The 50,463-nt window shown below is 67.4% G+C and carries 54 protein-coding genes and 2 tRNA genes; 36 read left to right on the top strand and 20 right to left on the bottom strand.

Going from position 1 to position 50,463, the window contains the following annotated elements; translation table 11 throughout:
• The 3 genes from Q0925_RS07700 to Q0925_RS07690 all read left to right on the top strand — a co-directional run.
• Positions 1 to 352 (top strand): glutamine amidotransferase-related protein (locus Q0925_RS07700; protein ID WP_299333667.1); only part of this gene is annotated, 352 nt, incomplete at its 5' end.
• 103 nt (positions 353 to 455) lie between these two features.
• Positions 456 to 2,363 carry a DUF2070 family protein gene (locus Q0925_RS07695; RefSeq protein WP_299333664.1) on the top strand — a complete coding sequence of 636 codons (1,908 nt, stop codon included), beginning with the start codon at positions 456 to 458 and terminating at the stop codon, positions 2,361 to 2,363.
• 279 nt (positions 2,364 to 2,642) lie between these two features.
• A complete protein-coding gene (locus Q0925_RS07690; RefSeq protein ID WP_299333661.1) occupies positions 2,643 to 3,758 on the top strand; it encodes a DUF373 family protein in 1,116 nt (371 codons plus the stop codon).
• Here Q0925_RS07690 and Q0925_RS07685 read toward each other — a convergent pair.
• Both Q0925_RS07685 and Q0925_RS07680 read right to left on the bottom strand, forming a co-directional pair.
• The gene (locus Q0925_RS07685; protein ID WP_299333658.1) at positions 3,755 to 4,597 is read right to left on the bottom strand and encodes a polyprenyl synthetase family protein; all 843 of its coding nucleotides are present in this window, start codon (positions 4,595 to 4,597) and stop codon (positions 3,755 to 3,757) included. The two genes, Q0925_RS07690 and Q0925_RS07685, sit on opposite strands and share 4 nt — an antisense overlap.
• A 623-nt stretch (positions 4,598 to 5,220) precedes the next feature.
• Positions 5,221 to 6,393, bottom strand: coding sequence for a helix-turn-helix transcriptional regulator (locus Q0925_RS07680; protein WP_299333655.1), 1,173 nt, complete (start codon positions 6,391 to 6,393; stop codon positions 5,221 to 5,223).
• Positions 6,394 to 6,519: 126 nt separating this feature from the next.
• Between Q0925_RS07680 and Q0925_RS07675 the strand changes: the two genes are divergently transcribed.
• Entirely contained in the window at positions 6,520 to 7,857 is a 1,338-nt protein-coding gene (locus tag Q0925_RS07675) for a DUF7096 domain-containing protein (RefSeq protein ID WP_299333652.1), read from the top strand.
• A 41-nt stretch (positions 7,858 to 7,898) separates the two neighbouring features.
• Positions 7,899 to 8,354 carry a type IV pilin gene (locus Q0925_RS07670; RefSeq protein WP_299333649.1) on the top strand — a complete coding sequence of 152 codons (456 nt, stop codon included), beginning with the start codon at positions 7,899 to 7,901 and terminating at the stop codon, positions 8,352 to 8,354.
• Here Q0925_RS07670 and Q0925_RS07665 read toward each other — a convergent pair.
• The 3 genes from Q0925_RS07665 to Q0925_RS07655 form a co-directional block, all read right to left on the bottom strand.
• Entirely contained in the window at positions 8,323 to 8,946 is a 624-nt protein-coding gene (locus Q0925_RS07665; RefSeq protein ID WP_299333646.1) for a methyltransferase domain-containing protein, read from the bottom strand. The two genes, Q0925_RS07670 and Q0925_RS07665, sit on opposite strands and share 32 nt — an antisense overlap.
• A gap of 56 nt (positions 8,947 to 9,002) precedes the next feature.
• The gene (locus Q0925_RS07660) at positions 9,003 to 9,182 is read right to left on the bottom strand and encodes a hypothetical protein (protein WP_299333643.1); all 180 of its coding nucleotides are present in this window, start codon (positions 9,180 to 9,182) and stop codon (positions 9,003 to 9,005) included.
• 297 nt (positions 9,183 to 9,479) lie between these two features.
• On the bottom strand, positions 9,480 to 9,746 hold the full coding sequence (locus Q0925_RS07655; protein WP_299333640.1) for a thioredoxin family protein: 267 nt from the start codon (positions 9,744 to 9,746) through the stop codon (positions 9,480 to 9,482).
• Positions 9,747 to 9,842: 96 nt separating this feature from the next.
• Here Q0925_RS07655 and Q0925_RS07650 point away from each other — a divergent pair, with 96 nt between their 5' ends.
• The 3 genes from Q0925_RS07650 to hisE are packed head-to-tail and all read left to right on the top strand — an operon-like array spanning position 9,843 to position 10,943.
• The gene (locus tag Q0925_RS07650; RefSeq protein WP_299333637.1) at positions 9,843 to 10,004 is read left to right on the top strand and encodes a preprotein translocase subunit Sec61beta; all 162 of its coding nucleotides are present in this window, start codon (positions 9,843 to 9,845) and stop codon (positions 10,002 to 10,004) included.
• Complete coding sequence (pdxT, locus tag Q0925_RS07645; RefSeq protein ID WP_299333635.1) at positions 10,001 to 10,603, top strand: pyridoxal 5'-phosphate synthase glutaminase subunit PdxT; 603 nt, start codon at positions 10,001 to 10,003, stop codon at positions 10,601 to 10,603. Before Q0925_RS07650 ends, pdxT begins: the two co-directional genes overlap by 4 nt.
• Before the next feature lie 37 nt (positions 10,604 to 10,640).
• Positions 10,641 to 10,943, top strand: coding sequence for a phosphoribosyl-ATP diphosphatase (gene hisE / locus Q0925_RS07640; protein ID WP_299333633.1), 303 nt, complete (start codon positions 10,641 to 10,643; stop codon positions 10,941 to 10,943).
• On the opposite strand, the gene npdG is transcribed toward hisE, so the two are convergent.
• From npdG to Q0925_RS07615, 5 genes are all read right to left on the bottom strand, one after another.
• A complete protein-coding gene (gene npdG / locus Q0925_RS07635) occupies positions 10,940 to 11,608 on the bottom strand; it encodes an NADPH-dependent F420 reductase (protein WP_299333631.1) in 669 nt (222 codons plus the stop codon). The two genes, hisE and npdG, sit on opposite strands and share 4 nt — an antisense overlap.
• 121 nt (positions 11,609 to 11,729) lie before the next feature.
• Positions 11,730 to 11,903 (bottom strand): hypothetical protein, encoded by a 174-nt coding sequence (locus Q0925_RS07630; RefSeq protein WP_299333629.1) that lies wholly within the window; start codon positions 11,901 to 11,903, stop codon positions 11,730 to 11,732.
• Positions 11,900 to 12,766 carry a TIGR01548 family HAD-type hydrolase gene (locus Q0925_RS07625; RefSeq protein WP_299333627.1) on the bottom strand — a complete coding sequence of 289 codons (867 nt, stop codon included), beginning with the start codon at positions 12,764 to 12,766 and terminating at the stop codon, positions 11,900 to 11,902. Before Q0925_RS07625 ends, Q0925_RS07630 begins: the two co-directional genes overlap by 4 nt.
• A gap of 348 nt (positions 12,767 to 13,114) precedes the next feature.
• Complete coding sequence (locus Q0925_RS07620; RefSeq protein WP_299333625.1) at positions 13,115 to 13,735, bottom strand: beta-class carbonic anhydrase; 621 nt, start codon at positions 13,733 to 13,735, stop codon at positions 13,115 to 13,117.
• Between the two features lie 56 nt (positions 13,736 to 13,791).
• Positions 13,792 to 14,205, bottom strand: coding sequence for a UPF0146 family protein (locus tag Q0925_RS07615; protein WP_299333622.1), 414 nt, complete (start codon positions 14,203 to 14,205; stop codon positions 13,792 to 13,794).
• Positions 14,206 to 14,244: 39 nt separating this feature from the next.
• Between Q0925_RS07615 and Q0925_RS07610 the strand changes: the two genes are divergently transcribed.
• The 3 genes from Q0925_RS07610 to hmgA all read left to right on the top strand — a co-directional run bounded on the left by Q0925_RS07610 (position 14,245) and on the right by hmgA (position 17,533).
• The gene (locus Q0925_RS07610) at positions 14,245 to 14,766 is read left to right on the top strand and encodes an archaemetzincin family Zn-dependent metalloprotease (protein WP_299333620.1); all 522 of its coding nucleotides are present in this window, start codon (positions 14,245 to 14,247) and stop codon (positions 14,764 to 14,766) included.
• Positions 14,767 to 14,920: 154 nt separating this feature from the next.
• Entirely contained in the window at positions 14,921 to 16,162 is a 1,242-nt protein-coding gene (locus Q0925_RS07605) for an MFS transporter (protein ID WP_299333618.1), read from the top strand.
• Positions 16,163 to 16,315: 153 nt separating this feature from the next.
• Positions 16,316 to 17,533, top strand: a complete 1,218-nt coding sequence (gene hmgA, locus Q0925_RS07600) for a hydroxymethylglutaryl-CoA reductase (NADPH) (protein WP_299333615.1) — start codon at positions 16,316 to 16,318, stop codon at positions 17,531 to 17,533.
• On the opposite strand, the gene Q0925_RS07595 is transcribed toward hmgA, so the two are convergent.
• Positions 17,534 to 18,073 (bottom strand): DUF5817 domain-containing protein, encoded by a 540-nt coding sequence (locus Q0925_RS07595; protein WP_299333612.1) that lies wholly within the window; start codon positions 18,071 to 18,073, stop codon positions 17,534 to 17,536.
• Positions 18,074 to 18,448: 375 nt separating this feature from the next.
• Between Q0925_RS07595 and Q0925_RS07590 the strand changes: the two genes are divergently transcribed.
• Together Q0925_RS07590 and Q0925_RS07585 are read left to right on the top strand one after the other, a co-directional pair.
• Positions 18,449 to 19,771 (top strand): MFS transporter, encoded by a 1,323-nt coding sequence (locus Q0925_RS07590; RefSeq protein ID WP_349254400.1) that lies wholly within the window; start codon positions 18,449 to 18,451, stop codon positions 19,769 to 19,771.
• A gap of 54 nt (positions 19,772 to 19,825) precedes the next feature.
• Positions 19,826 to 20,146 carry a thiamine-binding protein gene (locus tag Q0925_RS07585; RefSeq protein WP_299333609.1) on the top strand — a complete coding sequence of 107 codons (321 nt, stop codon included), beginning with the start codon at positions 19,826 to 19,828 and terminating at the stop codon, positions 20,144 to 20,146.
• Positions 20,147 to 20,159: 13 nt separating this feature from the next.
• On the opposite strand, the gene nasA is transcribed toward Q0925_RS07585, so the two are convergent.
• On the bottom strand, positions 20,160 to 22,271 hold the full coding sequence (nasA, locus tag Q0925_RS07580) for an assimilatory nitrate reductase NasA (protein ID WP_299333606.1): 2,112 nt from the start codon (positions 22,269 to 22,271) through the stop codon (positions 20,160 to 20,162).
• A gap of 334 nt (positions 22,272 to 22,605) precedes the next feature.
• Here nasA and mch point away from each other — a divergent pair, with 334 nt between their 5' ends.
• The 6 genes from mch (at position 22,606) to Q0925_RS07550 (ending at position 27,678) form a co-directional block, all read left to right on the top strand.
• Complete coding sequence (gene mch, locus Q0925_RS07575) at positions 22,606 to 23,538, top strand: methenyltetrahydromethanopterin cyclohydrolase (RefSeq protein ID WP_299333604.1); 933 nt, start codon at positions 22,606 to 22,608, stop codon at positions 23,536 to 23,538.
• Positions 23,535 to 24,029, top strand: a complete 495-nt coding sequence (locus Q0925_RS07570; protein ID WP_299333601.1) for a hypothetical protein — start codon at positions 23,535 to 23,537, stop codon at positions 24,027 to 24,029. The genes mch and Q0925_RS07570 overlap by 4 nt, the downstream gene beginning before the upstream one ends.
• A gap of 103 nt (positions 24,030 to 24,132) precedes the next feature.
• Positions 24,133 to 24,642: a hypothetical protein gene (locus Q0925_RS07565; RefSeq protein ID WP_299333598.1), complete on the top strand. Its 510-nt coding sequence runs from the start codon at positions 24,133 to 24,135 to the stop codon at positions 24,640 to 24,642.
• 45 nt (positions 24,643 to 24,687) lie between these two features.
• The gene (locus Q0925_RS07560; RefSeq protein WP_299333595.1) at positions 24,688 to 25,158 is read left to right on the top strand and encodes a DUF5812 family protein; all 471 of its coding nucleotides are present in this window, start codon (positions 24,688 to 24,690) and stop codon (positions 25,156 to 25,158) included.
• An 85-nt stretch (positions 25,159 to 25,243) separates the two neighbouring features.
• A complete protein-coding gene (gene secF / locus Q0925_RS07555) occupies positions 25,244 to 26,119 on the top strand; it encodes a protein translocase subunit SecF (RefSeq protein ID WP_299333592.1) in 876 nt (291 codons plus the stop codon).
• Entirely contained in the window at positions 26,119 to 27,678 is a 1,560-nt protein-coding gene (locus Q0925_RS07550) for a preprotein translocase subunit SecD (RefSeq protein ID WP_299333589.1), read from the top strand. Before secF ends, Q0925_RS07550 begins: the two co-directional genes overlap by 1 nt.
• A gap of 20 nt (positions 27,679 to 27,698) precedes the next feature.
• Here Q0925_RS07550 and rnhB read toward each other — a convergent pair whose 3' ends face one another.
• On the bottom strand, positions 27,699 to 28,343 hold the full coding sequence (rnhB, locus tag Q0925_RS07545; protein WP_299333586.1) for a ribonuclease HII: 645 nt from the start codon (positions 28,341 to 28,343) through the stop codon (positions 27,699 to 27,701).
• A 434-nt stretch (positions 28,344 to 28,777) separates the two neighbouring features.
• Here rnhB and engB point away from each other — a divergent pair, with 434 nt between their 5' ends.
• A complete protein-coding gene (gene engB, locus Q0925_RS07540; RefSeq protein WP_299333583.1) occupies positions 28,778 to 29,392 on the top strand; it encodes a GTP-binding protein EngB in 615 nt (204 codons plus the stop codon).
• 3 nt (positions 29,393 to 29,395) lie between these two features.
• Here the strand turns inward: engB and Q0925_RS07535 are convergent, their stop codons facing one another.
• A complete protein-coding gene (locus Q0925_RS07535; protein WP_299333580.1) occupies positions 29,396 to 30,544 on the bottom strand; it encodes an FAD binding domain-containing protein in 1,149 nt (382 codons plus the stop codon).
• Positions 30,545 to 31,086: 542 nt separating this feature from the next.
• On the opposite strand from Q0925_RS07535, the gene Q0925_RS07530 reads away from it, so the two are divergent.
• Positions 31,087 to 31,455, top strand: a complete 369-nt coding sequence (locus Q0925_RS07530) for a hypothetical protein (protein WP_299333577.1) — start codon at positions 31,087 to 31,089, stop codon at positions 31,453 to 31,455.
• A gap of 6 nt (positions 31,456 to 31,461) precedes the next feature.
• Positions 31,462 to 31,827 (top strand): hypothetical protein, encoded by a 366-nt coding sequence (locus Q0925_RS07525; RefSeq protein WP_299333574.1) that lies wholly within the window; start codon positions 31,462 to 31,464, stop codon positions 31,825 to 31,827.
• Between the two features lie 44 nt (positions 31,828 to 31,871).
• Here the strand turns inward: Q0925_RS07525 and Q0925_RS07520 are convergent, their stop codons facing one another.
• Positions 31,872 to 32,432, bottom strand: a complete 561-nt coding sequence (locus tag Q0925_RS07520) for a hypothetical protein (protein ID WP_299333571.1) — start codon at positions 32,430 to 32,432, stop codon at positions 31,872 to 31,874.
• Between Q0925_RS07520 and Q0925_RS07515 the strand changes: the two genes are divergently transcribed.
• The 4 genes from Q0925_RS07515 (at position 32,416) to Q0925_RS07500 (ending at position 35,948) form a co-directional block, all read left to right on the top strand.
• A complete protein-coding gene (locus Q0925_RS07515; protein WP_299333568.1) occupies positions 32,416 to 32,925 on the top strand; it encodes a metallophosphoesterase family protein in 510 nt (169 codons plus the stop codon). The two genes, Q0925_RS07520 and Q0925_RS07515, sit on opposite strands and share 17 nt — an antisense overlap.
• Positions 32,926 to 32,980: 55 nt before the next feature.
• Positions 32,981 to 33,742, top strand: a complete 762-nt coding sequence (locus tag Q0925_RS07510; RefSeq protein WP_299333566.1) for a coenzyme F420-0:L-glutamate ligase — start codon at positions 32,981 to 32,983, stop codon at positions 33,740 to 33,742.
• Positions 33,743 to 33,805: 63 nt separating this feature from the next.
• On the top strand, positions 33,806 to 34,798 hold the full coding sequence (locus Q0925_RS07505) for an aldo/keto reductase (RefSeq protein WP_299333563.1): 993 nt from the start codon (positions 33,806 to 33,808) through the stop codon (positions 34,796 to 34,798).
• A 166-nt stretch (positions 34,799 to 34,964) separates the two neighbouring features.
• Complete coding sequence (locus Q0925_RS07500; RefSeq protein WP_299333673.1) at positions 34,965 to 35,948, top strand: 5,10-methylenetetrahydromethanopterin reductase; 984 nt, start codon at positions 34,965 to 34,967, stop codon at positions 35,946 to 35,948.
• On the opposite strand, the gene Q0925_RS07495 is transcribed toward Q0925_RS07500, so the two are convergent.
• A complete protein-coding gene (locus Q0925_RS07495) occupies positions 35,945 to 36,154 on the bottom strand; it encodes a hypothetical protein (RefSeq protein ID WP_299333560.1) in 210 nt (69 codons plus the stop codon). The two genes, Q0925_RS07500 and Q0925_RS07495, sit on opposite strands and share 4 nt — an antisense overlap.
• A 78-nt stretch (positions 36,155 to 36,232) precedes the next feature.
• On the opposite strand from Q0925_RS07495, the gene Q0925_RS07490 reads away from it, so the two are divergent.
• Positions 36,233 to 36,436 (top strand): DUF7573 domain-containing protein, encoded by a 204-nt coding sequence (locus Q0925_RS07490; RefSeq protein ID WP_299333558.1) that lies wholly within the window; start codon positions 36,233 to 36,235, stop codon positions 36,434 to 36,436.
• Here Q0925_RS07490 and mutL read toward each other — a convergent pair whose 3' ends face one another.
• From mutL to Q0925_RS07475, 3 genes are all read right to left on the bottom strand, one after another.
• The gene (mutL, locus tag Q0925_RS07485; protein ID WP_299333555.1) at positions 36,437 to 38,083 is read right to left on the bottom strand and encodes a DNA mismatch repair endonuclease MutL; all 1,647 of its coding nucleotides are present in this window, start codon (positions 38,081 to 38,083) and stop codon (positions 36,437 to 36,439) included.
• On the bottom strand, positions 38,080 to 40,749 hold the full coding sequence (gene mutS / locus Q0925_RS07480) for a DNA mismatch repair protein MutS (RefSeq protein WP_299333670.1): 2,670 nt from the start codon (positions 40,747 to 40,749) through the stop codon (positions 38,080 to 38,082). The genes mutL and mutS overlap by 4 nt, the downstream gene beginning before the upstream one ends.
• Before the next feature lie 151 nt (positions 40,750 to 40,900).
• Positions 40,901 to 41,332, bottom strand: coding sequence for a hypothetical protein (locus tag Q0925_RS07475; RefSeq protein WP_299333552.1), 432 nt, complete (start codon positions 41,330 to 41,332; stop codon positions 40,901 to 40,903).
• Positions 41,333 to 41,466: 134 nt separating this feature from the next.
• On the opposite strand from Q0925_RS07475, the gene Q0925_RS07470 reads away from it, so the two are divergent.
• From Q0925_RS07470 to Q0925_RS07445, 6 genes are all read left to right on the top strand, one after another.
• A complete protein-coding gene (locus Q0925_RS07470) occupies positions 41,467 to 43,257 on the top strand; it encodes a site-2 protease family protein (RefSeq protein WP_299333549.1) in 1,791 nt (596 codons plus the stop codon).
• 136 nt (positions 43,258 to 43,393) lie between these two features.
• Entirely contained in the window at positions 43,394 to 44,842 is a 1,449-nt protein-coding gene (locus Q0925_RS07465) for a heme-binding protein (protein ID WP_299333546.1), read from the top strand.
• A 69-nt stretch (positions 44,843 to 44,911) separates the two neighbouring features.
• On the top strand, positions 44,912 to 46,120 hold the full coding sequence (locus tag Q0925_RS07460) for a PQQ-binding-like beta-propeller repeat protein (protein WP_299333543.1): 1,209 nt from the start codon (positions 44,912 to 44,914) through the stop codon (positions 46,118 to 46,120).
• A 90-nt stretch (positions 46,121 to 46,210) separates the two neighbouring features.
• Positions 46,211 to 47,110 carry an acyltransferase gene (locus tag Q0925_RS07455; RefSeq protein ID WP_299333540.1) on the top strand — a complete coding sequence of 300 codons (900 nt, stop codon included), beginning with the start codon at positions 46,211 to 46,213 and terminating at the stop codon, positions 47,108 to 47,110.
• Between the two features lie 36 nt (positions 47,111 to 47,146).
• Positions 47,147 to 47,584 carry a hypothetical protein gene (locus Q0925_RS07450; RefSeq protein WP_299333537.1) on the top strand — a complete coding sequence of 146 codons (438 nt, stop codon included), beginning with the start codon at positions 47,147 to 47,149 and terminating at the stop codon, positions 47,582 to 47,584.
• A gap of 1 nt (position 47,585) precedes the next feature.
• Complete coding sequence (locus tag Q0925_RS07445; RefSeq protein WP_299333534.1) at positions 47,586 to 48,290, top strand: hypothetical protein; 705 nt, start codon at positions 47,586 to 47,588, stop codon at positions 48,288 to 48,290.
• 61 nt (positions 48,291 to 48,351) lie between these two features.
• On the opposite strand, the gene Q0925_RS07440 is transcribed toward Q0925_RS07445, so the two are convergent.
• Positions 48,352 to 48,422: transfer RNA gene (locus Q0925_RS07440), tRNA-Gly, on the bottom strand.
• A gap of 183 nt (positions 48,423 to 48,605) precedes the next feature.
• On the opposite strand from Q0925_RS07440, the gene Q0925_RS07435 reads away from it, so the two are divergent.
• The 3 genes from Q0925_RS07435 to Q0925_RS07425 all read left to right on the top strand — a co-directional run bounded on the left by Q0925_RS07435 (position 48,606) and on the right by Q0925_RS07425 (position 50,306).
• Positions 48,606 to 49,463 carry an NAD+ synthase gene (locus Q0925_RS07435; RefSeq protein ID WP_299333531.1) on the top strand — a complete coding sequence of 286 codons (858 nt, stop codon included), beginning with the start codon at positions 48,606 to 48,608 and terminating at the stop codon, positions 49,461 to 49,463.
• A 75-nt stretch (positions 49,464 to 49,538) separates the two neighbouring features.
• A complete protein-coding gene (locus Q0925_RS07430) occupies positions 49,539 to 50,192 on the top strand; it encodes a DUF7114 family protein (protein ID WP_299333528.1) in 654 nt (217 codons plus the stop codon).
• A 42-nt stretch (positions 50,193 to 50,234) separates the two neighbouring features.
• A tRNA-Thr gene (locus Q0925_RS07425) sits at positions 50,235 to 50,306 on the top strand.
• Positions 50,307 to 50,463: the final 157 nt, after the last annotated feature.

Raw genomic sequence — 50,463 nt, 5'->3', positions numbered from 1 at the left:
CGTGCCGGTCCTTGGCATCTGTCTGGGGATGCAGATCATGGCGACCGAACTCGACGGGGCGGTCGGCTCGGGTGACTACGGCGGCTACGCCGACGTCGACGTCGACATCGTCGACGACGAGGATCCGGTCGTCGGCTCGCTCGCCCCGGAGACGCGGGTGTGGGCGAGTCACGCCGACGAGGTGACTGCGCTGCCGAGCGGCTTCACCCACACCGCGACGAGCGACGTGTGTGACATCGAGGCGATGAGCGATGCCGACCGGGGGTTGTACGGCGTGCAATGGCACCCCGAGGTCGCCCACACGGCCGAGGGTGAGGAACTGTTCGGGAACTTTATCGACCGTTGTCGGTGACGATGCCGGTCGGTCGGTCGGCGTCGGGCCGCGGTCGAGGGGTTACGGTTTGCGTCGACACGAGGGGAGAGATTTACCACGCCGGGTCGCGTCGGACCCACCGATGACAGCCACCCAGTCCGACCTCGCCGGGCTGTCGCGGTACATCTTCACCGCGCCGCGGTGGTACTCCAGTCTCGGCTTCGCGTTGATCATCGCCGCGATGACCGGTATCGCCGCCTTCGACTCGGGGACCGGTTCGCCGACCGTTCGCAACCTGCTCATTTTGGGGCGGGACGCGTGGCAGGGAATCTTTTTCATCGGCCTGCCGACGGTCATCGCGTCGTTCGGCACGACCGGCGTCGACCGGTTCGTCGGCGGGAAACTCACGCCGAACCGGTCATCGTTGCTCGCGCTGCTCTGTGAACTGATCCTCGTCGCCATCGTTACCGGAGCGGGAGTCATCGCACAGGTCACACCCCTCGGACAAACGTTCGTTTACGACGCGCTGGTGGTTGCGTTGGCCTCCGTGTTCGCCTTCCGTCTGCTCGTCGTCATGGCGGTGTCCCAGTCGTCATTGTTGATCGCCGCCGTGCCCGCCAGCCTTCAGACCGCCGTCTCCGCCGTGTTCCTTTTTATTTACAGCGGCACCGTCCGGTTTTTCGAACTCGGGGGACCGCTCCTCGACGCCTATCTGACGCCGTATCTCTCGCGGGCCTCGGAGGCCCCGCCGGAACTGTGGGTGATCGGCCCCAATCACTTCCAGTTGCTCGCCGTCACGTGTCTCATCTACGCCGCCGCAGTCTACGTGTTTATTCGAGTTATCGACCGCCCGTGGCAGCGGAGTCTCGGGGTCTCCGTGCTCGACTTTATCGGCGGGTTCATCGGACACGTCGCCGAGGGGTCACGCGAACTCGAGGATTTCTTCGAGAAACTCGGCGAGGAGGCGGTCGTCCCGGTGACGGTGCTCGCCTTCCGTCGTCCCGACGGCACGCAGAAGGCGCGATTCGTTCTGCCGATGATCCACCCGGGTCCGATGGGCGAAATCGGTGGTGGAAACTTTCCCGTACGCGTCGCCAAACACACCGATGGGCTGGTCTTTCCCCCACACGCCACCGCCGGTCACGACTTCAACCTCGTCACCGAACGCGAGGTGGACACTATCCTCGACGCCGTCGACGCGGCACAGGACCGCCTCACCTACGACGCGGCGGCGACCCGGAGCACTCGAACGGAGTCGGGCGAGGCGACGATGCTCGGCCAGGCGTTCGGCGACGACGCCTTGCTGGTTGCCACCTACGCGCCGGGGTTCGCCGACGACGTGGAGTACGGCGTTGGCCTCTCGGTCACGGCGGAGGCACGCACGACCGGGCTCGACGACGTGTTGTTGATCGACGCCCACAACTCGAACGACGGGCTGGAAGGCGACGACCTCGGCCACGTCACGCCGGGCAGCGAGCGGGCGTTCGATATGCTTACCACGGCCAGGCAGGCCGGCCGCCGGTTGGCGGAGCGGCCGGCCGGCCCGATCCGACTCGGGGTGGCATGGGACCGGACCGAGTGGGACGCCATCGACGGGATCGGACCGCTCGGCGTCCGGGTCGCTGTCGTCGAGGTCGACGGGCAACACACCGCGTACATTCTTGTCGACGGCAACAATATGGTGCCCGGGCTTAGGGGGCGAGTCGTCGAGTCGGTGACCGCCGACGAACCGATCGACGTGGCGGAGATCATGACGACCGACACCCACATCGTCAACACGGTCGAGGCTGACAACCAGGTCGGCGCGGCAATCGACCACGGGGCGTTCGTCGAACTGATCGAGCGGCTCGTGTCGGAGGCAGTTGACGACCTCGGACCCGTCGAGGCGGGGCTGGCGACCGAGCGCACGACCGTGACGGTGTTCGGAAACGACCGCACCGAGACGCTCGCGAGCCACGCGAACGCCGTCGTCTCGATGGGCGGAGCGTTCGCCGTCGCGATCATTCTGACAGCGATGGCGGCCAGCCTGCTGGTCTTTGTGCTCACCTAGCGGCGTGGTTCCCCGTCGACGGCGCCGCGACCCGACCCGGACACGGGGGCCGGAACTCGACGTGCTACCCGGCGGTTGTCACGCGCCACTCGCCGTCGTGGTCGTGTCACAGGCAAACCGAGCGGAACGGGACCGTTCGGAACGGTCGCAGCGGCCCAAGCAGGGATGAGCCGTGTCGATCCGCACCCCACACCCGGTGGCACGCTCACGAGGGAGCAGCGACACCTCGCGGGGACGGATGCCCGAAAACAAAAATAACCCGACGGCGTACTTGCGGGCGTGCTCCTGGTGCTCTGTGTCGACCTGGACGATGACCTCGGCCGCAAGACCGGGCTGGAGACGCCGGTCGTGGGGCGGGAGGCGGTCGAGGACGGCGCTGTGGCCCTCGCGACGGCCGATCCGGAGGACTCGGACGTGAACGTTATGTTTCAAGGGTTGCACGTCCTCGACAGCCTCCGGGCCGACGAGAACGAACAGGTCGAGGTGGCGGCGGTCACCGGGATGCAGGGAAGCGAGGTGCGGGCGACACGGGCCGTCGGCGACGAGGTGGATACGGTGCTTGCGAGGCTCTCGACCGGCGAGTCCGTCCGAGCCATCGTCATCACCGACGGCGCACAGGACGAGTCGGTGCTCCCGGTCATCCGGTCGCGGGTTCCCATCGACAGCGTCCGTCGGGTCGTCGTCCGGCAGGCACAGGATCTCGAATCAATGTACTACACCGTCAAGCAGGTACTTGCCGACCCGGAAACCCGCGGGACGCTTCTGGTCCCACTGGGCATTCTCCTGTTGATCTATCCGTTCGTTACGATTGCCACCTTCTTCAACGTCCCCGGGGCGGCCGTTATCGGGCTTCTCTCGGCCCTCCTCGGGCTCTACACGCTGTTCCGGGGGTTGGGGCTGGAGTCGACGGTCGACGAGGCCGCAGACCGTGCGAGAAACCTCCTGTACGCCGGTCGGGTGACGATCATCACCTACGTCGTCGCGGCGGCGCTGCTTGTCGTCGGTGGTGTGGAGGGACTCGGACTGTTGCGCACCGTCAGAGCCGGACTCGGCGGGTCGCCATCGGCGGTAACGGTGCTTGCGTCGCTGGTCAACGGGGCGATCCGGTGGTTCGCCGCCGCCGGGATCACCAGCAGCCTGGGGCAGGTGACCGACGAGTACCTCGCCGACCGATTCAAATGGCGCTATCTGAACGCCCCGTTCTACGTCGCCGCCATCGCGGTCGTTCTGTACGCAGTGACGGGGTTTCTGCTCCCGCCGGTCCCCGGCGTGACACCGCTTACACTCACCGACCTCGCGATTGCGCTCACCGTGGGAACGCTGCTCGGCGTGTTGAGCACGCTCACGTTCGCCATCGCGGAGTCGCGGTACCCGACGGGCGCCGATCCGGCTTAACGCTCCCTGACGACGACAAACTCGGCGAGATCCTGCAGGTACTCCACGGCGTCGACGTTCCGCGTCTCGGCGGCCTCAAGTGCCGAGAGCGCACGCTCCGACTCGTGGCGTGCCCGGTCGTTTGCCGCTTCCGGAGAAACGTCGGTTACCTGTACCAGCGAAGGGCGGTCCATCTCGGCGTCCTGTCCCGTGGGCTTACCCAGGTCGCCGGCGTCGGCCGTCGCGTCAAGCACGTCGTCTCGGATCTGGAACGCGACGCCGACCCGTTCGGCGTAGTCACCCAGCGACTCGACGGTGAACGCGTCGGCGCCGCCGGCGACCGCGCCGAGTTCCGCAGCCGACCGGAATAGCACGCCCGTCTTCCGGCGCGCGAGTGTCATGTACTCGGCTTCCGTCTCCGGGCGGTCGACCAGTTCCGTCGCCTCACCTTCGCCGAGTTCGACCATCGCCTCGGCGACGATGCGCATCGCGCGTTCGTCCTGTGAAAAAAGGGCGAACGCCTCGCCGAGGAGGCCGTCGCTGGCGACGATAGCCGGGCCGTAGCCAAACGCCTCCCACGCGCTCGGCGTGCCGCGGCGCACCGCCGACCGGTCGATGATGTCGTCGATCACCAGCGAGGCGTTGTGGACGAGTTCGACCCCGACGGCGAAGTCGACCGCGTCCTCCGGAGTTCCACCGACCGCCTCGCAGGTGAGCACCGTCACCGCCGGCCGGACCCGCTTGCCGCCCGCCAGCGCGACGTGTTCAAGCTCCGCCGCGAGTTCCGGCGGTTCGACCGCCTCGACGAGCGATTCGAGGCGATCGTTCACCAGCCCGATCCGGCGATCCAGATACTCCATCGCCCGGCAGAAAGGACGGGCGAGTCAAGTACGTGACGGCTCGCGGCGAGAGACGGGGCTGCCGTCCGGTCCTGCGGTCCCCGTGTCTCTCGCCGTCGGTTCACGCGCCGAACCCGTGGTCGGTTCGGACCTCCGCTCGTCCCCGGTGGTGAACACGAGCGTCTGCTGAGCGGCCGTGACGGGAGGGTCCTGTGCCCGCTTGATTGGCTCTCGGTTCGGTGGCGTCTCTGCCGGCCCGTCATCGGAGGTCACTGCGTCCGGATCGGTGTCTGTGTCGGCGTCGGCGTCGGCGTCGGGGGTCACCATGCCCGTGATGGTGCGGTCGGAGGTGACCGCGGAGTGGTCGACACCGAGGGTGTCGAGTCCGGACGGCGACCGCCGGTTGTTGGGCCTACCGGATTCCCCACAGACCGGCGTATCCTATGTCGTTGCTCCCGGTCTGAATCCTCGACATGGCGGGTGGAGAGGCGGCCGTGAACGTCTCGGCGCCGCCCTCGGGGTCGCACCGGAGGGACGCCTCACCGCAGTCGGCCTGTGATCGTCATCGGTCGCTCGCCCCGTTTCGGAACGGTCTGCGGGGGCAATCCCGACCGCGCCGTGGCCGTCATTGTCGGCCCGGCCGGTCAGGGCTTCTCGTCGGGCAGCGAGATAAGGTTCTCGCGACCGAGACGAAGCTTTTCCACCCGGCCGTCCTCGGCCATCGCCGAGAGCAACTGAGACACCTTGGCGTCCGACCATCCGGTCTCCCGGACGATCCGGGCCTGCTTCATCCGGCCGCCGTTCTGGTCAAGGAGGTACTCAACGCGTTCCTCGTCGGAAAGCAAGGATAGGTCGACGTTGTTCTCGGTGTCCTCGGCGGCGTCGTCGGTTGCGGCCGCCCCCGCTCCGTCGGGGCCCCCGTTCACGTCCGTCCCGGCGGCGTCGCCGTCCGGATCGGAAACGGAGGCGGAACCGGATCCCGGCGGGTCGACATCCGGGGAGCGCGCTGTCGGGCCGGTCGGGGGGGCGTTGTCACCACGGTACCGCCGGGCGTACGCGACGGCGGCAAGGAGAAAGACCCCTACGACCGCAACGCCGCCGATCAGCGGCCACGGCGGGTCGGAGGGGTCCTCAACCGTTGCCTGCTGATACGAGATAGTGAGTGGATCCCGGAAGGTATGTCGACCGTCGATAACGACGGAGCCGTTGTCGAGACCGAACCGAGTGTCGGTTACCTGGTACCCATCAGGTGTCTCTATAACCAGCCGTTGGCCCGGTTCGATCGAGGTGAGCCACGTCCGGTTGCCGGGCATCAACACGGCGTCTCGGATGACGAACCCATCGCCGGCGTCGGTGACGAAGTTCGTCCACGTGAAAGAAAGCGAGAGAACGCCGGTACCGTTCCGAACGGTGGCGTTGCGGGTCGGGCGGACGATTTCCATCTCTCGGTCGGCGGCCTGACCGGCCTCGCCGGCGAGGGTGCGAAAGAACTCTGTCCCGAGGCCGATGTCGGTATCGCCGGCCTCGAAGCGCCGCCCGTACCGGTTGAACGCCCCGCGGTCGGTCTCGTCGGAGAGGTTGTATCGGATCGAGATGGTCCACCGGGCGTCGCCGCCGGGATCGGGGGCAATGTGAATCTCGGTGAGGACTGGTGTGTCGATGCGAGTGGGGGACGGACCGACGAGGGCCGGGCGGTCGGCTGGCGTCGCTGTGACGCCGGCATCGGGGGGTGAGGACCCGGCTTCGGCGGCCGTCGCCGCGGGGAGTGTTCCCGCGAGGAGGATCAGGACGGCGAGGAGGGTCGCAGCAAGCCGCATTATGTGGTGGGTCTCGATGAGGCGGCAAAACGCTTTCTATCGACTCAGAGTACCTGCCGACGTGGGAACGGTCGCGAGATGACCGGGAAGGAGGGTTTTAGTATGGTGGGGCTGTATCGTCGGGCGATGAGAGCCCTCCCCGTTTTGATAACAGCCCTTCTCGTTCCCGTGGCTGCGGTTGGGGCGGTCGGCGGGTTCGGTGGGACCACACACACGGATCCGGCGGAGCCGCCACCCCAAGCGGTCGCCGACGAGCCTGTGGTTGCACAGACAGAGGGAAACGGTAGCCTCAGACAGATCAACGTACTCGGCGTGTCACAGCCGAGGGTCGAGCGCTCGTCGGTCGAGAGCCATTACGTCGACCTCGGCTCTGGTGTCGGGCTGTCGACGAACGCGACCACCGACCGACTCCAAACGCTTGCGATGGTCGAACGCGTCGAAGCCGCCGAGACGACCACGGAGCGACGGGAGCGCCTCCGAGCCGCATTCCGGTCGTTCGAGGCGGATGTCGAAGACCTCGACCGTAGGCAGACGACGGCGATCCGGGCGTACAGCCGGAACGAGATTGGCGCACAGAAGCTGCTCGTCACCCTCGTCCGTATCAGCGCCGTGGCGGAGGAGTTCAACACGCGCAGGGCTCGGTTGGAGGCACTGGCCGCCGAGACGCCGGGGATCGAACTCAACCGGGGACGGTTGGCGTCGATCGGGAATCGCCTCTCGGCGTTCACCGGACCGGTTCGGAGCCACGCCGCGACGGTGTTGCGCGGCGGGGCCGGGCCCACTCGCTTCTACCTCGCCACCGGGGCCGAGAGCATCACGATGACCGCCATCGTCGACGGGGAGTACCTCCGAGAGTCGTACCGTGGCGACCTCAGAAACGGTGGGGGCGACGCCATCGAACTCGAGGTGGCACTTGACATTGTCGCCGCGAGCTACCCGATCATCTGGAACACGACACGCGAGCAGACACAGGTGTTCGGCGGCGGCGGAACGCATCCTGTGCGCATCGCCCACAGCCGTGGTGATCTGACCGCCTTTGTCGACAGCGACGCCCGTGTCCTCTACGCGGAACACCAGCGCCGTCCGCTCGACTCCGTTGTCACCGACAACCGCTTCGAGCGGTCGGACAACGGGATCCGGCTCTCGGCGAACCACACGTACCCTGGCGGTCCCGTACTGATCCAAGCGGTCGACGAGTCGACCGGTGAGCCGGTCGACGCCGACGTATCGGTGGCGGTCGGGTCCGGGGAGGCAACATCGATCGGAGCCACGGGTGACGACGGCAGCCTCTGGACGCTCTCGCCGAACCGGCAGTACACCATCGTCGTCGAGACGCTGGGCGAGTCGGTCGAGTTGGTGATCGTGCCGGGCGCGACGCCGGGAGTCGAGCGAGTGACCGCTAGCGGCGGCACGGGGCAGACCGGTAACACGCCGGCAGCGATGCCGACGGCGTCGGCCGGCTGAACGCCGACGTTTATATGTGGTGACGCGGCCACCGGTGACCGATGGTCGACCGCACAGCACCGGTTTCGCTCCTGATCGCCGCCGCCCTCGGTACCGCCGCCGTCGCCGTCGCCCTCGGTACGCTCCCCGGCCCGCCATCGGTCGCCGCCGTCACGCTCTCGGTCGACGGGGAACGGATCGTTCTCTCCAACCGCGCCGGCGACTCACTCGACGTGCGTCGCCTCAACGTGGTGATTCGTGTCGATGGAACGCCGCTCCGCCACCAGCCCCCGATACCGTTCTTTTCGGCATCCGGATTTCGCCCAGGCCCGACAGGCCCGTTCAACGCCGCCGCCGACCCGGTGTGGGAACCGGGCGAGCGGGCGTCGCTCCGGGTCGCGTCGACGAACCGGCCGACGGTCCGGGCTGGCGACCGCGTGACAGTCGACCTCCGGTACGAGGGAAGACGCCTCGTCCGTCTATCGGCTACCGCGTCGGAGCGCGGGCGAGCGTTGTGATGGCGATTTCCGGGTTGTACGATGGACCCATTGTTACGTGTTGAACGTCCTCGAAGCCGGCATCGGCGAACATGCGGTCGGCCTCCACCTCGTCATAAAAAAGCATGATCGCGTCGGCAAGCCGTTGGAACACCGAACTGTTCGGGTAGTTGGGGCCGACGACGAGTACCGGACCGCCGGGTTCGACGACACGGCGGAACTCCTCGAGTGCGTCGACGGGATTGGGCCAGTATTCGATCGATCCGGACGACCAGATGGCGTCGAAGCTGTTGTCGGCAAAGGGAAGCCGCTCGGCGTCGCCACGATGGAAGTTCACCGTGTCTGTGCGGCCGAACTTCTCGAAAGCCTTCTCCATCTGGTGGATGCTCTGATCGAGACCGTAGACGTCGTCGGTGTATTCGAGGAGTCCCTCGGTTCCGAAGCCGGTGCCACAACCGACATCGAGTACCCGGTCGTCCGGGTCCAGATCAAGGAGTTCCAACGCCTCGGCGCGCATTTCCTCGTTCCAGATAAAAGGGTTAACCTGGTCATACACCTTCGAGAGGTACTTGTAGAACAGGCGTGCCCGGGACTTGCTTTCGAGGATACCCATTTAAACCCTGATTGGGGTTCGATCGGCATAACGGTGAGGATTCGGCAGGCGTCGAACTACCGGAGTCGGTCGAGGGACCGGGCGGTTTCCCAGTCGATCGTAAGCCATTCGGTTGCGAGAGAATCGGTACCAGGAGCGAACACCGTCAGTTCCGATGGATCCGCGGGGTCATCGAAGAGACACTCCAGTTCCGGGTTCTGTGCCTCGGCCGGCGAGGGCAGATCGGTCGTCTTCATTTAGTTGTGACAGCGCACGCAAAGCGGCCCGTCGGACCGGTCACCGTCGCGGGGAGCGATTTCGCCACAACCGGGACACCGGAACCGTGACCGAACGTACTCCGTGTGAGAAGCGATACGAGTTGTGGTGTCATTTCGGCTCATAGCACAACATACGTCTGGTAAGATAAATAATTTCGGTACGCGTGTATCTTTTCGGGCGATCGAACTGATTCTCTGGTGTATCCGGAAGAGAAGCGGACGGTTCGGGACCGTCGGTGAACACGCTCGTACGTCGATCCGGTGTGGAACGACGGCTCAGGCGCCGGCGCGTTCAAGCGCCTCTTCGATGTCGGGTCGTTGGGTGACGCCGACGAATCGGTCGACGACGCCCTCGTCGTTCTCGACGACAACCGTCGGGAGCGACTGGACCTGGTAGTCGTTGGCGGTGTCTTGGTCGGCGTCGACGTCGATTTTCTCGAGTTCGACATCACCGTAATCGGCCACCAGTTCCTTCAGAATGGGGTCCTGTGCGTCACAGGGACCACACCAGTCGGCGTAGAAATCGAGCAGTCGGACGGTCATTGATCCGTCGTCGGCTTCCGGACGGGCGCTGATAAGCGTTTGCCAACCGGCGACCGGAACGAAACGTTTAGACACTCGAAGCGCCAACGCTAAAACATGAGTGGAAGCCAAAGCGGCGGGCTGATGTCGAGTGCGGGATTGGTCCGCTACTTTGATGCCGAGGACCGCAACGCCATCAGAATCAACCCCAAAACGATCGTCGCGTTTGGCGTGCTGTTTGGGGTGCTCGTGCAGGTGCTGAACCTCGTCTCGCTGTGACCGCCAATCGCCGCATCGGCGTGATCGCCGTTCAAGGGAACGTGAGCGAACACGTCGCCGCCGCCCAGCGAGCGGCGGACGAACGCGTCGACACCGTCAGGATCCGCAACGCCGGGGTCGTTCCGGACTGTGACGCCCTCATTCTGCCCGGCGGCGAATCGACGACCATCTCTCACCTTCTCGAAACGGAGGGGATCGACGAGGAGATCCGCGCCCACGCTGCCGCCGGGAAGCCGATTCTCGCGACGTGTGCCGGCCTCATCGTCGCCGCCGCCGACGCTCGCGACGACCGTGTCGAGACGCTTGACCTGATCGACGCCGCGGTCGACCGCAACGCCTTCGGCCGGCAGGTCGACAGCTTCGAGGCTGGCCTCGACGTGACCGGTCTCGGTGATCCCTTCCACGCGGTGTTTATTCGGGCGCCCGTCGTCGACGAGGTGGGGCCGGATGTCGAGGTGCTCGCGACGTGGGACGATCGACCGGTCGCGGTGCAGGACGGTCCCGTTGTCGCCACGGCGTTTCACCCCGAACTCACAAACGACGACCGCCTCCACCGCCTTGCGCTGTTCGACCCGCTTCGGAGCGAGGCCGAGGCGTAACGACAAGCCCTTGACTCCGCCGGGCGTCCGGTCGGCCATGGCCGACGAGTCAGACCCCAAAACCGTTCTCGACACGCTTTTTGCCACCATCGAGAACCGCCGCGACGAACTCCCGGAGGGTTCCTACACCGCCTCGTTGTTCACACACGAGAAAGGCGACAACGCGACGTTAGAAAAGATCGGCGAGGAGGCGACCGAAGCCATTCTCGCGGCGAAAGACGGCGACGACGAGGAACTGCTCGCGGAGTCCGCGGATCTGGTGTATCATCTGCTCGTGTTGCTGGCGATGCGAGGGCTGAGCGTCGACGACCTGCGCGAGGAACTCGAAGGGCGGTTTTAATCGAACCGGACGCCGAGGTTGTGGAGGCCGTCGTTGTTCATCGCGACGTTGATCAGGAGCGGCGTCAACGACTCGATCTCCGGGGCGTTGGCCACGCCGCCGGCGTCCAGCGGACGGAGACCGTCGATATCCTCAGCAAGGAGACGGACCGTCTCCTTGGCGTCGTCGTCGTCGGCGACCAGAAGCGTATCGATACCGAGGTCGGCGTCCAAGTTCGCGAGCCGACCGGCCGCGAGGTTGTGGAACGCGCCGACGGCCGACACGCCGTCCGGGGCGGCGTCGGCAACGAGTCGGGTGACACTGCCCGCACCCGGTCGGTTGTAATGGAAGCCGTTCTCGTCCCGTTTCATGCCTGTTGCGGGCGTGACGAGAACGTCACCTTCCGACAGCGAGTCGGCGACCGCCGCGACCGTGTCGGTTGCGTGGTAGGCGGGCACCGCGAGAACGACCACCCGGGCTCGGTCGGCCGCCATCTCGTTTTCGAAGCCGTTGATCTTGCGGTCGACACCCCGACTCGACAGTTCGGTCTCGTACTCCTCGGCTTTCGTGCGTGCCTTCTCCGGGTCGCGGGAGCCGATCACGACCTCGTGGTCGGAGTGGTAGGCCCATCTGAGGGCCAGTCCTTCGCCGACATCGCCGGTCCCGCCGAGTAGCGCGATTCGCATGGTTTGCCTGTGGTCGGCGTTGAGGTAAGGGTTAGGATTGGTGGAGACGCCGATGGATACCCGGCGGGCATAACCGCGAGTCGCTATCGACGGCGACGGCCGGTCTTGAGCATCGGACCCCCTATTCTCCGCCAACTGCGACCAGATACGCCACGAGGAGGGCAACGGCGACACCCGGGGCGGCCGCGCGCATCCGAGTGTCTAGATCGGGTTGTGTCGTCGCGACAACGACGGCGACCACGACCGTAACTAGGGCGGCGGCGGTGAGGGCGAACCGCCGGCGGTCGGGGGTCACGGTCCCTCCAGAAGGTCGGGTAGGTCGTTCACCGTCTCGATGATGGCCGCGGCCCCGGCGTCGTCGAAGGCCCGGCGACCCGACTGACCGGTCAGCCCGCCGGTGAGAACGCCGACACCGCGGTAGGTCCGGTCGGGATCCGCCTCGGCGGCGTTGGTCGCCGTCCGCACGTCATCGAGGGTGTCGCCCGCGAACACCACGGCGTCGGCATCGAAGCGATCCGCGAGCGTCGTCAGCGCCTGCGGGTGTGGCTTGCCCTCGGCCCAGTCGTCCATCGTGAACCGTCGGTCGTCGGCCACCGACAGGCCGGCGCGGTCAAGCGCGATATCGGCCTCGGCGGCCGGTCGCCCGGTCAGAACGCCGATCGCGAACCGCTCGGTGAGGGCGTCGAGGGTCGACCGCTCGACGAGAACGGGTTCGTCGCGGATATACCCCCGTGACTCGACGGGGGGATCGCCACCCTCCAGCCTGCGGTAACGGTCGGAGCCGAGATAGAGCGCCTGAAACACCGCCCGGAGGTGGTCGGGCTCCCAGCGGCCGAAAACGGCCTCGTCGTCGATCGGTGCGTCGCGGACGACACCTTCCGCGGCGTCCAACCCGCCACCGGCGGCGGCGACGGCGTCGGTGAAGGCGGTCACGTCGGTATCGTACCCCGCGTCGTCCGCGAGAACGAACAGGGCCGCCGCGTCGGTGAGTTCCCAGTCGTTGTTGAAACCGCCGGCGTTCTTGAATCGCTGGATCGTGTCGTCGTCGACGGTCTCGCCGTACACCCGATCGAGGGTTTCGATGATGGCCCGCCGGTAGGAGTCGGCGACGTCGACGAGCACCCCGTCGATATCGAGCACGACCGCGTCGGCGTTCATATCACGCTGAGGGTGACGTCGGGACAAGGGCCTTTCTATACCCCTCGATCAGGTAGAGCGTGTGGCTGTCGGGACGGGTGCTCGCCGCGGGCCGTCGGACCACCCGACCATCCGCGGATCCCCCTCGGCGGCGCCGAACACCCATCCGGAGCCGGCGGCCTGAGAGTGGCGGTCGTCCGTGTTCGGGCGGGTCTCGATGCGGTGGTGGGTCGTCGCCGTCTCGCTGGTGTGTTTTTGCCGGGTAGGGCCCGGCAGGTTCTCGTTGCACGCCCGGGTCACGTCGAGGCCCGACACTCCGATGCCCGGACCGAGGACACCCGTGTTCTCAAAGTCCGGGCCGACGGGCGATCAGTCGACTCGGGTGCTGATGTCCTCGGCGATGCGCCCGCCGGGGTAGCGGAGGTGGCCGCTCTCGACCTCGTAGATGTAGCCGTGGACCGTCGCATCGACGAGTGGGTGTTCGTCGAGATAACGTACCTGTGCGGCACACGCCTCGTCTATGTCGTCGGTCATCCGGACCCAGTCGGCAACGGAGGCGTCGCCGATGGAGAGTTCGGGGAGGGAAGGGTCGAGGGCAACGTCGTCGAGGCTCCCTCCTGTGGCCGCCTCGAGTCCCTCGACGACAGCGTCGTCGGGGGCGCTCATCATCCCGCAGTCGGTGTGGTTGACCACGATGATCTCCGTGGTGTCGAAAAACTGGGTCGTCAGCGCCGCCGACCGGATCACGTCGTCGGTCACTTTCCCACCGGCGTTGCGGTAGATCTGTGCATCGCCCAAATCGAGGCCGAGGGCCTCCTCGACCGGGATTCGCTCGTCCATACAGGCAACGACGAGCAACTGTTTGTCGGTCGGAATCCCCTCTCGCCGCCGCCGCGCCCAGTCCTCGCGGGCGTCGACACCGGCATCAACGTAGGCGTGGTGGTGACCCGGTTCACGGTCGGCGTCGCCGTGGTGTCGATCATTCGACATGCGTCGATACAGGAGGTCGACCGACTTCGGGGCTGAGTCCTCGGCAACGATACCCGCTATCTCTGACGGGCGAGATACAACGTCTCGCGACCGACCGACTCGCGGGCAACGGGGACTGTGGGTTCCTCGAACCCGAGTGTGGTAAAAAGGCAGGCGGCGGCGGCGGCGGTGGCCACGTCCCGGACCGGCGCCTGGAGTTCGGCCGGGAGATTCAGCGCGTAGACGGCGTCGACACGGTAGGGGTCGCCGGGGTGAGCGTCGCCGTCGAGTTCCGCCGCCCTGTCGACCACGTCGTCGCGAACGAACCGAACGCCCGCCGGGACGGGTGCGTCAAACACGTCCGTCGCGGTCACGTCCGAACCGGCGTCGGCGAGGGCGGCCGCCACCTCCGGGCGGCGACCGATCCCAACTTCGACGAGGCTGTCGTAGCCGGCGAGTCGGTCGGCGAGTTCGGCGCGCGTGGCCGTCACGTCGGGATATTTATTGTGGGGCCACGCTTAGTTTCTTCCATGCTTGTCGACATCGTGCCCATCGGGGATGTCCCGGCACGGGTGAAACGCGAAGCCTCTGCCGGTCTGCGGTCCGTGTACGACTGTGACGTAACCGTCCACAACGCACAGACCCTCCCCGAGGGCGCGTTCGACCGGAGCCGGAACCAGTACCGGGCGGAGGAGTTCATCGAACTCACGAGCAGGATCGGGACGGGCGAGAAAAACATCGGCATCACCGCGGAGGATCTCTACTACCGGCGGCGAAACTACGTCTTCGGTCTCGCGTATCTCAACGGCAACGGCTCCGTCATCTCGACATACCGCCTCCAGACCTCCTCCGACGGCGGGATGACCGCCACGTCCGGAAACGAGGTGTTCGACAACCGCGTCCGCAAGGAGGTCGTCCACGAAATCGGCCACACCCTCGGCCTCGAACACTGCGACCGCGAACGGTGCGTGATGAGTTTCTCCCCAACCGTGCGCGAGGTGGATAAGAAAGAGGAAACGTTGTGTGGCACCTGCAGTCGCGAACACTTTTGATCGAGTGGCCGAAGGATCAGGTGACCGTTGCAACGGCCGTGCCAAACACGACAGTCACGGTCGGTGTGGTATGGTCGCGGCGTCCGACCACGGCATCCCCAGGAGGGGACTCCGCGGTGTATGAGGTTGTTTTCGGCCCCAGACAAGCAACCATGTGGGGGCCACCGGAGTGACGGGCGTCGGTGACCCCACCGGGAGGTCGGCGTGGCGGGTCGCGACCATCGGGGCCGGATGGCTGTTGCTCCTGTTTGTCGGTGCGTATCTGATCACCCCCGCCAGTATTCTCACACTGGTGATGAACGACCTGAACATTGCGGAGAGCACGGCCGCCGCACTCGTCTCGATGCCACAGGTCACCGCGACGGTGATCGGCATCCCCGTTGGTGTTTACATCGACCGGGTCAAGACCCGCGCCGTTATTCCGGCTTCGGGGGCCGTTCTCCTCGTCGGCAGCGTTGGCGATTGGATCGCCGCAAGCAGCGGCGATGTCTCGTTGCTGATCGCGTCACGGCTGTTTGCAGGCGTCGGGATGTTCGTTCTGTGGGTCGTCAGCATCGATATCGCCGCGAGCACGGTCCCGTCCGACCGGCGGGCGACGGCCACGTCGGTGATCATCTCGGGATATCCCGCGGGATACGCGATCGGACAGTTCGGTGCGCCACGCCTCGCCGAGGTCATCGGCTGGCCGGGTGTGTTTCCGGTCTTTGGCGGTGCGGTGTTACTGTTGTCCCTCGTGCTCTACGCCGCGGTCGGCCGCGTCCCACGGTTCGAAACGGCCACCGATCCGATCTCGCTGGGTGGCCTCAGGCGGGTGTTGCGAAACCGGGACGTGTGGATGGTCGTCGTCGTCACGATACTCGGATACTCACTGTACATGGTGTTCAACTCGTGGATGCCGACGTACATCGCCGGGCGGTTCGACGTCTCGTTGGCGGCAAGCGGCACGTTCGTCGCGTTGTTTCCCGCGGTCGGGGTTCTCGCCCGACCCGCGGGTGGATGGCTTTCTGATACGGTCTTCGCACAGCGGCGACGCCCGATCTTTGCTGCCTCGTTCGCCGGTGCAACCGCACTGGCAATCGCCATGTTCTTGAGCACGACCGTCGCGGTTCTGGTCACGATGCTCGTCCTCGCAGGGGTCTTTGTTCAACTCCAGATCGGTCTCATGTACCGGTCAGCACAGGAGTTCGTCGAGCCCAGCGCCGCCGGAACGGCCGTGTCGCTCGCCAGCGTGGCTGGGTGGCTGGGCTCGTTCGTCGCGCCCGTTCTGGCCGGGGAGTTGGTCGCCACCGCGGGAACCGACGCCATGCTGTTCGTGCTCGCGGTCGGTCTCGGTGTGATGGGGGGGGTCACCGTCTGGCAGATGGCGGAGTCGGGCGGGGCCGCGGCGCCTGCCTGACGGCGGCCAGTATCGGCACGGCCGGTCGACCGACAGCCGAGGATTCCGATAAAGCCGGGGATCGGTTACATCCGACTACCCGGGTGACCGGATCGGCACACGACCCACGGGACAACGGTAACGCTTAGGCGCGGGGACGACCACCGATGAGTCATGAGTGACACCGACGCGAACACCCTCGTCGACCGGGTCCGCGACGGCGACATCCGGCTCCACGAACTCGAAGACCACGCCGACGCCGACACGGCGGCGACCGCCCGGCGGCGTCTGGTCGCGTCCGAAACCGGCGTCGATCTGGATGTGATCGGCTCATACGGCTTCCCCGCCGACCGCGCCGACGCCAACATCGAGAACATGATCGGGACGGCACAGGTGCCGATGGGCGTCGTCGGACCGGTGACCGTCCACGGCGGCGCGGTCGACGGCGAGCGGTATCTCCCGATGGCGACGACCGAGGGTGCGCTCGTGGCGAGTGTCAACCGCGGGTGTTCCGTGATCGACGCCGCCGGCGGTGCGACCGCCCGTGTCACGAAATCGGGGATGACGCGTGCGCCCGTCTTCCGGGTCACGGACGTGGCCGAGGCCGAGGCCCTCGCCGGGTGGGTCCGGGACAACGAGGACCGCCTCCGCGAGGCCGCCGAGGCGACGACGAACCACGGCAAACTCGACGACGTGACGGCTTACGTCGTCGGCGACTCCGTTTTTATCCGGTTCCGGTTCGATACGAAGGACGCGATGGGGATGAATATGGTCACCATCGCGACCCGGGCGGCCGCGGAGGTGGTCGAAACGGAGACGCCGGCGGCGCTGGTCGCTCTCTCGGGCAACCTGTGCTCGGACAAAAAGCCCGCGGCGATCAACGCCGTCGAGGGGCGGGGGCGGAGCGTCACGGCCGACGTGTCGATCCCCCGTGAGGTGGTCGAGGAGCATCTCCACACGACGCCGGAGGCGGTCGCGGAGGTGAATACGCGAAAGAATCTGGTGGGCAGCGCCAAGGCGGGGAGTTTGGGGTTCAACGCCCACGTTGCGAACGTCGTCGCGGCGACCTTTCTCGCCACGGGACAGGACGCGGCACAGGTCGTCGAAGGGTCCAACGCTATCACGACGGCCGAGACGCGCGGCGGTGATCTGTACGTCAGCGTCTCGCTCGCGAGTCTGGAGGTCGGGACGGTCGGCGGCGGAACAAAGCTCCCCACACAGGCCGAAGCGATCGACCTCCTCGGCGTTGCCGGCGGCGGCGACCCGCCGGGGTCGAACGCCGACGCGCTCGCGGAGTGTGTGGCGGCCGGCGCGCTGGCAGGCGAACTCTCCCTGCTCGCGGCGCTTGGCTCCCGTCACCTCTCCTCCGCCCACGAGTCGCTCGGACGGTAGTCACAGGAGCCGGTAGGTGCCGTCGTTCTCGGTGGCCTCGCCACGACGGACGAGGCGGTCGAGAAGGTCGGCGGCGGCGTCGGCAGGCACGCCCCGATCTGTCGCGTACGCCACCACAGCCGCCTCGTCGGGGTCGTCGAGGGTTCGGATGGCCTCGCGGACGATGTCCGGCCGGCTACCACCGCCCGAGCGAGTCCCCGATCCTCGCGACGTGCGCTTCCCTGCCTCGGCGACGGCATCGGCGTCAACACCGGCCGCGTCCAGATACTCCCGGTCGTCGACAACCGGATCGTCGACCGCTCGCTCGGACGCCGCCACGGAGGGCGTCGACTCGAAGGCGTCGGTCGCACCGGCACGTTCGGCGAGCATCGCGGCGCGCGCCTCGCGGGCGGCCTCACGATCCACAGCGGTAAACAACCGCTTGAGCCGCGCCGTCCGGTGTCGGGTCCCACAGGTCGGACAGGTCGCCGTGTCCGCCGCATCCGGGTCAGAAACTAGCCACAACCCCCCACAGTCGGTGCAGCCGACCACCGCGTACATGATGGTGGATTGTACACGCCCGGTAATGAACCCGTGGTCGGCGGCGGCCGGTACGGCTACAAGATGCCTCGGTGAACGGGGTCGGGACGCGCGACCGGCCGGTCGAGGTAAAGCTCGAAGTTGCGAGTTGGATATTCAGACAACGTTGATGTCGCCACGATAAACAGCCTTAATGACAATATATTCGACTGTATATCGGATGATTGTTCACCTATTTTTGTTTTTGCGAGTGTTTGTAAACGAACACATTTATGTATAACCCGCTCGTCGGCCGAATCGAATATGGACCAACATCCACTATTTGACGCAAAAAATTGACGTAGAGTCCGATAATTCCCATATCAGTAAACGTTTTTCAACCTGCGAGGTGGACCCATGAGCCTCGTCCGGATGACCAAATACCGGACGTTAGTGTTGGCGACCATAGGATTCAATTTCTCGTTTCTGATCTGGTTTTCCTTTGCGCCTTTTACAGGGCCGATGGCCGAAGAGTTCGGCCTCCAACTGGCCGAAATCGGGGTGTTGGCGAGTGCCGCCATCTGGTTGGCGCCGTTCGGCCGCATTCTGACCGGGTGGCTCTCGGATAAGTTCGGCGCGCCGGCGGTGTTCGCCATCGTACTCGCGTACGTCGGGGTGTTCTCGATGGCGTCGGCGTTCGCCCAGAGCTACACCGTCTTCTTTATCGAACGGCTGATCGTCGCCACCGCCGGCATCACGTTCGTTATCGGGATCCAACACGTCTCGGAGTGGTTCGAGGAGGACGAACTGGGGACCGCGGAAGGAATCTACGCCGGAATCGGAAACGCCGGGGCCGCCGGCGGGGCACTCATTCTGCCCCGGGTCTTTCCCACGGGGTGGAACGGTCCGTTGTTCTCGACGAACTGGCGGGCGGCGTTCTTCTACACCGGCGTCGTGTCCATCGGCCTCGCGATAGTGTACTACGCCCTCGGTGAAGCCGCCAAAACCGAGGACAAACGGCAGGCGACAAAGGAAAGCGCTAGCTTCAAGGGCTGGTTCCACACCGCGACCCGGTACGGAACGATCGTTCTTGCGCTTGCGTACGTGATGACCTTCGGACTCGAACTGTCGATGAACGGGTGGCTCGCAACCTACTACCGCGAGGGATTCAACACGGAGAGCCTTGTTCTCGCCAGCACCTTCGCGGCGACGTTTTCGGTCGCGGCCGGACTGTTGCGCCCCATCGGCGGCTACGTCAGCGACGTGTTGGCCCGCAACGAACGGAACATCCTCCCGATCTTCACCGGTCGCTACCGCGAGCAGTGGACGTTTGTCTCGCTGTGTTTCGTGGTTCTGACGATGTTCGGGATGACACTCGCCGGACTCTCGGGACGGGTGCTGGTGGCCGTCGCGGCCGGCTTTCTCGTCGGGATGGGCTGTGCGTTCTCCGAGGGTGCGATCTTCGCACAGGTGCCTGCGATGTTCCCGGACAGTTCCGGGTCGGTCGCGGGTGTCGTCGGTGGCGTCGGCACCGTGGGCGGCATCATCTATCCGCTCGTGTACGCCGCGCCGTTTCTCGCGAACCTCCACCTGGGCTACTCCATCGTCGCGATGTCGATGATACCGATCGTGTTGTTGGCCGCGTGGGTGTTCCAACCCAGGATTGCACGCGTCGCAAACGAGGCGGGGATCGTCGGTTCCTCACCGGCGCCCGGGGCGGTCGCCAGCGACGACGACTGACACCGGCGCGTTCGGGGCGCAATCCACATTTCCGTCGGCGCCGTATCGACGGGCATGACCGTCGTTGCACTCCTGAGCGTCGCACCGGTGCGGTCGGGAAGCATGGCCGAGGACGTCGCGGATGCGGTCGCGGCGCTCGACTCTTTTGACGTGGAGTACGAGACAAACCCCATGGGGACGGTGATCGAGGCCGACGACGTGGGGACGTTGTTCGACGCCTGTGAGGCCGCCCACCGGGCGGTCGACGGCGACCGCGTGAGTACGGTGCTGAAAATCGACGACAAGCGGGCGAGCGACACGTCCGCGCGGTCGAAAGTCGAGAACGTCGAGGCGGCACTGGGACGGCCGGCGCGGGGGTCACGCGACGGGACGTGACGGGGCGACGGCCTTACGGGTGTTGTGGCGGCCGTTCGCGCTCGAAGACGGGTGTCACCGACTCCGACGCCGGCGAGACGAGACGGACCGCACACTGTTTCAGATTCGGTTCGTCGGACCGGGGGTCGGTTGCCGGATGCGTGAGTTCGTTTGTCGCGGGGTGGTGGATCGGGAGCCACACCATCCCCGTAGGGATGGCGTCGTCCGGCGTGAGTCGGGCAACGGCCCGCCCGCGGCGCGACTCGACCGTGGCGTGGAGTTCGTCGGCCTCGTTGGGTTCGACGGCGTCGTCGTGGTCGGCAAGCGTGTCGGGGTGGACCCGACCCACGAGCGGTCCCGGGTCGTCGGGGGAGTCACGCGAGCGAACGCCGGTGTTGTACCCGTCGGCCTCGCGGGCCGTCGTCAGCGTCAGCGGGTAGGACTCGTCGGGGGGTTCGGGGAGCGCCCGTCCCTTTCGGGCCGTGAACCGTGCCCGGCCCGAGGGGGTGGGAAACGACCAGTCGTCGCCGTCGTCGGTGTACCGGTATCCGGCGCTCGTCTCGGCGTCGGGCGCGGGCCACCGAACCGCGAGTTCCTCGTCGAGTCGGTCGTGGCTGATGCCCGAGCAGTCGGCATCCGTGCCCGCGGTGAGCGCGGCGAACTCGTCGAACACGGCCGCGGGGTCGGTCGGTCCGTCGAAGAGGTCCTCGACAAGGACCCCGCCGAGCGAGCGGATGATGTCGAGATCGGTGCGGACGCCACGGGGGAGGTCGCTCGCGGGGCGGACCCGAGAGACGGTTCGCTCCATGTTGATGGCGGTGCCGTCGGACTCGCCCCACGTCGCCGCCGGGAGAACCACGTCGGCGTGTTCGACCGTCTCGGTCCGGAAGGCGTCCTGCACGACGAGAAAGGCATCGGCGAGACGGTCGGCTACCGCCGTGGCGTCGGGCATCCCGGCGACGGGGTTGGTGGCGACGGCGTACACCGCCTCGACGGGGCCGGAGTCGATGGCGTCGACGACCCCGACCGGTCCCGGCCCGGTGTCGTCCGGGAGGCGGTCGACGGGCACCTCCCACGCGTCGGCGACGACGGCACGCTCCGCTGGGTCGTCGAAGTCGCGGTGGCCCGGCCACGTCCCTTTCGAGGAACAGACGCGGGTTCCCATCGAGTTCGCCTGCCCGGTGAGTGAGAAGGGACCGCTCCCTGGCCCCAGGTTTCCGGTGGCGAGACAGCAATCGATCAGCGCACCGGCGGTGTCGGCCCCCTGAACGCTCTGGTTGATACCCATCCCCCAGTAGATCAGCGTGTCGTCGTCGAGGATTGCCGCGATTCGCTCGACATCGTTCATCGCGACGCCAGCCCGGTCGGCGGCCACAGCGGGGTCGGGGAGCGAGGCACACAGGTCGTCGAAACCGGTCGTCGCCTCGGCGACGAACGCCTCGTCGACACGGCCCGTCTCGACGACGTGGGCGAGAACCGCGCGGGCGAGGGTGAGGTCGCCGCCAGGGTCGACAGCGACGTGGTGGTCGGCGGCCTCGGCCGTCTCCGTCCGCACCGGATCAACGACGATCAGGTCGCCGTCGGCCGCGCTGTCGGTGATCCACCGCCACATCACGGGGTGGGCGACCGACGGGTTCGCCCCCCAGACGACGTGACCCGTCGCCTCGGGGATATCCTCGTAGGTCGGCGGCGGCGCGTCGCTCCCGAAGGCGTCGTAGTAGGCGGTCACCGCACTCGCCATACACAGGGTCGTGTTGGCGTCGTAGTATCGGGTGCCGATCCCGCCGCGGGCGAGTTTTCCCAGCGCGTAGGCGGCCTCGTTGGTCTGTTGGCCACTCCCCAACACCGCCACCCCGCCGGGGTCGTCGGCCATCGCGGCCGCAAGCCCGCGGCGTGCTTCGAACAGCGCCGTGTCCCACGTGGTCTTCATCAACTCGCCGTCCCGTCGGACGAGCGGGCGGGTGAGCCACTCGCCGTCCGGGTCGGCCGTCTCGCTGACGCCGCGGGAACACGCCATCCCGTGGTTGACCGGGTGGTTCGCGTTTCCTCGGACCGTGTCGATGCCGTACCCGATGTCGACGCCGCGCTGGATCAGTCCACAGCCGACGGCACACCGCATACACGTCGTCGGAACGGGGTCGGTCACGACTCCCACCACCGACCGGCCGCGGGTATCGATACTACCATCGGGACACCGTCACCGGAGTTTTGTTCCGTTTTGTTCAGAATCATGGCGTAACATACTCGAATTGAACTTTGAATTCGGATACCACTGGTCCCCATGCGGTCAAAAAGGTTGCGTAGTCGTTCGTTCGTAAAATGTCGTGTGTGGTGGCGATGCAACACCTTAATCACGACCATATTGTTTCGTCTGGCGGATTCGAGAGCCGAAACCGACCGTCCGTACACCACCTCGGGCAGGCTCCGGCGTCGGGCCGGCACCGACAACCCATTTAACCGAAAGCAACCAACTCGCCCGCATGGAGAGTCTCAACCGGATGGCCGTCGAACTCGTCGACGAGGCGATCGACTTCGCCGGCGAACTCAACGTCGATGTGCTGGAGCTCGAATCGGGCGCGACGGTGCTCGATTTCGGCGTCGAGGCGGCCGGGGGTATCGAGGCAGGGCTGTTGCTGGCGGAGATCCAAACGGCAGGACTGGCGACGATCCAGACCCGCATGGACGAGGTGGCCGGAACCCCCTTTCCCCACGTCGAACTGACGACCGACAAGCCGGCGCTCGCCCTGCTCTGCTCGCAGAAGGCAGGGTGGGAACTCGTTGCCGACGGGGTCGATGGTCTCGGCTCCGGGCCCGCTCGAGCGCTCGTCGGTGAGGAAGCCGAGTTCGAGGCCGTTGGGTACTACGACGAGTTCGATCTTACCGTACTGGCCGTCGAGGCGGCGACGCTGCCGGGCGACGACGCCGCCGAACAGGTTGCAGACCGAGCGGGGGTCGCACCGAGCGGCGTGTTCATGCCGGCACACGCCACGGGGTCGATGTCCGGGAGCGTCAGCGCCGCCGCGCGCGCACCCGAACTCGCGTTGTTCAGGCTGTTCGAGCTCGGCTACGATCCCACCGACGTGGTGTCGGCGGCGGGGAGCGCCCCGGTCGCACCCGTGAGCCACGACGAAGGGGTGGCGATGGGCCGGACGAACGACTCGTTGGCGTACGGCGGGCAGGTGTATCTCCAGGTGCGCGAGGATTTCGATCGGTTCGACGAGGTGCCCTCCACCGCGGCCGCCGAGTACGATACGCCCTTCGAACAGGTGTTCGAGAACGCCGGCTGGGACTTCTATGAGGTGCCCGAGTCGGTGTTTGCCCCCGCGCAGGTGACCGTCGACGTCATCGACGGTCCGACGTACGCGCTGGGCGGGACGAACCACGACCTGCTGGCCGAGTCCTTTGGGCTGTGAAATTCAAACCCGTCCCCGTCCCGCCCGATGGGTTCGAGACCGTCGAACGCGCTCGGCGGGCGGTGCCGTTGGTCCCCGATTCGGAGGCGGACTGCTGTGCCCGCCTCGTCGGCTGCCTCGACCTCCCGAGCCGCGACGCGGCGCGAACGTGGCTCACCTTTCTTCGGGCGCTCGAACTCGCCGCGAAAACCGCCTCCGGGTATCGCCGAACCGACCGAGAGCCGACGGTCGACGGCTGTCGCGAGGCACTCCTAGCCCACGTGTTCGCCGCCGACACGCTCTCGGACACGCTCCGGACCGCGGAAACCCCCCTGACCGTCGACGAGACGTTCGCGGCCGTCCGCACGCGGGTGCCCACATGGGAGCGCCACAGGAACCGCTCGTGGACGGAGGTGTGGCGCGAGCGTGTGGCACACCTCTTGGGGTGGCTGACGTTGCTCGGTGGCGCCGAGCGTGTGGACGACGACCCGGCGGCGTACGTCGCTCGGTGACGAGGCAGGTCCGTCCCGAACCGGGTCGGACGGGAGCGATTCGCCCCGGTCCGGTCCGATCCGATCCGGACCCGTTAACTCACCCCGACGATTACACCCGCCGATGACCGACGACTACGGTGGTGTCTTCGGGGCCTTTCCCTACGCGTTTCGGGCGACCGACTCGCGGCTCTGCCGGTCGTACGTGCTGGTGGGTGGACTGTTGACCGCCGCGGCGAGCGTCCTTTTCATCGCCGCGGTGATCGGCATCATTGCGGGGACGACGGGTGGCCGTGGCGGGAGTCTGACGCTCTCGCGTTCCTTTTTCGCCGTCGTCGGCCTGTTCGTCGTCGTCCCGTTGATCGCACCCGTTCTGTTCGTGGCGCGTCGGCATCGGCGCAACGACCCCGTACACGACCGGTACGACGCCGTTCTCTCGACGGCTGGCTACCTGTTCATCGTCGCACTGTACACCGGCCTCGTTATCTCCGTTCCGCCGGATCAACAGACGACACCGACGGGGATGGTGGCCCCGGTCGTCTCGGTGTTGTACGCCCTCCCGCAGGTGGCGGGGCTCGTGCCGCCGCTCATCGCAGCGGCGTTGCTCCCGCTCTGTCACCGCGTTGCCGGGTGACCGCGTGACGAAACGCCGAAACCGCTCGGCTACCTACACCATCCCATGACCGACGCGAAGACGGGAACGTTTCTCGTGACGGCCGGGGACGACGGCACGGCCGTTCTCAGGGACGTCGCGGACGGACAGGTTCACACGCTCGCGGAGAACCCCGGATTCGAAGCCGGCGAGGCCGTCGAGGCGACGGTCGAACCGGAGCCCCCGCTGGAGGTTGCGTGGCGGGTCGTCGACGTGACCGAGCGGTGGGTGATCAGCATCGAGGAGAGCGCCGAATCGCCGACGACGCTCGAACACGACATGGCGGCCGATCAAGACGTGGGCGAACTCACAACGCGGGACCGCGCCGGAACGGGGGAGATGCACGTTCTCACCGTCTCGGAAGAAGGGACCGAGGCCGCCGTCGCGGACGTTCTCGAAGACGAGGCAGGCCTCCGCTCCCGGGCGGCCCGTCTCGGCGTCGGACGCGTCGTTGTCCGCTCGGCCCCCAGCGTCGTGAGCGTCCGGTATCTGCCCTGAGCACAGCGGGCCGGGGTGTGTCCGGGGGTTTCGCTCGCTGGCGGACATACAAAGGCTTAGTAGGCATGGGGATGGACCGGCGGACATGGTAGCGTTCGAAGTACCGGAGGTCGACTACACCCGGTACACGAATCGCCAGCTTGCGGCCGTACCGCTCGGCGTTCTCGCCGTTGCCCTCCTGATCATCGGCGGCTGGTACGTCGCGACCGGCGCACCGGTCGATCCGGGACTCGATTTCACCGGTGGCGCGGAGGTCCGGGTCGCTGTCGACGGATCGGAGAGTGAGGCGCGCGAACAGATCCAACAGACGTTCGATCCGGCCCCTGAGACGGTCCGGAGTGTGCCCTCCGACAACACCTACATCCTGACGTTCCAAACCGACGAGACGGGGGTGTCGGAGTTGGAGACGCAGGCGCGTGACGCCGGGCTCGCGGTGGAGTCGAGCTACACCGTCTCGGCCGCCTTCGGTTCCCGGACACAGCGCCTCGCTTTCTTCGGTGTCACCTTCGCCTTTCTCGGGATGAGCGCGCTCGTCTTTCTTATGTTCCGGACGTTCGTCCCCTCCATCGCGGTCGTTATCTCGGCGTTCTCCGATATCGTCATTCCGGTGGCGCTGATGAACGTTCTCGGCATCGACCTCACGCTGGGGACCGTGGCCGCGCTCCTGATGATCATCGGGTACAGCGTCGACTCCGACATTCTACTCAACAACCACATTCTCAGACGGTCGGGGGACTTCTACGAGTCTACCCACCGCGCGATGCGGACCGGCGTCACGATGACGCTTACGTCGTTGTCGGCGATGATCGTCATGACGGTCGTAGCGACGTTGTTCGGCATCCAACTGCTCGCCGCGATCGGAACGGTTCTCGCGTTCGGTCTCGCGACCGACCTCATGAACACCTACATGCTCAACCTCAGCCTGTTACGCTGGTACAAGTACGAAGGGGTGGCGAACTGATGGGAGCGGTCCGTGACAACTGGCGGATCGTGCTGTTGATAATCGTTCTCGGTGGAAGCCTCTTCGCGTTGTTCTCGCCGACCGTGGGCGACTCCGGTGCCGACGCACCGGGATTGGAGAGCAGCGGAACGACCAACCTCCAGTACGGACTCCAGCTTTCGGGCGGGACGCGGATTCGCGCGCCGCTGATCGGCGTCACCGCCGAGGAGGTCGAGTTGGGCGGAACCAACGCCCCGCAGGTCGAACGTGACGTGGCGAACGAGCTGGCGGGTGTGAGCGTCGCGGACGTAATCGTCCGGCCGACGAGCGAAACCGAGGGAACGGTCGAGGTGACCGCCGACGGCGTCTCGCCGGATGACCTCGGCACCGGCTTGGACGCCGCCGGGTACTCGTACGGCCAAACGCGGGACGGTGTCACGGAGGAGACCCGGACTCAGACGGTCGAAATCCTCTCGAACAAGATCAACGAGGCCGGGCTCTCCGGCGGGACCGTCCAACAGATCACGACCCCGACGGGGGAGAACTTCATCCTCGTCGAGGTGCCCGACGCGAACCGACAGCGTGTCGTGGAACTCGTGAATCAGCGTGGGACCGTCCGTGTCGACGCGTACTACCCCACCCAAAACGAGAGCTACGAGCAGACAACGGCGCTCGAACGCGATGACTTCCAGAGTATCGGCACCGCACGGCAGGGCGGCGAAGGACAGTTGCCGAACGTCCCGGTCACGATTCGTGACGACGCCGCCCCCAACTTCCAACAACGGATGATGGATACGGGTGTCGCGTCCGAGGGCGGGTCGCGGTGCAGCTACGAGCGGGACCCCCAGAGCACCGGTCCCTGCCTGTTGCTCGTCGTCGACGGTCAAGTGGTCAACTCCTTCGGCATGAGTCCGGGTCTGGCGGGCGACATGCGGAGCGGCGACTGGGCAACCAACCCGCAGTTCATTCTCCAGACCCAGAACTTCAGCGGGGCCCGAGAGGTAGCGATCAACCTGCGTGCCGGCGCGCTCCCGGCCCGCCTCGATATCGGCCCCGATGGGGAGGGAACCTCCTCGTTTATCGCGCCGAGTCAGGGGCAACAGTTCCGCACCGACTCCCTGTTGACGGGGATCATCGCCGTGTTCGCCGTCGCCGGCGTGGTCTTTCTCCGGTACGGTGAAATCGAGGTGGCGCTACCGATGATCGTCACCGCGCTCTCGGAGGTGGTGGTGCTGCTCGGCTTCGCGGCGGGCATCGGTTACCCCCTCGATCTCTCCGTTATCGCCGGGTTCATCGCCGTTATCGGGACGGGGGTGGACGACCTCATTATCATCGCCGACGAGGTGATGGCACAGGGCGACGTCAACAGTCGCCGCGTCTTCCAGTCACGGTTCCGGAAGGCGTTCTGGGTCATCGGCGTCGCCGCCGCCACCACCATCATCGCGATGAGCCCGCTGGCGGTCCTTTCGCTGGGTGATCTCCAGGGCTTCGCCATCTTCACAATCCTTGGCGTCATCGTGGGCGTCCTGCTCACACGGCCGGCGTACGGTGACATCCTGCGAGCGCTGCTCACCCGGTAGAGGGCCTCGCCGGCCGGGGGCTAAAACTCCGACAACGACGACTGCTCGGCGGCGGCGAGCACGTCGTCACAGGTCGCCCACGAGCGCCGGGCACAGGGCGGCAGTTCCCCGTTGTCGCGGACGTATTCGGCCAGAAAGGTACGGGTCCGCTCGTCGCTCGGGTAGCCACTCCCAACCTCGCCGTACCGCTCGGCGAGCGCCTCGACTCGTGTGTCGCGTTCGACCTTGGCGACCACGCTCGCGGCGGCGACGTGGGGGTAGCGCTCGTCGGCGCGGTGTTCGGCCCGCACCGTCACCGTGGCGCCGATTGCCTCGCGGACCCGTCGACCGAACCGGTCGGCGTCGACATCGCCCGCATCGACGGTCACCGCGTCGTCGTCGACGGCGACGGCTCGTATCGCCTCGGCCTGTGCCGCGACGGTCATCCCGTTCATGTCGGTCTCGGGGGCGTCGATCCGGGCCGGTTCGACCGTCGCGACGCCGATATCGACGGCCGGGTCGTCACGGAGGCGGTCGGCCATATCGGCCCGGCGGGCGGGCGAGAGGCGTTTCGAGTCGTCGATCCCATCCGGGAGCGTCACACCCGGCACACGCACACGCACCGCGGCCGCGACCATCGGGCCAAGCACCGGTCCCTTCCCCGCCTCGTCGGCTCCGATGTCCATACCCGCAGGTGGCGGAACCGGGGAACAAAACGGTTCGGGTGACCGGCGGTCGTCTCGCCATCGTCGTCGGCCGCGTCGGAACCTCCAGACGGGTCTGAAAAACGACCTCGTGTCCCGGAGTCCGTGGGCGGCGACGTACACCGTCTTGCCGGCCCGGAACCGCCCGGCGAACCGATGACCGCGGCGCGTCGGGGGTGGCTCGGTTATCTCCGTCTCCGTGTCGGGGTTCGTGTGGCGGGGAGACACCTGATTCTTCGAGGTCGTTCCGGACGCGTTCATCGAGGTCTGCTCTGTCCGTGACACCGGCGGGAAGCCGGCCGGACCGAGGCGTCTCCCGGCTGACGCGTCGAACGCGTCGAACGCGTCGAACGCGTCGGACACACCGGACACATCGGACACGCCGAGTTTAACAGTCACAGCCGGCAAAGGCCGTTATGTTCGAGGACCGCCCGGACCGCGACGAGGTCGTTCTCGTCGGCCGGTCGAATGTCGGCAAGTCGACGTTGATGCGGGAGTTGACCGGCCACCAGGTGTCGACGGGGCGCAAACCCGGCGTCACCCGCCAGCCGAACCACTTCGACTGGGCTCCTGAGAGTTTCATGTTCACCGACCTCCCCGGCTTCGGGTTTATGTCCGGCGTCCCGGAGGAGCAACGCGAACGGATCAAGACCGACGTGGTTCGTTATATCGAGGCCAACGCCGCCGACATCCTCGCGGGCGTTCTCGTCGTCGACGGAAAGAGCGTGGTCGACATCATCGACCGCCACAGCGGCGAGGGCGAGGTCCCTCACGACGTGGAACTGTTTCACTTCCTGCGTGATGTCGGGGTGAAGACGGTCGTCGCCGTCAACAAGATGGACAAGGTCGACGACCGGGACGAGCGACTGGACGATCTCTGTGACCGGTTGGGACTGCTCCCACCGTGGCAGCAGTGGCAGGGGACGGTCGCGCCAATCAGCGCGAAACGCGGCGACATCGACGCGCTCACCGACACACTGGAGACCCACTTTCACGACCGGAAGCGCGACGACCTGCTCAAGTTCCTGTGACGGTCAGGCCGACAGCCCGAGGCGGTCGTCACCCATCCGCCGGCCCTGTGTGACGAGGCGGTCGCCGTAGGCGCGTCGGCGGCCACACCACGACGACAGCGCGTCGCCCAGTGACCCGTGGTCGTCGAGTGCGGCCGACAGTTCGGCCGCGTCGCCGGCCGCCTTCGAGGTACCGGCGGCCGTGTGGGGGCGCGCGACAAAGGCCGCGTCGCCGAGAAGGCAGACGCGGTCGACGGTCATCGCGGGGACGGTCAGATCGTAGATCGCTTGGACGAACGGCTCCGTCGTCGCCGCGACCGGATCCGCGAAGGCAGGCGGGAGGCTGTCCACCGCGCGCTCACGCTGTCGGCGTTCGACCGGGGATCGGAGTTCCCCCGGTGGGACGCCGAAGCTCCCCTCGTCGCCCGTCGCGTCGGTGAAGATGGCGTCGCGGTCCCGGCCGGTGAGGGTGTCGTACCAGACCCAGTTGAGTCGGCGCTCGCCGGCACTCGTCCCGCCGTCAGCGCCCGGGATGAAGTAGGCGAGAATCAGGGTCTTGGAACCCTGATAGAAGGTAAATCGGCCATCGAACGCCGAAACAACGCTTGCCGGGAGGTCGGTTTCGGGGACGAGGCCACGCCAGGCGACGTAGTCCGCGAACTCGGGGGTGACGTCGGGAAACAGTCGGCGACGTGTCGCGGAGCGACCACCCTCGGCGGCGACGACCAGATCCGCGTCGACCGTCGTCCCGTCGTCGAGCGTCGCCCGTCCCGTCGCGGGGGTGACGGTGTCGACTCGCCGGCCAGCGTGATACCGGTCGTCGGGGAAGGCATCGCGCAGTCGGCGGTAGAGAGCGTCCCACGAGGTGAACACCATCGAGTCCGGCGTCGCGGTCCGGACGTCGCCGTCCGCGGTGAGAAGGCGGCGCTCGCCGGCCGTCGTCGTAAGGTCGTCGGGGTCGGCGATGCCGTGTCGCGACAGGAACCGACGGATCGACTCCTGAGCGACGATTCCGCCGCCACGGCTTCCGAGCGCGGCCGAGGACCGCTCGAAGACGGTCACGTCGTGGCCCGTACGGTCGAGTGCGATCCCGGTGAACAGACCGCCCATCGACCCACCGGAGACCGTGATGTCGAGCGAGTCGGTGGACTGGGTGGAGCGATCCAATGGCATGGAGAGAGGTCGGAACCGAGCGGTGGAAAGGCCTGCGCTCCCGGCGACGCCCCGGCCACGAACCGACGGATCGTCTCCCGGAGAACGGTCGCCACACACTCGTAGTACTCGTTGGTGTCGTCTTCGGGGGCGTCGCGACTCACCGCCGGCGGGAACACCGCATCGACCGAGTCGTGGATGCCAAGCGTCGAAGCGTCGGGGCGTAGACGTGGTCGCGTGCCGAAGGCGGCAGAAGCGTGTCTTCAAGCGGTGGTGGCTCAGTGTGGATGGTTCATCACACGGGGCTGAGTGGGGGTAACCGTCATCATCGCCACCGGATCGTTCTACCGCTCCCGATGATAAAAGTCGCTCGTCACGGCGCGGCACGCATCGTGGCCGTCCGGTCTGGCGTTCGGGGACGAAAGGGAGTGACACGCGGTTCGACCCTGATGGATTCCGTTTTACTGTCGACAAACCCCAGTTAAAACGGTTCAAACGCACGAAATCGGGATTCACGGCGATGCGGGTTCAATACCCCTCGGAGCCGGGAGGGAAACGCAACGATGACACGAACGAAACTGATCGCAGTCGCGTTCGCGGCGCTGTTTGTGACCGTCGGGACGGTCGCCGCGGCTCCCGGAAACGCGCCCGTCGATGTCGGTGTGGACGACCGAGCGGCACAGGCCGACGACACCGCGGCAAACGAGTCCGCGAGTGACGCAGACGACGCGACCGATGTCGAGGTGAACGGCGGCGGCCCGCCCGCGGACCTGCCCGCGGGGGTACCCGATCACGTCTCGGAGATCCACAGCCGGATCGGCGAGTTCCTGAACGGCGGCCTCGACGGCTCGCTCGGTGGCGCCGTGAGCGACGCGACCGGCGGTGACGGGGAGGCGGCCGGCAACGATGGTGACGGCGCGGCCGACGCCTGAACTTCCGTGCCGCCGCTCCATCCCCTCGGCGTCGAGGACCGACTGCTCACTCTCGCGGTGAGCCTCCTCGTCGGCGGCGTCGCCATCCATGCGGGGGCACGCGTCGTCTCCGACGCTCGGGGGTACGGCCACGCCGTTCTGACCGCCTTGGTCGGGGCGGTCGTCTGGGCACTGCTCGAACCGGTCCCGCTGATCGGCGGCCTTCTCGCGACCGTCGCGTGGGTCGGCGTCGTCAGGTGGCGGTACCGCGGCGGCTGGCTCCGTTCGATCGGAGTCGGCATCGCCGCGTGGGTCGTCGCCGTCGTCGTTCTCGCGACGCTTGAGTTCCTCGGCGTCAACGGGGTGTCCGGACTGGGCGTCCCGGGGGCGTAACCTCCCCGCAAGCGCTTCGGCCCTATCTTCGGTCCGTTTACGCTCTACTCGCGTTCCGCCCACCGCGCGTTCTCGCGGTGTTGCGCGGCCACCGCCCGCACGTCGTCGCCGTCGAGAACGCCACGCTCGGTGACGACGCCGGCCACGAGGTCGGCGGGCGTGTGGTCGAAGACGGGCGTTACGACCCGCACCGGCGCGTCGCCGTCGTAGAGGTCGGTCGGGTCGGCCGTCTCGGTGTGAACGCGTTCGTCCGGCCGGATCTTGGCGGCCGCGGCGACGACCCACAACGGCACGTTCTCGCGGGCCGCCGCGAGCGCAACCCCCCGAGTACCGACCTTGCTGACGACGCTTCCGTCCGCGAGCACCGCGTCCGCGCCAACGAGAGCGGCGTCGGCGTCGGCGTCGATCCGGGTGGAGACGGCATCCCACCGACCGGCCCCGCCGTGGCGACGGAGCAGAACGGCCGTTCGGTGTCTGAGAACGCAGGTGACAACACGGTGGACGGCGATTCTTCGGCCGCCATCGATACGACGCTTGCGCTCGGCGTCGGTGGGACAACGATTTGACGCCCCCCCGCCAACGGGGCGTATGGACGTTGCGATCATCGGCGACACGCACATTCCGGATCGGGCGACCGGGATTCCGGACTGGGTTCGCGAACGGGTCGAGGCGGCCGACCACACCATCCACACCGGCGACTTCGAGACGCCGGCGGCCGTCGACGAGGTCCGATCGCTCGCTGGCGAGGGGTTTACCGGCGTCCGGGGGAACGTCGACCCGGAGCGGGTCGACCTGCCGGCCGTGGCAACCGTCGAACTGGATGGCGTCGAGTTCGTCGTTACCCACGGCACCGGCGACCGGATCGGCTACGAGGACCGCGTCGTCGCCGCGGTGCGCGAGTGCGCCACCGACGCCGACACCGCCGTCGGCGTTGCAGGCCACACCCACGAGTGCACCGACGAGGTTCACGACGGCGTGCGACTGTTGAATCCCGGGTCCGCGACGGGCGCCGCGCCTGCGACCGAGACGACGATGTTGACGGCGACGGTACGCGACGGTGATCTCGACGTGACACACCACCGGATCGGCGGTCGGTAGCGTCACCACGACCGGGTGACGCGGGCCTTTTGGTCGCCCGCGCCGCAGGGGTGGTATGGACGTGTTCGCCGTGTCCGATCTCCCGGAGGTACGCCGGGGCGACTCGCTTGCGGCACTCGTCGAGAACCGGGTCGATCTCCGGCCTGACGACGTGGTCTGTGTCGCGAGCACTGTCGTCTCGAAGACCGAGGGCCAGGTCGCGGATCTGTCGTCGTTCGACCCGGGGAGCCGTGCCCGCGCGGTGGCCGACCGACTGGAACGCGCCACCGGCGACGACAAAGACCCCCGCTTCGCGCAGGCGGTCCTCAACGAGAGCACCGACCTCCTGATGGATGCGCCCTTTCTCCTGACGGAGACACGATTCGGCCATATCACGGTCAACGCGGGCATCGACCGCTCGAACGTTCCGGGAGGCGACCTGTTGTTGCTCCCGGAGCGACCGGGCGAGAGCGCAGAGCGGATCGAGTCCGGCGTCGCCGCCGACCGCGTGATCGTCACCGACACCTGCGGGCGGCCGTTCCGTCACGGACAACGTGGCGTCGCCCTCGGATGGGCCGGGTTGCCGGCCGCCCGCGACTGGCGCGGGGAGCGCGACCGGGAGGGACGCGAACTCGGCGTCACGGTGCAGGCGGTGGTCGACGAACTTGCGGCCGCCGCCAACCTCGTCGCCGGCGAGGGGGCCGGCGGGACGCCCGTCGTCGTCGTCCGGGGCTTCGAGTTCGGCGATCACGACGGGAGCGACGCCCTCTTTCGCGACGTGGAGGGTGACTTCGTCCGGCAGGCGCTCGATGGGTGGTCGTACGACATCGACGAGTGACCGTGCCGCCGTCGGTCGAGCGCCCGACCAATCTTTTTGTCGTCATCGCGCCTGCGGGGTTGCATGGAGTACACCACGCTCGGCGACACCGGGACGAAGGTGAGTCGCATCTGTCTGGGGTGTATGAGCTTCGGGTCGAGCGACTGGCGCGACTGGGTGCTCGACGAGGCCGAAAGCCGCCCGATCATCGAACGGGCGATAGAGTTGGGGATCAACTTCTTCGACACCGCCAACATGTACTCGACGGGCGACTCCGAACGCATTCTCGGGAACGTTCTCGCCGACTACGACCGCGATTGGCCGGTCGTCGCGACCAAGGTGTACAACCCGATGGACGAGGCCAATCCCAACGCCCGGGGGCTGTCGCGAAAGGCGATCGAACAGGAACTCCAACACAGCCTCGACCGACTGGGGATGGACACGATCGACCTCTACCAGATTCACCGCTGGGACGAGGACACGCCTATAGAGGAGACACTCCGTGCCCTCGATGACGCGGTGCGGCGCGGGCAGGTCCGGTATCTCGGCGCGAGTTCGATGTGGGCCTACCAGTTCGCCGACGCCCTCCACACCAGCGACCGACTGGGGTTGGCCCGTTTTGTCACCATGCAGAACCACCACAACCTCGTCTACCGCGAGGAGGAACGCGAAACCCTCCCGCTCTGTGAACGCGAGGGGATCGGCACGCTCCCGTGGTCGCCGCTCGCGCGTGGCTTTCTCACCCGGCCCCACGAGGCGTTTCTCGACACGACCCGCGGGGCATTCATGGACGACCACGATGGGATGTCCGACCGGGTCGCCAACTACCGCGCCGGTGGCGGCGACGAGATCAACGAACGCGTCGCGGAACTCGCCGAGGAGAACGGCGTCACGATGGCACAGATCGCGCTCGCGTGGCTCCTCCATCAGGAGGCGGTCGATGCCCCGGTCGTCGGCACGACGAGCGTCGACCACCTCGAGGACGCGGTAGCGGCCTTGGAGATCGACCTCTCCGAGAGCGATCAGGCGTACCTCGAAGCGCCGTACGAACCGGTTCCGGTCGACGGCCACGGGTAGCGTGAGGGCCCCGACGCCGGGATCGATACCGACGGCAGCGGTGTCGGCGACCGACGAACGGTTTTTTACCGTCGACGCCAATCGGTTGACGGATGACTTCGACGCGCTCCCTCACGACGACCGCTCCGCGTCCGTCGGTCGGACGCACACAGAGGTGCGACCGCTGATGTTCGGGATCGAACTCACCCCCGAACACCCGATCGACCGAACCGTCGACCTCGGTACGGCCGCCGAGGCCGCGGGCTACGACACCCTGTTTGTGTCCAGCCACTACAACAACCGCTCACCCTTTGCCGTTCTGTCGCGTCTCGCGGCCGCGACCGACGAGGTCCGTCTCGGGCCGGGCGTCGTCAACCCGCTCGAACGCCACCCGGTGACGTTGGCGAGCGAGGTTGCGACGGTCGCCGAAGCGAGCGACGGACGGGCTGTTTTCGGAATCGGCCCCGGCGATCCCTCGACGATGCGGAACCTCGGCCTCGGTGACGACCGGGGGCTTCGAGCCGTACTGGAGGCGTTCAAGATCGCCGACCGCCTCTGGGACGGCGAGCGTGTCACCCACGACGGCACGTTCGAGGCCGACGACGCTGGCCTCAACTTCGACGTGCCGGGACCGATCCCCACCTACGTCGGGGGCGAAGGGCCACACATGTGCAAGATGTCGGCCAAGCACGCCGACGGGATCCTGTTCAATGGCTCTCACCCCGACGACCTGCGGTGGGCGCGCGACCAGGTCGAGGACGGCATAGCCGACCGCCTCGACGGTCTCGGCGAGTTCGACCTCGCGGCGTACGCAAGCGTCAGCGTCGCCGACGACGCCGACGCCGCCCGCGAGGCCGCCCGCCCGCCGGTCGCCTTTATCGCCGCCGGCGCGGCCCCGCCGGTTCTTGCACGCCACGGACTCGACGCCGACCGAGCCGAGGCGGTCGGCGACGCTATCAGCGCCGGCGACTTCGAAACCGCGTTCGGTCTCGTGACGCCGGCGATGATCGACGCGTTCTGTATCACCGGGACGGTCGACGACGTCGCCGACCGGATGGCGGCGGTGCTGGACCACGTCGACAGCATCGTCGTCGGGTCGCCGATCGGGCCGGATCTCGACACGGCCATCGACCTCGCGGCGACGGCCCACGACCGCGCGAACGACCGCTAACCCGCGACGGCGTCGCGGAGGGCGTCGAGCAGTGCGCCAGCGACCAACAGGCCGAAAAAGCCGGCGGCGGCCGTGGTCAGAGCCGCTCCGGCGAGAAAGACAAGCAGTCCGATCGGATCCTGTGTGGCCACCTCGGTCGCGAAGATGACGACGAGGTCGACGACGCTCCGGAACAGTTCGACGACGAGTTGTGTGACCGTGGCCATGCCGGCAGAAGGCGTGGCGCTCACTTGGCGGTTCCGCTCGTCGCCACAGATAAGCGGGTCGCTACCGTGGTGGCGAGTGTGACGGAGAAACCGCTCGACGAGTTCGCCGAAACCGGTGGTGGCGACGGGGACAACGCAGAGACGGCCGCCACGCCGGGCGTCGCGACGATGCGGTGGACCGGCGAGGGAGAGCCCTGCGCCGACTGCGGCGAGAACGCTACGCGGCGGTGGCGCGACGGCGACGGCGGAACGTTCGTCTGTGCCGACTGCAAAGACTGGTAGTCAGCCCCGGCGGGGGTGCCGGTCGAATCCGCCGGCGAGGTGGGCCTCGTCGATGGCGAGGATCGTCGGCCGGCCATGTGGGCAGACAAACGGTCGCTCACACGCGCCGAGGCGGTCGACGAGGGCGGCGGCCTCGCCGTTGTCAAGGTCGTCGCCTGCCTTCAGCGACGGGTGGCAGGCCAGATCAGCGAGCAGGTCGTCTCGGCGGCCGGTGTCGTCGCCGTCACGAAGAACGGCGAGTGTCTCCCGGAGGGTTTCGGGGTCGGCGACCCGACCGAGGGGCGCGGGAATGGCCCGGACGCGGACGGTGCCGCCACCGAACGGGTCACAGTCGAAGCCGAGGCGGGCGAGGTCGGAGGCGTGGCTCTCGACGGCCGCGACCTCGGCGGGTGACAGCGAAAGCGTTGCCGGCGGGTCAAGCGTCGCCGACGGCACGCCCTCCGCCTCGACGGCCTCCCGCAGACGCTCGTAGTTGATCCGCTCGTGGGCGGCGTGTTGATCGATCACCAACAGGTCGTCGCCGGCATCACAGAGCAGGTAGAGGCCGCCGAACCGGCCGACGAACTCGGCGTTTGCGAGCGCCGACGTGTCGGCGTCGACGGGGGTGAGCGACGAATCGAGATCCATCGCTACCTCCGCCGACCGCCGGAGGTCGGCTGTCGAGAGAACGTCCTCGACCGCCGTCTCGACGATGTCGGCCACGGCGTCCGTCGAGCGGAGTGCGACGGTCTCTTTGGTCGGGTGAACGTTCGGGTCGACCATCCGCGGCGGGAGCGAGACGGCGAGAACGGCGACCGGGTGGCGGTCGCCCGGAAGGAGCGACCCGTAGCCGCGCTCGATTGCCCGCCGGATCGGGGGGAGCGAGACCGGCCGGCCGTTGACCGCGACGCGGGTGTGTGCCGTCGTCGACCGGGTGACAGAGGGGTACGCGAGCAGCCCTTGAAGACCGAGGTCGACCTCGCGGTCGCCGACCGGGAGGGTCGCCACGGTGTCGAGGGTCGTGCGCTCGCGGGCGACCGTTCTATCGTAAACGGAGAGCGCGGCGTCGGCAAACGCGCCGGACCCGGGCGTCGCGAACACCTGGCGGTCGTCGTGATCGAGGGTGAACGCGACCGACGGGCGACAGAGCGCGTATGTGGCGACGCGATCACTGATGCGCTCGAACTCCGTCGACGCCGCGGCGAGTGACTCCTTCCGAACCGGGCGGTTGTGAAACAGGTCCCGAACCTCGACCGTGGTGCCCCGACCGCGCCCGACGGACCCGGCGGCCACGCCGTCGCCGTCGACCCGGATGCGGGTTCCGCGGGGGCCGCCGTCGTTGGTCGAGAGCGTGAGCCGCGCCACGTCGGCGATGCTGGCCAGCGCCTCCCCCCGGAACCCGAGTGTCTCGACCGCATCGAGTTCCCCCGCCGGAAGCTTGCTTGTCGTGTGGCGCTCGACCGCGAGTTCGGCCTCGTCGGCGCTCAGTCCCCGGCCGTCGTCGACGACGCGGATCCGGTCGGTGCCGTCGCCCCACACCTCGACCTCGATCCGGTCGGCGTCGGCGTCGAGGGCGTTCTCGACGAGTTCGACGACGACCCGCGCCGGCCGCGTCACCACCTCGCCGGCCGCGATGCGGTCGACCGTCTCCCGATCCAGCCGCCTCATGGCTTCTCGACCCGGTCTTTGAGGTCGGCGAGTATGTTCAGCGCTTCGAGTGGCGTCGTCGTCGCGAGGTCTGTCTCACGGAGGGTGTCGACGACCGCCGGGGAACGATCGGGACCGGAACCGCTCGTCGCGGCCCGCTCCACCCCGTCGAGTGTCACCTGTGTCCCGTCGGCGTCGCCGTTCGTGGCCGGGTCGCGATACGGCGTCGCCGGACCGGTGGTGTCGGTGTCGGTGTCGGTGTCGGACGCGTCGACGAGCGCTCCCGCCCGTTCGACGACTGGGTCGGGGACGCCCGCCATCCGTGCCACCTCGACGCCGTAGGACGACGACGCGGGTCCCTCCGCGACCCGGTGGAGAAAGCTGACGCCGTCGGTTCCGGCGGGTCGGGCCTTCTCGCTGTCACCTCCCGAGGACCGGGCCTCCTCGCTGTCCGCCGCAAAATGCAGGTTCCGGACGTTCTCGCGTTCGTCGGCGAGCGCCGTCAGGTCGTGATAATGTGTGGCAAAGAGCGTCGTCGCACCGATCTCGTCGTGGACGAACTCGGCGGTCGCGCGAGCGATGGCGCGGCCATCGGCGGTGCTGGTGCCCCGGCCAACCTCATCGAGGAGGATCAGCGAGTCGGCCGTCGCCTCGTGGAGAATCGAAGTGAGTTCCGTCATCTCTCGCATAAACGTCGACTGCCCCCCAGCAATGTCGTCGCTCGCGCCGACGCGGGTGAACACGCGGTCGACGACCGGGAGGCAGGCGGCATCGGCGGGAACGAACCCGCCCATCTGTGCCAACACGACGATCAGCGCCACCTGCCGCATATACGTCGATTTCCCGCTCATGTTCGGGCCGGTGACGAGCGAGACGCTTCCCGGCGGGAGGTCGGCGTCGTTCGGGACGAATCGGTCGTTGGTCACCTCGACGACCGGGTGGCGGCCGGCCGCTACCTCAACCCCGCCGTCGTGGAACGTCGGGCGGACGTAGCCGCGGTCGGCCGCGACCGTCGCAAGCGTCGCCAGTACGTCGAGTTCCGCGAGGGCGTCTGCCAGCGCCTGCAATCGATCCGTCTCGTCGGCGACCGACGCGCGAACCTCGCGGAATCGTTCGTACTCCAAGGTGTCGGCCCGTTCTGCCGCGCCGAGGATCTCGTCCTCGCGGCGCTTCAACTCCGGTGTGTAGAATCGTTCGGCGTTTTTCAGCGTCTGTCGCCGGGTGTAGTCGTCGGGGACCCGGTCGAGGTTGGGGTCGGTCACCTCGATGTAGTAGCCGTGGACTTGGTTGTGACCGACCGACAACGAGTCGATGCCGGTCCGTTCCCGTTCGCGTGTTTCGAGGTCGGCAACCCACGCTCGGCCCTCGCGCTCGGTCGCCCGCAGGTCGTCGAGTTCGGCGTCGAACCCCTCGCGGATCACGCCGCCGTCGGTCACCTCGACCGGCGGATCGGGACGGATCGCCCGGTCAATCAGGTTCCGCACCGGATCGAGGGGGTCGATCCGCTCCCGGAGGCCGCGGAGAAGCACCGCCTCGACACCGCCGAGTGCCGACAGGAGTTCGGGGACGGCGTCGAGCGTTGCCTGCAGCGATCGTAGGTCGCGGGCGTCGGCGCGCTCCCGCGAGACGCGGCCGGCGAGGCGTTCGAGGTCGTACACCTCGCGGAGAGCGTCGCGGATCGTCTCCCGGGAGAGCGGGGCATCGACGAGTTCGCCGACGGCGTCGAGTCGGGCTTCGATCCGGTCGGGGTCGACGAGGGGGCGCCGGAGCCACGCGTCGAGTTCGCGCCGCCCCGGCGCACAGACAGTGGCGTCGAGAACGTCAAAAAGCGTCTCGCTCGCGCCCACGCCCCGGTTCTCGAACAGTTCGAGGCTTCGGATGGCCGTCGCATCGAGACCGAGGGCGTCCCGCGGATCGTACCGGCTGATCCGGGTGACATGCGAGAGCGGGCCGGTGTCGCCCTGACTCCACTCGGCGTACGCGAGAACGATCCCACAGGCCAAGAGTTCGACCGGCGACTCGACGACCGCCTCGGGCGCGGAGACGTACGCGCCGACCCGTTCGGCGGCCGTCTCGGCGTCCATCCGAGCGGCTTCGTGGTCGGTCACCATCGGGTCGGCCGACAGCGCCTCGTGATCGACGGTTACGTCGGGGGTGACGAGCAGTTCTTCGGGAGCGAGGCGGTCGAGTTCGTCACGCAGGCGCGTTTCGGTCTGTACACTCGTCACCGAGCAGTCGCCGGTCGAGACGTCGACGGCGGCAAGGGACCGTGTCGCCCCGTCGCGGGCCACCGCGGCGACGTAGTTGGTCGTCCCCGAACCGAGGAGTTCGTCGTCGACGAGCGTTCCCGGGGTCACGACCCGCGTGACAGCCCGGTCGACCAGCCCCGAGGCGTCCGCCGGGCGTTCGACCTGTTCGGCGACTGCGACACGGTAGCCGGCGTCGAGAAGGCGGTCGACGTACGTCGTGGCGTTGTCGACCGGGATGCCCGCCATCGGGTAGGTGCCGGTGCTGTCCTCGCGGCGCGTGAGGGTCAGTTCACACACCTGGGCGGTCTCCTCGGCGGCCTCGCAGTACGTCTGGTAGAAGTCGCCGTTCTGGAACAGGAGGAGAGCGTTCTCGTAGCCGGCACAGAGTTCGAAGTACTGGCTCAGCATCGGCGTCAGTTCCTCGCGGACGGCGACCATCCCATCAGGGGGGCCGGTCACGGCGTCGTCGGTCGTCGCCGTGTCGGCGTCGCTATCGGGATCGGGTGTGGCGTTGTCGTCCGCATCCGCGTCCATACTCCCAGTCCGACGGTCGAGAAATAAAAACCGTCAGGATCGGCGGTGCCGCTGGCTACACCCCTGCGACCCAGGCACGGTAGTCGTCGGCGAGGTCGTAGGTGGTCCGGAGGGCGCGGTCGGCGAACTGGCTGAGGCGGTTGGGGTCGGAGCGGGCGGTGATCCGGACGTTTGCGCCCTCGGTCGCCTCCGGGCGCTCGATCTGGTCGATGCGACATTCGGGGAACTCCGACAGGACGTTTTTCAGACGGTCGAGTTCGGCGTCGGTACAGTCGAGGTTGAACGTCTGGTCGGCGAACTGGATCCACGGAACCTGTGTGGGCGTCTCGCCGTTGTCGCCATCGTCGTAGTCGTCGGTCACGCCCGGTGCGTCGGCGGGGTCGACCTCGATGGTGAGAAAGGCGCTGGCGCGGGTCCGGTGGGCGATCACTGCCTCGGCGAACAGTTGCCGGCGCTCGGTGGCGGCGGCGGCGTCGAAACGTGTCATGTGCGTGGGTGGGCCTCCAGCCTGAAAAAGTCGGCCGGGTCGGGACGTGGACGCGTGGATGCGCGAGGCGGTGTGAGGTGTCGAGGCGTGGCGTATCCGAACGCATTTTGCTATCGCGGCCTTGTTTTGTGTTGATGAACACGTTGCTGTGGGTTCTCGTTGGCGTTCTCGTCTACTCCCTCATCGCGAAGGCGCTTCAGATCCAAGGCTACCTCCCGAACGCCGTGCGCCTCCAGGGACCGATCGCAACGATTCACACCCGGCGTGGGCGGGCACTGCTCACCCGCCTCGCGGAGCCGAAACGGTTCTGGCGGGCGTACAGCAACGTCGGCGTCGGCGTCGCCCTGGTTATCATGGCCGGCATGTTTCTGCTCCTGTTGGCCCAGGCGCTTGTGGTTCTCCGGGACCCGCCGTCGCCATCGGCCGTGAACCAGCCACAGAACTTTCTGGTCGTCCCCGGGGTTAACGATTTTCTCCCGCTGGCCGTCGCACCCGAGATCGTCTTCGGCCTGCTGGTGGGCCTGGTGGTCCACGAAGGGGGACACGGCCTGCTCTGCCGGGTCGAGGACATCGACATCGAGTCCATGGGCGTCGTCCTGTTGGCGTTCATCCCGCTGGGGGCGTTCGTCGAACCCGACGAGGAAAGCGAAGGCGAGGCCAACCGCGGCGCACGGACCCGGATGTTCGCGGCGGGGGTCACCAACAACTTCGTTCTGACGGCCGTGGCCTTCGCCCTCCTTTTTGGCCCCGTGATCGGCGCCATCGGCGTCGCGCCGGGTGTCGCCGTCGACGGGGCCTACGAGGGATCCCCGGCGTCGGCGGCGGGCATCGAACACGGCGACCGAATCACGGCCGTCGCGGGGACGGAGGTGCAGACGGAGCGTGACCTCGACGACGCCTTGCTCGCTGCCGAGGATCGGACCGTCGAGGTCGAGGTCGACGGCGAGCGGACGGTCCGGATCGAGCGGTCGTTGGCGGTCGTCGGGACCGTCGGCGGCAACCCGGCGAACCTCTCCGTCGAGAACGGCGACGACCCGATCAGTGTCACCGCGGTCAACGGAACGCCAGTGACGACGCGTAGCGAGTTCCGCGACGCGACCGCAAACCGAACGTTCGCGCGAATCGAGACGAGCGAGGGTGAGCGGGTCGTTCCCGTCGGGGCGTACATCACGCGTGTCGCCGCCGACGGACCGCTGGCCAACGCCAGCGCACCCACGAACGAGAGCCTCGTTATCACCGGGATCGGTGGCCAGCGGGTCACCTCCTCGACGGACCTGTCCCGCGTTCTCGACGAGTACGGTCCGGGTGACCGGGTCGAGGTCGACGCTCGCGTCGGCGGCGAGTCGACAACGTACGACGTGGTTCTCGGCGAGAGCCCACAGGACGGCAACGGCTTTCTCGGCGTCGACATCTTTCCCGGAACGAGCGGCCTTCTGGTCACCGACTTCGGGATCCGCGAGTATCCGGCCGGCACCTATCTCGAACTGCTCGGCGGGTCCGGCGGCGACGCCGCCTCGCCGCTGCCCGGGTTGACCGACTCGCCGTTGACCCTCGTCTACGTCGCGCTTCTGTTGCCGCTTGCTTCGCTGGTGCTCGGGATCCCGAACTTCCCGGGATTCACCCCGTCGGTAACGGAGTTCTACGTCGTCGAGGGGGTACTCGCCCCCTTCGGTGATGTGGTGTTCATTCTCGCGAACGTGCTCTTCTGGGCCGCGTGGGTGAACCTCCAACTCGGTCTGTTCAACTGCATCCCCGGCTACCCCCTCGACGGGGGGCGCATCCTCCGGATGTGTGCCGAGGCGGTGACGTCGCGGCTCCCGGTCGGGGACGGCGAGCGACTCGTCCGGACGATCACCACGGGCATCGGCCTGACGATGCTCGTGTCGCTGATTCTGATGATCTTCGGGCCACGGTTGCTGTCCTAAGACGGGCGACGGGAGCGATCCGTTTGTGACCGATTCGAAGGGAGCGGCCCGGCCATGACCGAAACCGTCGGGGCGGCGGGGCCACCGCCGGCCGGAACGCGCAACTTCCATACCGTATCGGTTCCAAGGGATGCGTATGCGCGAGCCACCACGGACGGACGAAGGCTGGTACGTACTGCACGACTTCCGCCGGATCGACTGGTCGTCGTGGCGCGACACCCCCGAACGGGAACGAGACCGTGCGACCGAGGAGGGTATCGACTATCTGGAGCGCCACGAGGCGGTGGCGGACGCGGACGACGGGGCCTCCGCGGTGTTCTCGACGCTCGGTCACAAGGCGGATTTGATGATCGTCCACCTGCGGCCGACGCTCGACGCCCTCTCGACGGCCGAACGCCGGTTCAACCGCACGGCCCTCGGGGCGTTCACCGAACAGTCCACCTCCTACGTCTCCGTCACCGAGGTGAGCGGCTACGTCTCCGACGACTACTTCGCCGACGACGAGGAGGAGGTCGACACGGGCCTGAAACAGTATATCGAGGGGAAACTCGAACCCGACATCCCCGCGGACGGCTACGCGAGTTTCTACCCGATGAGCCGCAAGCGGGGGGAACAGGACAACTGGTACGACCTGCCCTTCGAGCGCCGCCGAGAGATGATGGAGGAACACGGCGAACACGGCCGGGAGTTCGGCGGGCGTGTGAAACAGATCGTTGCCTCCTCGGTCGGGCTCGACGACTGGGAGTGGGGGGTCACCCTCTTTGCCGACGATCCGACCGAACTGAAAGACATCGTCTACGAGATGCGCTACGACGAGGCCAGCGCCCGCTACAGCGAGTTCGGCCCCTTCTACGTCGGTCGCCGGTTCCCGCCCGAGGATCTGCCCGCGTTTCTCGCCGGGGAGACGGTGCCGGCCGACGAGGCGGACACCGGCCACGGCGACGATGAGCGTGTCCACGAGGAGGGTGACACCCACGGCGGCGAGAACGAGACCGAGGAGGAAGACGACATCCGTGGCGAACTCGAGGATCTCGACATCTACGCGGGCAAGCCACACGGCAAGGACGTGTACGCGACGGTGCTCTACTCCGAGGCCGGCGCCGACGGGTTGTTCGAGGAGGTCGACGGTCTCCGGTCGAACTTCGATCACTACGACACACACGTCAAGACCGCGGTGTACGACGCCCGCGGGCGGGACCGGCGGGCGGTCGTGAGCATCTGGGACACCGCAAGCGCGGCCGACACCGCCGCGGGCTTTCTCTCGGAACTCCCGGGGATCGTTAGCCGTGCCGGCGAGGGGTCCGGCTTCGGGACGATGGGGATGTTCTACACGGTCAAGCCCGACTATCAGGAGGACTTTGTCGAGAAGTTCGAAACCATCGGCGGCCTGTTGGCCGACATGGAGGGACACGGCGAGACGGACCTGATGATCAACCTCGAAAACGAGAACGACATGTTCATCGCCAGCCAGTGGCGCTCGCGGGAGGACGCGATGACCTTTTTCGGCTCCGACGAGTTTTCAGACGCCGTCTCGTGGGGACGGGACGTGCTCGTCGACCGGCCGCGACACGTCTTTCTCGCGTAGGCTCCGCCCCCGGCAGCGTGCGGTCCGACACCACCGCCGCTTTTGTCGGCGGCCGTGGACGACAAACCGATGCCCTCCGTCACACGCCGTCACCTGCTGAGTGGAGTCGTCGCCACGGCCGGCACGTACGGCACCTACCGCCTACACCGTGGCCGGGCAAGCGCCACGTTCGACGCCTGGACCCCGGAGTCGGGCACGTGGCCGCTCCGCCGATACGACCCCGAAGGCACCGCTCACAACCCGAACGCGGAGCCGCCCCGTCACCCGCCGACGGTGAGCGCCGTCGGGTCCGTTCCGGAGCCGACCCGGCGGCCACGCCTCGCCCCCCTCGTCGGCCCCGACCACGTCGTCGTCGCCGGGACCGACGCCGCGGCGTTCCGGGACGGGAGTGGCGGCGAAGCCGTCTCGGTCGGTCCGGCCACGCTCGCGGGGTTCGGCCCGGACGGCCGCCTCCATACGGTTCGGCCGGCCCCGGAGCCGGCGGTCGTCGATCACAGCGCCGGCACCCTGCGAGAACGTGCCCGGGTCCCCCTCGGCGTCAAGGGGGGTGGTAGCGACCCGACCGGACTGGTCGTCGGAGCGGGTGAGGTGTATGTCGGCGTCGCAAACGGAACGCTTCGAGCCGTCGCGGGCGGCGGGCGGGGCTGGCGGGTCGACGGATCGTTGCCCGTTCTCGCCGGAGGGCGGTTGTACGCCGCGGACGCACCCCTCGCCGGCACCGTCGCGTACGCGGAACGTCCGGGTCTCGGTCGCCGGCTCGAAGCGGGGACAAAACGGATCTGGGACGCCGGCCCGGTCGAGGGGTTCCCGCACCGTCCGGCGGTCACCGACGGTCGACTCGTGGTCGGGTCATACGCAGAAGACGGGGGAGCCGTCGTCGCCCTCGACGCCGACATCGGCGACCGCCTCTGGGAGCCACGCCGTTTCGGGACCGACGTCTCCACCCCCGCCATCGTCGGCGACAACGGCTACACGGCGGTGGCCCGCGGCGACGGGTCGGGACGCGTGATCGCTCTCGATCTCGCAACCGGCGAGACACGCTGGCGCGACGAGGTCGGGTTCGGGGCCATCACCGCGGTGGTCGGTGGGGAGACGCTCGTCGTCGCCGGCGAACGGGAACGGACCGAAGACCGGAGCGCCGGCGTGGTCCGTGCGTACGACACGGAAACGGGGGAGGTGCGCTGGACACGCGGTGTCGACAACGCTCCGGGCGGTCTCGCGGTCGCCGGCGAGCGGGTGGTCGTCACCGCCGGACCGTCGGTGTACGAACTCGTCTGATCGCCCGAACCGACGATCGATCCGCTCGGGGGCGGCCTCGACGCCAGACACCCGAACCCATTTGACAAGCCGCCGCGTACGAGAACTGAGATGACGAAGCGACACGTCTCGCTCCCCGCCGGGGCCAACGCTGGCGTCGGGGAGTTTATCGACTACGTCGACGAGCGACTCTCCTCGGAGGAGGATCTGTGTCGGGTCGTACAGGATGTGTTGGTCGACCTGTTCGGGGACCGCGAGGCGTACGAACGGTGGACCGGCGGCGCGTCGGTGTCGCCCGCCGAACGCGTTCGCCTGCAGGGGTATGACCCGTGTAACGCCACGCTGGAAAGCGAGTACTACGCCGAGAAGGACGAAAAGCGGTTCAAGCAGTCGAAGTATCTCCAGTGGCTCTGGCGACAGTTCGACGCCACGCCGATGGCCGACAACGTCGAGTTTGCGCTCCGATTCCGGCGGATGCTCGCCGACCACCTGTTCGAGGAGTGTGGCGACGACTGTCGGTTCTTCAAGAGGATCACGTTCACCTACGGCCACAACCTTTCGGTCGGCGACAACGTCGTCGTTCACGACGACGTCCACCTCGACGACCGGGGGCGGCTCACCGTTGGCGACCGCGTCTCCATCTCCGACGGCGTTCACGTGTACAGCCACGACCACGACATCGTCGACCAGACCGAGGTTCGGAACTACCACACGATGGTCAATGACGACGCCCGCGTCACGTACGACGCGATGGTGAGCGCCGGGAGGAAGGTCGGGGAGAACGCCGTTGTCGGCGCTCGCGCGGTGGTGCAAGGCGACGTGCCGGCCCACCACGTCGCCGTCGGGATGCCGGCAAAGAGCGTCCGCGTCAAGCCGGGATGGGAGGACGCCGCGGCCCCCCTCGACGCCGGGGGCGAGAATCGGCGCGAAGACCGTCGCATCGAGTACGATCTGCCGGATGACTTCGACGCCTTCGACGAGTTTGAGCGGGACCGAACGCCTCCGAACTAGCCGGCCGTTTTTCAGGCTCAGGACCGGTGGGTCCCCATGGACCGACGACGCCATATAACGGCTCCCGGCGCGACGGCGGCGGTTGCGGCGTGTTCGGGTCGGACACCAGGCGACCGACGGGGCGGGTCGACGGCTGACCTCGGCGAGTTGTGCACGGACGCCGTCACCGATGTCGACGGCGAGGGTCTCGCAGAACCGCTCACCGCCGGACCCGACCGACCGTGGAGAACGGCCGGCCACGCCGGGACGCCCGTCGCCAAGCGCCTCCGCCGGGCCCGTTCCGGAAGCGACACCACCGGTCCCCGGCCACGCCGGGACCGGCGCCGTTTTGATGTTGAGGGCGGGGTCGGTCGCATCCGGACGGCGGTGACCGGGCCAGACGACCGCTTCCGCGCCGTGACGAGCAACCGCGACGGTCGGGGGCAACCGGTCGAGGGCGACGACCCGGTCACTCGGTGTCTCCCCGCTCGATAGGGTGGCCCGAGCCGTCGCCATCAACGTCGGGGCGAACACCACGCTGCCGGGCTTTCGCGGCCCCGTCCGCCCGGACGGCCGGTTTGCGTACGTCCCGATCCCGGAACGCGAACCGACAGCCCACCCCGTGCCGACCTACGCCGACCTTTCGTTTCCCCTCGATGTCGACGTCTCCGGGGTTGCCGACCGCCGGGTTCATCTCGACCCCGAGTTCGCGGGTGTTCACGGCGCGACCGACTACACCTACGGCGACGAACACGGGGTGAAAGCCGGCCCGTTGTCGGCGCTCGATCCCGGCGACTCGCTTTTTTTCTACGCCACACTCTCGCTCCGGGGCGACCCCGCCGACCGTCCCGAGTTTCCCCCGGAGTGGGGTGCGTACCTGATCGGGGAGTTCCGCGTCGAGCGAGTCGTCACCGGCGAGACGTACCGGTCGCTCGGTGCCGAGGAACGCGAGCGGTTTGCGAGCAACGCCCACGCCAAACGCGAGTCGGTCGACGCGAGAGTGTTGGTCGCCGGGGATGAGCGGTCCCGACTGCTGGACCGGGCGGTGCCGGTGAGTGCGCCGGCGTCGGGGGCAACCCCGGGGCCGCTGGTGACCGAACTCTCGGCCGATTCGGGGAACGGGCCGTGGTGGCGTCGTGTCCTGCGGTTCGACGCCGACGCGACCGCTCGGCTCCGGAGCGTCGTCACCGACCGGCAGTGATAAAAAGCGAGGATATGGACGTCTCGTTCGGAGCTTCCGCGAATGAAACGGGTGGGAGAAGTGCGCCGTCCGAGAATTGAACCCGGGCTAGTGGCTTGGGAAGCCACTGTCCTACCACTGGACCAACGGCGCTCGCACACGTCGATATCGTCGCTCCCCACTTGAACGTAGCGTTTCGTCGAACGACCCGTCTCACGTCGGACACGGCGGTGCATAATCAAATTTTCATCGACTTTGAGTGGGTTATGTCTACGATCGTTCACTCAGCCCGTGAGACAAGAGGGTATTTCAAACTGGCGTTCGTAAATAGAATTGATGAGCCACGAATCCGTTGTTATGCAGGAGTCGGCCCCGCTCGATCTCCGCCTCTCGGAGGCGGAGTTGGAGGCGACCCGCGAACACCTCACCGCGTTCGTCGAGACCGTTGTCGACGACGCGGGGGCCGAGGGGGCTGTACTCGGACTCTCCGGTGGTATCGACAGCACGCTTACCGCCCACCTCGCGGTGGAGGCGGTCGGGGTCGACGGCGTCCACGGTCTCGTGATGCCCGGCGAGGTGAACACGGCCGACAATATGAGCGACGCCGAGCGCGTGGCCCGTGATCTCGGCATCGAGTACGACGTGATCGACATCGAGCCGATCTACGACGCCCTTGTCGAGGCGTTCCCGAGCGAGACGACGGCCGACCGTCTGGACGACGACCCGCTTCGGACCGCCGCGGGCAACGTCCGGGTCCGGATCCGAGCGGTTCTCAACTACTTCGTCGCCAATGCGGAGAACCGGGTCGTTCTCGGGACGGGCAACCGGAGCGAGGCGCTCACGGGCTATTTCACCAAGTACGGCGATCAGGCGGTCGACTGCAACCCCATCGGCAATCTCTACAAACAACAGGTGCGGCAGTTGGCGGCCCACGTCGGCATCGACGATGATCTGGTGAACAAAACGCCGTCTGCGGAGATGTGGACCGGCCAGACGGACGAAGGGGAGATGGGGTTGGACTACGACACGCTCGACGCCATTCTGGCGCTCCATATCGACGGCCCGCTCTCACCGGCGGCGACGGTCCGCCAACTGGACGTGACCGCCGAACAGGTCGAGCGTGTGGTCGGGCTGTACGAACGGAGCGCACACAAGCGATCGATGCCGCCGGCCCCCGAGGCGCTCCATCTGTAGCCCGCGACGTTCCGGAGACACACCGGGGCCCCCGTTTCCAAAGCTCTTTGCCTTTCGCACCGATATAAACTGTCGATGGACAATGCCGTGCGGGCCCGGCGTGTCGCCCGTGATACGCTCGCCGATATCGAGCCCGAACGGCTCGGCGAGATGCTTCGGGACCGCCTCAACGACGCCTCGATGACACCCAGCGTTCTCACGCTGGTGAGCGCCGACGCCTTCGACACGGCGGTCGATGTCGACAGCGTCGCCAGACGCGGCGCCGGCGTCCAGCTCATCTACGAGGGACTCCGGCTCACCAGGTCGCTGGCCCACGACGAACCGTGGGCGGACGGCGGCGGCGCCGCGACACAGGCCGATCTCGCCATTCTCGCCGCCGACGTGTTCGTCTCCCGTGGGTTCTACATCCTCGCACGGACGGAAACGGCCGAACGCGCCGTCGAGGTGGTTCGGTCGTTCGGCCGGGATCAGACGCGTCGCCGGGAACCGGACACGGACCCCTCGGCGATCGACCGCAACCTCGAGGCGGAGGTGTTGGCGCTCGCCGTCGCCGCCGGCACGACCGCCGTGGGTGTCGACCCCAGCGACGACCTCCTGTCGTACGCGGCCGAACTCGCCCGCGAGGGCGACGCCGACCTGCCGCCGCCAACGGCGCTGACGGACGCCACCGCCGACCGCATCCTCACGCTCGCCGGTAGCGACGCCGCCTCCCCCGCCGCCGACCCGTAATCGAAACGTCTAAGACCGACTCCGGCCAAACCGGAGTCGCGTGCCTGGGTAGCTTAGCGGTAAAGCGCGTCCTTGGTAAGGACGAGACCCCGGATTCAAATTCCGGCCTAGGCTTCACCCGTTTCAGCCCCTCTCTCCCCAATTTACGCTCTTCTTAGGAGAGAATAAATGAAGCTCAAGAACGTTACGTTTCACTACACGTCCACCCCGACGCCGTCTTGCGATTCGCGTTACTGTCAGGACACCATAAAGAACGGCGCTTCGCCGTCTG

The organism is Haloplanus sp. (assembly GCF_028275055.1).
Lineage (GTDB): Archaea > Halobacteriota > Halobacteria > Halobacteriales > Haloferacaceae > Haloplanus.
This window is presented reverse-complemented; position numbering and strand designations above follow the sequence as displayed.

Bases quoted from the DNA above. Each gene is read 5' to 3' on its own strand.
- npdG (WP_299333631.1), bottom strand. From the start codon at position 11,608: ATGCGAATCGCGCTACTCGGCGGGACCGGCGATGTCGGCGAAGGACTG.
- Q0925_RS07550 (WP_299333589.1), top strand. From the start codon at position 26,119: ATGGGAGCGGTCCGTGACAACTGGCGGATCGTGCTGTTGATAATCGTT.
- rnhB (WP_299333586.1), bottom strand. From the start codon at position 28,343: ATGGACATCGGAGCCGACGAGGCGGGGAAGGGACCGGTGCTTGGCCCG.
- Q0925_RS07535 (WP_299333580.1), bottom strand. From the start codon at position 30,544: ATGCCATTGGATCGCTCCACCCAGTCCACCGACTCGCTCGACATCACG.
- Q0925_RS07505 (WP_299333563.1), top strand. From the start codon at position 33,806: ATGGAGTACACCACGCTCGGCGACACCGGGACGAAGGTGAGTCGCATC.
- Q0925_RS07610 (WP_299333620.1), top strand. From the start codon at position 14,245: ATGCTTGTCGACATCGTGCCCATCGGGGATGTCCCGGCACGGGTGAAA.
- Q0925_RS07590 (WP_349254400.1), top strand. From the start codon at position 18,449: ATGAGCCTCGTCCGGATGACCAAATACCGGACGTTAGTGTTGGCGACC.
- Q0925_RS07435 (WP_299333531.1), top strand. From the start codon at position 48,606: ATGAGCCACGAATCCGTTGTTATGCAGGAGTCGGCCCCGCTCGATCTC.
- Q0925_RS07430 (WP_299333528.1), top strand. From the start codon at position 49,539: ATGGACAATGCCGTGCGGGCCCGGCGTGTCGCCCGTGATACGCTCGCC.
- Q0925_RS07455 (WP_299333540.1), top strand. From the start codon at position 46,211: ATGACGAAGCGACACGTCTCGCTCCCCGCCGGGGCCAACGCTGGCGTC.
- hisE (WP_299333633.1), top strand. From the start codon at position 10,641: ATGGCCGACGAGTCAGACCCCAAAACCGTTCTCGACACGCTTTTTGCC.
- Q0925_RS07625 (WP_299333627.1), bottom strand. From the start codon at position 12,766: ATGAACGCCGACGCGGTCGTGCTCGATATCGACGGGGTGCTCGTCGAC.
- mutS (WP_299333670.1), bottom strand. From the start codon at position 40,749: ATGGTCGCCGTCCGCGAGGAACTGACGCCGATGCTGAGCCAGTACTTC.
- Q0925_RS07685 (WP_299333658.1), bottom strand. From the start codon at position 4,597: ATGGAGTATCTGGATCGCCGGATCGGGCTGGTGAACGATCGCCTCGAA.
- Q0925_RS07520 (WP_299333571.1), bottom strand. From the start codon at position 32,432: ATGATCGCAACGTCCATACGCCCCGTTGGCGGGGGGGCGTCAAATCGT.
- Q0925_RS07560 (WP_299333595.1), top strand. From the start codon at position 24,688: ATGACCGACGCGAAGACGGGAACGTTTCTCGTGACGGCCGGGGACGAC.
- Q0925_RS07470 (WP_299333549.1), top strand. From the start codon at position 41,467: ATGAACACGTTGCTGTGGGTTCTCGTTGGCGTTCTCGTCTACTCCCTC.
- Q0925_RS07465 (WP_299333546.1), top strand. From the start codon at position 43,394: ATGCGCGAGCCACCACGGACGGACGAAGGCTGGTACGTACTGCACGAC.
- hmgA (WP_299333615.1), top strand. From the start codon at position 16,316: ATGAGTGACACCGACGCGAACACCCTCGTCGACCGGGTCCGCGACGGC.
- Q0925_RS07620 (WP_299333625.1), bottom strand. From the start codon at position 13,735: ATGTCGAATGATCGACACCACGGCGACGCCGACCGTGAACCGGGTCAC.
- Q0925_RS07655 (WP_299333640.1), bottom strand. From the start codon at position 9,746: ATGACCGTCCGACTGCTCGATTTCTACGCCGACTGGTGTGGTCCCTGT.
- Q0925_RS07595 (WP_299333612.1), bottom strand. From the start codon at position 18,073: ATGTACGCGGTGGTCGGCTGCACCGACTGTGGGGGGTTGTGGCTAGTT.
- Q0925_RS07500 (WP_299333673.1), top strand. From the start codon at position 34,965: ATGTTCGGGATCGAACTCACCCCCGAACACCCGATCGACCGAACCGTC.
- Q0925_RS07650 (WP_299333637.1), top strand. From the start codon at position 9,843: ATGAGTGGAAGCCAAAGCGGCGGGCTGATGTCGAGTGCGGGATTGGTC.
- Q0925_RS07530 (WP_299333577.1), top strand. From the start codon at position 31,087: ATGACACGAACGAAACTGATCGCAGTCGCGTTCGCGGCGCTGTTTGTG.
- Q0925_RS07675 (WP_299333652.1), top strand. From the start codon at position 6,520: ATGAGAGCCCTCCCCGTTTTGATAACAGCCCTTCTCGTTCCCGTGGCT.
- Q0925_RS07660 (WP_299333643.1), bottom strand. From the start codon at position 9,182: ATGAAGACGACCGATCTGCCCTCGCCGGCCGAGGCACAGAACCCGGAA.
- Q0925_RS07565 (WP_299333598.1), top strand. From the start codon at position 24,133: ATGACCGACGACTACGGTGGTGTCTTCGGGGCCTTTCCCTACGCGTTT.
- Q0925_RS07475 (WP_299333552.1), bottom strand. From the start codon at position 41,332: ATGACACGTTTCGACGCCGCCGCCGCCACCGAGCGCCGGCAACTGTTC.
- Q0925_RS07670 (WP_299333649.1), top strand. From the start codon at position 7,899: ATGGTCGACCGCACAGCACCGGTTTCGCTCCTGATCGCCGCCGCCCTC.
- mutL (WP_299333555.1), bottom strand. From the start codon at position 38,083: ATGAGGCGGCTGGATCGGGAGACGGTCGACCGCATCGCGGCCGGCGAG.
- mch (WP_299333604.1), top strand. From the start codon at position 22,606: ATGGAGAGTCTCAACCGGATGGCCGTCGAACTCGTCGACGAGGCGATC.
- Q0925_RS07515 (WP_299333568.1), top strand. From the start codon at position 32,416: ATGGACGTTGCGATCATCGGCGACACGCACATTCCGGATCGGGCGACC.
- Q0925_RS07680 (WP_299333655.1), bottom strand. From the start codon at position 6,393: ATGCGGCTTGCTGCGACCCTCCTCGCCGTCCTGATCCTCCTCGCGGGA.
- engB (WP_299333583.1), top strand. From the start codon at position 28,778: ATGTTCGAGGACCGCCCGGACCGCGACGAGGTCGTTCTCGTCGGCCGG.
- Q0925_RS07665 (WP_299333646.1), bottom strand. From the start codon at position 8,946: ATGGGTATCCTCGAAAGCAAGTCCCGGGCACGCCTGTTCTACAAGTAC.
- Q0925_RS07460 (WP_299333543.1), top strand. From the start codon at position 44,912: ATGCCCTCCGTCACACGCCGTCACCTGCTGAGTGGAGTCGTCGCCACG.
- Q0925_RS07695 (WP_299333664.1), top strand. From the start codon at position 456: ATGACAGCCACCCAGTCCGACCTCGCCGGGCTGTCGCGGTACATCTTC.
- Q0925_RS07510 (WP_299333566.1), top strand. From the start codon at position 32,981: ATGGACGTGTTCGCCGTGTCCGATCTCCCGGAGGTACGCCGGGGCGAC.
- Q0925_RS07450 (WP_299333537.1), top strand. From the start codon at position 47,147: ATGGACCGACGACGCCATATAACGGCTCCCGGCGCGACGGCGGCGGTT.
- Q0925_RS07495 (WP_299333560.1), bottom strand. From the start codon at position 36,154: ATGGCCACGGTCACACAACTCGTCGTCGAACTGTTCCGGAGCGTCGTC.
- secF (WP_299333592.1), top strand. From the start codon at position 25,244: ATGGTAGCGTTCGAAGTACCGGAGGTCGACTACACCCGGTACACGAAT.
- Q0925_RS07585 (WP_299333609.1), top strand. From the start codon at position 19,826: ATGACCGTCGTTGCACTCCTGAGCGTCGCACCGGTGCGGTCGGGAAGC.